Origin of the sequence: Burkholderia sp. AU32262, from assembly GCF_020419985.1 — a bacterium.
Lineage (GTDB): Bacteria > Pseudomonadota > Gammaproteobacteria > Burkholderiales > Burkholderiaceae > Burkholderia > Burkholderia semiarida.
On the sequence record NZ_JAIZRS010000007.1, the window covers coordinates 56,775 to 112,662 of the forward strand.

At 66.9% G+C, this 55,888-nt stretch carries 54 protein-coding genes and 4 tRNA genes (2 of these 58 only partly in view); 33 read left to right on the top strand and 25 right to left on the bottom strand.

Annotation, left to right across the window (positions count from 1 at the left end):
• The 3 genes from LGN10_RS10410 to LGN10_RS10420 form a co-directional block, all read right to left on the bottom strand.
• Positions 1 to 1,623, bottom strand: partial view of a ShlB/FhaC/HecB family hemolysin secretion/activation protein gene (locus tag LGN10_RS10410; RefSeq protein WP_226223193.1) — the 5' portion only. Its footprint begins 63 nt before the window's first position; only the first 1,623 of its 1,686 coding nucleotides appear in the window; it begins with the start codon at positions 1,621 to 1,623; its stop codon lies beyond the left edge, outside the window.
• A 144-nt stretch (positions 1,624 to 1,767) separates the two neighbouring features.
• Positions 1,768 to 3,117, bottom strand: a complete 1,350-nt coding sequence (locus tag LGN10_RS10415) for a collagen-like triple helix repeat-containing protein (protein ID WP_060965975.1) — start codon at positions 3,115 to 3,117, stop codon at positions 1,768 to 1,770.
• A 40-nt stretch (positions 3,118 to 3,157) separates the two neighbouring features.
• The gene (locus LGN10_RS10420; protein ID WP_226223195.1) at positions 3,158 to 4,813 is read right to left on the bottom strand and encodes a collagen-like triple helix repeat-containing protein; all 1,656 of its coding nucleotides are present in this window, start codon (positions 4,811 to 4,813) and stop codon (positions 3,158 to 3,160) included.
• A gap of 678 nt (positions 4,814 to 5,491) precedes the next feature.
• On the opposite strand from LGN10_RS10420, the gene LGN10_RS10425 reads away from it, so the two are divergent.
• From LGN10_RS10425 to LGN10_RS10490, 14 genes are all read left to right on the top strand, one after another.
• Positions 5,492 to 5,662, top strand: coding sequence for a Flp family type IVb pilin (locus tag LGN10_RS10425; protein WP_059638800.1), 171 nt, complete (start codon positions 5,492 to 5,494; stop codon positions 5,660 to 5,662).
• A gap of 87 nt (positions 5,663 to 5,749) precedes the next feature.
• Positions 5,750 to 6,244, top strand: coding sequence for a prepilin peptidase (locus LGN10_RS10430; protein ID WP_124657951.1), 495 nt, complete (start codon positions 5,750 to 5,752; stop codon positions 6,242 to 6,244).
• Complete coding sequence (locus tag LGN10_RS10435) at positions 6,241 to 6,735, top strand: TadE/TadG family type IV pilus assembly protein (RefSeq protein WP_124657952.1); 495 nt, start codon at positions 6,241 to 6,243, stop codon at positions 6,733 to 6,735. Before LGN10_RS10430 ends, LGN10_RS10435 begins: the two co-directional genes overlap by 4 nt.
• A 95-nt stretch (positions 6,736 to 6,830) precedes the next feature.
• Complete coding sequence (gene cpaB, locus LGN10_RS10440; RefSeq protein WP_226223197.1) at positions 6,831 to 7,730, top strand: Flp pilus assembly protein CpaB; 900 nt, start codon at positions 6,831 to 6,833, stop codon at positions 7,728 to 7,730.
• A gap of 22 nt (positions 7,731 to 7,752) precedes the next feature.
• A complete protein-coding gene (locus tag LGN10_RS10445) occupies positions 7,753 to 9,084 on the top strand; it encodes a type II and III secretion system protein family protein (RefSeq protein WP_124657954.1) in 1,332 nt (443 codons plus the stop codon).
• A gap of 75 nt (positions 9,085 to 9,159) precedes the next feature.
• Positions 9,160 to 10,398: a fimbrial protein gene (locus LGN10_RS10450; RefSeq protein ID WP_059638795.1), complete on the top strand. Its 1,239-nt coding sequence runs from the start codon at positions 9,160 to 9,162 to the stop codon at positions 10,396 to 10,398.
• Positions 10,399 to 10,401: 3 nt separating this feature from the next.
• Positions 10,402 to 11,748, top strand: coding sequence for a CpaF family protein (locus LGN10_RS10455; RefSeq protein WP_059638794.1), 1,347 nt, complete (start codon positions 10,402 to 10,404; stop codon positions 11,746 to 11,748).
• Positions 11,741 to 12,721: a type II secretion system F family protein gene (locus LGN10_RS10460; protein ID WP_059638793.1), complete on the top strand. Its 981-nt coding sequence runs from the start codon at positions 11,741 to 11,743 to the stop codon at positions 12,719 to 12,721. Before LGN10_RS10455 ends, LGN10_RS10460 begins: the two co-directional genes overlap by 8 nt.
• Before the next feature lie 4 nt (positions 12,722 to 12,725).
• Positions 12,726 to 13,724 (top strand): type II secretion system F family protein, encoded by a 999-nt coding sequence (locus LGN10_RS10465; RefSeq protein ID WP_059638792.1) that lies wholly within the window; start codon positions 12,726 to 12,728, stop codon positions 13,722 to 13,724.
• A 29-nt stretch (positions 13,725 to 13,753) separates the two neighbouring features.
• A complete protein-coding gene (locus LGN10_RS10470; protein WP_059638834.1) occupies positions 13,754 to 14,581 on the top strand; it encodes a hypothetical protein in 828 nt (275 codons plus the stop codon).
• 23 nt (positions 14,582 to 14,604) lie between these two features.
• On the top strand, positions 14,605 to 14,934 hold the full coding sequence (locus LGN10_RS10475; RefSeq protein WP_059638791.1) for a DUF3613 domain-containing protein: 330 nt from the start codon (positions 14,605 to 14,607) through the stop codon (positions 14,932 to 14,934).
• Between the two features lie 12 nt (positions 14,935 to 14,946).
• Positions 14,947 to 16,758, top strand: coding sequence for a TadG family pilus assembly protein (locus tag LGN10_RS10480; RefSeq protein ID WP_226223198.1), 1,812 nt, complete (start codon positions 14,947 to 14,949; stop codon positions 16,756 to 16,758).
• Between the two features lie 13 nt (positions 16,759 to 16,771).
• Positions 16,772 to 18,163 (top strand): sigma 54-interacting transcriptional regulator, encoded by a 1,392-nt coding sequence (locus LGN10_RS10485; protein WP_059638789.1) that lies wholly within the window; start codon positions 16,772 to 16,774, stop codon positions 18,161 to 18,163.
• A 54-nt stretch (positions 18,164 to 18,217) separates the two neighbouring features.
• Positions 18,218 to 18,925, top strand: coding sequence for a DUF2968 domain-containing protein (locus LGN10_RS10490; protein ID WP_060965983.1), 708 nt, complete (start codon positions 18,218 to 18,220; stop codon positions 18,923 to 18,925).
• Positions 18,926 to 19,006: 81 nt separating this feature from the next.
• Here LGN10_RS10490 and hfq read toward each other — a convergent pair whose 3' ends face one another.
• Entirely contained in the window at positions 19,007 to 19,573 is a 567-nt protein-coding gene (hfq, locus tag LGN10_RS10495; RefSeq protein ID WP_012492570.1) for an RNA chaperone Hfq, read from the bottom strand.
• Positions 19,574 to 19,868: 295 nt separating this feature from the next.
• On the opposite strand from hfq, the gene LGN10_RS10500 reads away from it, so the two are divergent.
• Positions 19,869 to 20,150 carry a hypothetical protein gene (locus LGN10_RS10500; protein ID WP_059638786.1) on the top strand — a complete coding sequence of 94 codons (282 nt, stop codon included), beginning with the start codon at positions 19,869 to 19,871 and terminating at the stop codon, positions 20,148 to 20,150.
• 26 nt (positions 20,151 to 20,176) lie between these two features.
• On the opposite strand, the gene LGN10_RS10505 is transcribed toward LGN10_RS10500, so the two are convergent.
• From LGN10_RS10505 to LGN10_RS10520, 4 genes are all read right to left on the bottom strand, one after another.
• Positions 20,177 to 21,094: a DUF1571 domain-containing protein gene (locus LGN10_RS10505; RefSeq protein WP_104012236.1), complete on the bottom strand. Its 918-nt coding sequence runs from the start codon at positions 21,092 to 21,094 to the stop codon at positions 20,177 to 20,179.
• 29 nt (positions 21,095 to 21,123) lie between these two features.
• The gene (locus tag LGN10_RS10510) at positions 21,124 to 22,878 is read right to left on the bottom strand and encodes an AMP-binding protein (protein WP_060010068.1); all 1,755 of its coding nucleotides are present in this window, start codon (positions 22,876 to 22,878) and stop codon (positions 21,124 to 21,126) included.
• A 157-nt stretch (positions 22,879 to 23,035) separates the two neighbouring features.
• Complete coding sequence (locus LGN10_RS10515) at positions 23,036 to 23,860, bottom strand: TetR/AcrR family transcriptional regulator (RefSeq protein WP_059575710.1); 825 nt, start codon at positions 23,858 to 23,860, stop codon at positions 23,036 to 23,038.
• A 216-nt stretch (positions 23,861 to 24,076) separates the two neighbouring features.
• Positions 24,077 to 25,297 (bottom strand): MFS transporter, encoded by a 1,221-nt coding sequence (locus tag LGN10_RS10520; RefSeq protein ID WP_099316353.1) that lies wholly within the window; start codon positions 25,295 to 25,297, stop codon positions 24,077 to 24,079.
• Between the two features lie 279 nt (positions 25,298 to 25,576).
• Between LGN10_RS10520 and LGN10_RS10525 the strand changes: the two genes are divergently transcribed.
• Positions 25,577 to 26,119: a GNAT family N-acetyltransferase gene (locus tag LGN10_RS10525; RefSeq protein ID WP_226223200.1), complete on the top strand. Its 543-nt coding sequence runs from the start codon at positions 25,577 to 25,579 to the stop codon at positions 26,117 to 26,119.
• A 195-nt stretch (positions 26,120 to 26,314) separates the two neighbouring features.
• Here the strand turns inward: LGN10_RS10525 and LGN10_RS10530 are convergent, their stop codons facing one another.
• The 8 genes from LGN10_RS10530 to LGN10_RS10565 all read right to left on the bottom strand — a co-directional run bounded on the left by LGN10_RS10530 (position 26,315) and on the right by LGN10_RS10565 (position 34,417).
• On the bottom strand, positions 26,315 to 27,253 hold the full coding sequence (locus LGN10_RS10530; RefSeq protein WP_226223202.1) for a carbohydrate kinase family protein: 939 nt from the start codon (positions 27,251 to 27,253) through the stop codon (positions 26,315 to 26,317).
• A 137-nt stretch (positions 27,254 to 27,390) separates the two neighbouring features.
• Positions 27,391 to 28,335 carry an ABC transporter substrate-binding protein gene (locus LGN10_RS10535; RefSeq protein ID WP_059575703.1) on the bottom strand — a complete coding sequence of 315 codons (945 nt, stop codon included), beginning with the start codon at positions 28,333 to 28,335 and terminating at the stop codon, positions 27,391 to 27,393.
• 114 nt (positions 28,336 to 28,449) lie between these two features.
• Positions 28,450 to 29,487 (bottom strand): ABC transporter permease subunit, encoded by a 1,038-nt coding sequence (locus LGN10_RS10540; protein WP_060965989.1) that lies wholly within the window; start codon positions 29,485 to 29,487, stop codon positions 28,450 to 28,452.
• Between the two features lie 40 nt (positions 29,488 to 29,527).
• Positions 29,528 to 31,081, bottom strand: coding sequence for a sugar ABC transporter ATP-binding protein (locus LGN10_RS10545; RefSeq protein ID WP_226223204.1), 1,554 nt, complete (start codon positions 31,079 to 31,081; stop codon positions 29,528 to 29,530).
• Positions 31,068 to 32,315, bottom strand: coding sequence for an ROK family protein (locus tag LGN10_RS10550; RefSeq protein WP_059638833.1), 1,248 nt, complete (start codon positions 32,313 to 32,315; stop codon positions 31,068 to 31,070). Before LGN10_RS10550 ends, LGN10_RS10545 begins: the two co-directional genes overlap by 14 nt.
• Before the next feature lie 492 nt (positions 32,316 to 32,807).
• Positions 32,808 to 32,894 (bottom strand) — tRNA-Leu (locus LGN10_RS10555).
• Between the two features lie 104 nt (positions 32,895 to 32,998).
• Positions 32,999 to 33,988 (bottom strand): aliphatic sulfonate ABC transporter substrate-binding protein, encoded by a 990-nt coding sequence (locus tag LGN10_RS10560; protein ID WP_226223206.1) that lies wholly within the window; start codon positions 33,986 to 33,988, stop codon positions 32,999 to 33,001.
• Between the two features lie 342 nt (positions 33,989 to 34,330).
• Positions 34,331 to 34,417: transfer RNA gene (locus LGN10_RS10565), tRNA-Leu, on the bottom strand.
• Between the two features lie 197 nt (positions 34,418 to 34,614).
• On the opposite strand from LGN10_RS10565, the gene LGN10_RS10570 reads away from it, so the two are divergent.
• On the top strand, positions 34,615 to 34,875 hold the full coding sequence (locus LGN10_RS10570) for a hypothetical protein (protein ID WP_226223208.1): 261 nt from the start codon (positions 34,615 to 34,617) through the stop codon (positions 34,873 to 34,875).
• Between the two features lie 195 nt (positions 34,876 to 35,070).
• On the opposite strand, the gene LGN10_RS10575 is transcribed toward LGN10_RS10570, so the two are convergent.
• Positions 35,071 to 35,157 (bottom strand) — tRNA-Leu (locus tag LGN10_RS10575).
• A 249-nt stretch (positions 35,158 to 35,406) separates the two neighbouring features.
• Between LGN10_RS10575 and rnr the strand changes: the two genes are divergently transcribed.
• The 6 genes from rnr (at position 35,407) to LGN10_RS10605 (ending at position 42,625) form a co-directional block, all read left to right on the top strand.
• Positions 35,407 to 37,881, top strand: a complete 2,475-nt coding sequence (rnr, locus tag LGN10_RS10580) for a ribonuclease R (RefSeq protein ID WP_059584327.1) — start codon at positions 35,407 to 35,409, stop codon at positions 37,879 to 37,881.
• Positions 37,882 to 38,029: 148 nt separating this feature from the next.
• Positions 38,030 to 38,773 (top strand): 23S rRNA (guanosine(2251)-2'-O)-methyltransferase RlmB, encoded by a 744-nt coding sequence (gene rlmB / locus LGN10_RS10585; RefSeq protein ID WP_006484150.1) that lies wholly within the window; start codon positions 38,030 to 38,032, stop codon positions 38,771 to 38,773.
• A 104-nt stretch (positions 38,774 to 38,877) separates the two neighbouring features.
• On the top strand, positions 38,878 to 39,750 hold the full coding sequence (locus tag LGN10_RS10590; protein WP_059584325.1) for an N-acetylmuramoyl-L-alanine amidase: 873 nt from the start codon (positions 38,878 to 38,880) through the stop codon (positions 39,748 to 39,750).
• A gap of 92 nt (positions 39,751 to 39,842) precedes the next feature.
• Entirely contained in the window at positions 39,843 to 40,538 is a 696-nt protein-coding gene (gene rpiA, locus LGN10_RS10595) for a ribose-5-phosphate isomerase RpiA (protein ID WP_059584323.1), read from the top strand.
• 282 nt (positions 40,539 to 40,820) lie between these two features.
• The gene (locus tag LGN10_RS10600; protein WP_060318338.1) at positions 40,821 to 41,537 is read left to right on the top strand and encodes a FadR/GntR family transcriptional regulator; all 717 of its coding nucleotides are present in this window, start codon (positions 40,821 to 40,823) and stop codon (positions 41,535 to 41,537) included.
• A 101-nt stretch (positions 41,538 to 41,638) separates the two neighbouring features.
• The gene (locus tag LGN10_RS10605) at positions 41,639 to 42,625 is read left to right on the top strand and encodes a Gfo/Idh/MocA family protein (RefSeq protein ID WP_226223210.1); all 987 of its coding nucleotides are present in this window, start codon (positions 41,639 to 41,641) and stop codon (positions 42,623 to 42,625) included.
• Between the two features lie 61 nt (positions 42,626 to 42,686).
• On the opposite strand, the gene LGN10_RS10610 is transcribed toward LGN10_RS10605, so the two are convergent.
• From LGN10_RS10610 to LGN10_RS10640, 7 genes are all read right to left on the bottom strand, one after another.
• Positions 42,687 to 43,379 carry an amino acid ABC transporter permease gene (locus LGN10_RS10610; protein ID WP_006484207.1) on the bottom strand — a complete coding sequence of 231 codons (693 nt, stop codon included), beginning with the start codon at positions 43,377 to 43,379 and terminating at the stop codon, positions 42,687 to 42,689.
• A 122-nt stretch (positions 43,380 to 43,501) separates the two neighbouring features.
• Complete coding sequence (locus LGN10_RS10615; RefSeq protein WP_059584318.1) at positions 43,502 to 44,296, bottom strand: cystine ABC transporter substrate-binding protein; 795 nt, start codon at positions 44,294 to 44,296, stop codon at positions 43,502 to 43,504.
• A 99-nt stretch (positions 44,297 to 44,395) separates the two neighbouring features.
• Positions 44,396 to 45,433: a quinone-dependent dihydroorotate dehydrogenase gene (locus LGN10_RS10620; RefSeq protein WP_081059091.1), complete on the bottom strand. Its 1,038-nt coding sequence runs from the start codon at positions 45,431 to 45,433 to the stop codon at positions 44,396 to 44,398.
• Positions 45,434 to 45,531: 98 nt separating this feature from the next.
• Positions 45,532 to 46,362: an arginyltransferase gene (locus LGN10_RS10625; protein WP_226223212.1), complete on the bottom strand. Its 831-nt coding sequence runs from the start codon at positions 46,360 to 46,362 to the stop codon at positions 45,532 to 45,534.
• 33 nt (positions 46,363 to 46,395) lie between these two features.
• On the bottom strand, positions 46,396 to 47,160 hold the full coding sequence (gene aat, locus LGN10_RS10630) for a leucyl/phenylalanyl-tRNA--protein transferase (RefSeq protein WP_226223213.1): 765 nt from the start codon (positions 47,158 to 47,160) through the stop codon (positions 46,396 to 46,398).
• A 10-nt stretch (positions 47,161 to 47,170) separates the two neighbouring features.
• Positions 47,171 to 47,716, bottom strand: a complete 546-nt coding sequence (locus LGN10_RS10635; protein WP_006476111.1) for an NUDIX hydrolase — start codon at positions 47,714 to 47,716, stop codon at positions 47,171 to 47,173.
• Positions 47,717 to 47,899: 183 nt separating this feature from the next.
• Positions 47,900 to 47,976 (bottom strand) — tRNA-Met (locus LGN10_RS10640).
• Between the two features lie 197 nt (positions 47,977 to 48,173).
• Between LGN10_RS10640 and LGN10_RS10645 the strand changes: the two genes are divergently transcribed.
• Genes LGN10_RS10645 through LGN10_RS10655 form a run of 3 tightly spaced genes read left to right on the top strand, consistent with a single transcriptional unit; the run spans position 48,174 to position 50,199 of the window.
• Positions 48,174 to 48,671: a heme-degrading domain-containing protein gene (locus LGN10_RS10645; RefSeq protein ID WP_006476110.1), complete on the top strand. Its 498-nt coding sequence runs from the start codon at positions 48,174 to 48,176 to the stop codon at positions 48,669 to 48,671.
• A gap of 9 nt (positions 48,672 to 48,680) precedes the next feature.
• Positions 48,681 to 49,013, top strand: a complete 333-nt coding sequence (locus tag LGN10_RS10650) for a DMT family transporter (protein WP_371090929.1) — start codon at positions 48,681 to 48,683, stop codon at positions 49,011 to 49,013.
• A gap of 31 nt (positions 49,014 to 49,044) precedes the next feature.
• Entirely contained in the window at positions 49,045 to 50,199 is a 1,155-nt protein-coding gene (locus LGN10_RS10655; RefSeq protein WP_226223216.1) for an enoyl-CoA hydratase/isomerase family protein, read from the top strand.
• Positions 50,200 to 50,326: 127 nt separating this feature from the next.
• On the opposite strand, the gene LGN10_RS10660 is transcribed toward LGN10_RS10655, so the two are convergent.
• Entirely contained in the window at positions 50,327 to 50,755 is a 429-nt protein-coding gene (locus LGN10_RS10660; protein WP_226223218.1) for a hypothetical protein, read from the bottom strand.
• A gap of 341 nt (positions 50,756 to 51,096) precedes the next feature.
• Between LGN10_RS10660 and ssuD the strand changes: the two genes are divergently transcribed.
• From ssuD to dusA, 7 genes are all read left to right on the top strand, one after another.
• Positions 51,097 to 52,254 carry an FMNH2-dependent alkanesulfonate monooxygenase gene (gene ssuD / locus LGN10_RS10665; protein WP_226223220.1) on the top strand — a complete coding sequence of 386 codons (1,158 nt, stop codon included), beginning with the start codon at positions 51,097 to 51,099 and terminating at the stop codon, positions 52,252 to 52,254.
• Positions 52,255 to 52,270: 16 nt separating this feature from the next.
• A complete protein-coding gene (gene ssuC, locus LGN10_RS10670; protein ID WP_059584307.1) occupies positions 52,271 to 53,083 on the top strand; it encodes an aliphatic sulfonate ABC transporter permease SsuC in 813 nt (270 codons plus the stop codon).
• Positions 53,080 to 54,039, top strand: coding sequence for an ATP-binding cassette domain-containing protein (locus LGN10_RS10675; protein ID WP_059584305.1), 960 nt, complete (start codon positions 53,080 to 53,082; stop codon positions 54,037 to 54,039). The genes ssuC and LGN10_RS10675 overlap by 4 nt, the downstream gene beginning before the upstream one ends.
• Positions 54,040 to 54,096: 57 nt before the next feature.
• Positions 54,097 to 54,312, top strand: a complete 216-nt coding sequence (locus tag LGN10_RS10680) for a TOBE domain-containing protein (protein ID WP_006476104.1) — start codon at positions 54,097 to 54,099, stop codon at positions 54,310 to 54,312.
• A gap of 144 nt (positions 54,313 to 54,456) precedes the next feature.
• On the top strand, positions 54,457 to 54,654 hold the full coding sequence (locus LGN10_RS10685; RefSeq protein WP_006484168.1) for a hypothetical protein: 198 nt from the start codon (positions 54,457 to 54,459) through the stop codon (positions 54,652 to 54,654).
• A gap of 55 nt (positions 54,655 to 54,709) precedes the next feature.
• Positions 54,710 to 54,955, top strand: coding sequence for a hypothetical protein (locus tag LGN10_RS10690; RefSeq protein ID WP_059584304.1), 246 nt, complete (start codon positions 54,710 to 54,712; stop codon positions 54,953 to 54,955).
• Positions 54,956 to 55,083: 128 nt separating this feature from the next.
• On the top strand, positions 55,084 to 55,888 hold the 5' portion of the coding sequence (gene dusA, locus LGN10_RS10695; protein ID WP_059584302.1) for a tRNA dihydrouridine(20/20a) synthase DusA. Its footprint extends 182 nt past the window's final position; the window shows 805 of its 987 coding nt (coding positions 1-805); the start codon lies at positions 55,084 to 55,086; its stop codon lies beyond the right edge, outside the window.

The following is a 55,888-nucleotide window of genomic DNA, read 5'->3' on the forward strand; positions in this document are numbered from 1 at the left end:
CGCATCGCCCACCGGTTTGGCGACGTTCAGATCGAGGCTGTAGTAGCGGCTGTCCGTGAGTCGCACGCCGACGGCGACCGACGACATGCGGTTCGGCGACGGCGTGCCCGCGTGCAGATACACCCGGGCCATGTCGTACGCGATGTACGGCGTGATCGATTTCAGATACGTCCAGCCCGGCGTGAAGCCGCGGTTGACCTCCAGCGACATCCCCCAGCCCGAGTCGCCCGACGTTTCGCCCGGCTGGTAACCGAGCGCGTAACGGGTCGAGCCGAACGAGATCTGTTCGGACGTCGGCAGCGAGTCGGGACTGTATTGCCCGGTCAGCGAAACCGACGTGCCGATCCGGAACGGCCATTCGTTCGTCTGCGTGAAGGTCGCACCGGTGCGAACGAAAGTCAGCGAGATCGGGCTGTCCACCGAGGTCGTCGTCGTGCCGACGGTAATGTCCTGCGCTTTCGATGCGCCGAGGATATTGAAGCCCTTCGCGACGTTGACGCTCAGCTTCTGCACCTGTTTCGGCTGGACACTCGTGTAGTCGAGCTGCATCTGCAGCACGCGGACTTGCGAGCGCGTGTCGATGCTGTTGCCGTTGATCTTGCTCTGGTAATGATCTTCGTTGTGCGACGCATAGCCAGACACGGTGCCGAGCAGGCTGCGCTGGTTGTTCAGCAAGATCGGATAGGAGGCCGAAAGGCCGAGTTTCTCGTTCTTGACCGTGCGCTCGACTGACGACGGCAGGCCGGGGTTGTCGGTCGGCTTGCCGCGATACGTGCTCGCATCGAGACGCGTGATCAGGCCGCTGCTGCCGACCGGCAGCGCGCCGCTGAACGCGAAGTAGGTCTGCTTGTCGCGTCCCGGCGGTGCGAGCGCCGAGATGCTCAACTGCTCGCCGAACCGCGTAAGGCCGTTTTCGGTCGCGGTGATGAGGCCCTGGACGCCCGGGTGGTTGAAGTCGACCCCCGTGCTGACGTTGAATGGCTTGCGATCGACTGCGAGCTCGAGCGTCGTCGCGCCGTCGGTGGTTTGCGGCGGCGGGACGTTTGCTTTCACCGTGAGGCCGGGCAGCAGGCCGAACGTGTTCACGTAGCGCTCGAACGTGGCCCGGCGCAGCGGACGATCGGCCGTGATGTGCGCGGCAATCGCGCGAATCTTCGGTTCCATCGCGCCGGGTTTGCCGGTGACCTTGACGTCGGACACATAGCCTTCGACCACCGTGATGCGCACGACGCCGTTCTCGAACGTCTGCGCGGGAACGAACGCGAACGACAGCGCGTAGCCGCGTTCCTGATACAGCTTCGTCACGCCGTTGGCGGTTTCGATCAGCTCGCCGATCGTGATGTCCTTGCCGACGAGCGGCGTGAAGCGGCGCGTGATTTCCTCGAACGGTATCGACTTCACGCCTTCGACCTGGAACGTCTTCGGCGTCAGGTGCCGCGACAGCAGCTCCTGCAATTGCGGCGCCTGCGGCGCGACCTGAACGGTGACGTTCGGGCCCGTCTTCGGTGCGTTGATCTGGGGGAGGGAGTCGAGCGGGTTACCGCCGACGCGCGTTTGTGCCTGTGCCGTGCCTGCTGCCGCGATGGCGAGCAGCATCATCCATCTGTCGAGTCTGGATTTCATTGTTCTTCCTCGTAGGCCTTGCTTTTCGTCTTCTTTGTAATGCCGGCACGCGACACCTGGGTGTCGCGCGCCGCGTGCCGCCATGCCGGGCGTGTTGGTACGGCCGCGTCATTCGCTCCGGCTGCGATGACGCGACCGTCCTCCTTACTTGCCGACGCTACCCAGCGTACCCAGCAACCCCGTGACCGGCGCCAGCAGGCCCGTCGAACCGCTGCCGGACGATGCCGTACCCGACACGCTGCCGACCAGCGACGTGACGGGCGCGAGCGGGCTCGAGCCCCCGGACCCTGCCGCACTGCCCACTGCTCCGGTGACAGTATTCAGCAAACCGGTGACGGGCGCGAGAGGGTTTGCACTGCCTGCGCCACCCGTTGCGCCGCCGAGCGTGCCGGTGACCGTCGAGACGAGGCCCGTGACCGGTGCGAGCGGGCTGCTGCCCGAGCCGCCCGTTGCACCACCGAGCGCGCCCGTGAGTGAGCCGAGCGGCGTCGAGCCGAGACCCGACAACAGGCCGCCGAGCGGGTTCGTCGAACCGGAACCCGATGACGAGCCGTTCTGGACGGTTGCCGTCGAGCCGCCGACGAGGCTCGTGATCAGGCCGGGAATCGGTGCCGCGCCGTTCGGGCCGTTCGGATTGACGAGGCCGCCGGCGTTGGTCACGGTATTGCCGACCGCGGTCACGAGCTGGCCGACGTCGCCGACGAGCGGCTGGCTCGACGTTGCGCCGACCTGCTTGCCGGCCGAGCTGATGGCGCCGCCGATCTGGCCGAGCAGGCCCGAGACGGGTTGGCCGAGGCCGGTCGTTGTGCCGACCTGCTGCGTGACCTGGCCGGCGGTGATCACGAGCGGCGTGATCGCCGAGCTGATCGGCTGCGTGACCTGCTGCACGGCGCCCGACGACAGCGTCGAGCCGATCGTCGTGCCGGCGGCCGTCAGGCCGTTGGCGACCGTGTCCAGCACGGTGCCGACCGGCGTCGTGACCGGCGCGAGCGGTGCCAGCGGGCCCGTGCCCAGCGCCTTCACCGTGGAGCTCAGGCCGGACACCGTGTTGCTGGTGGCACCGACGACGTTGCCGAGACCGGCCACCGTGGTGCCGACCGGGTCCTTCGTCGAGCCGATCTGCCCGAGTCCGTTGCTCACCGCGTCGGCTGCCGCGCCGACGATCGTGCCGGTGCTCGCCAGTGTGCTGCCGACGCCCTTCGTCACGCCGTCGCCGAGGCCCGGCAGGCTGATGTTGCCGACCGTGCTGCCGAGGTCGCTGGCCGTCTGGCCGACCGTGCTGATGACGCCCTTGGTGCCGGTCGACGAGCCGCTGGTGCCGCTCGTGCCCGGCGTGCCGCTCGTGCTCGGGTTGTTGTTGTCGTTGCTGCTGGTCGGCGGCGAGCTGACGCCGCCGCCGCCGCAGGCGGCCAGCAGGCACGCCGCGGCGAAGGCGGTGAGGGGCACGCGCCACTGGCGCAGGGCGGCGGTCGTGACGGAACGTTGCTGGGACATGATGGACTCCTCGCTGTCTTTTCGATGAATGGATGTCGGATTACTTGCCGTGCGTGCCGCCGAGCAGGCCGCCGATCAGCGACGTGACGGGCGCAAGCAGATTCGACGACGAACCCGAGTTCGTGACGGCACCCGTGCCGCCGCTCAGTGCCGGTGCGCCAACCGTGCTGGTGACAGCGGGGACCGGAGCGGCAATCGGATTACCGCCGCCCGCTACGCTGCCGAGTGCGCCGGTGACCGCGGAGACGAGGCCCGTAACCGGGGCGAGCGGGCCGCCGTTGCCGCCTGCTGCGCCGCCGAGCGCGCCCGTCACGGTGGAGACCAGACCGGTAACCGGCGCGAGCGGACCACCGCTGCCGCCTGCTGCGCCACCCAGTGCACCCGTGACCGTCGAGACAAGGCCCGTGACCGGCGCGAGCGGACCACCGCTGCCGCCTGCTGCGCCACCCAGTGCACCGGTGACCGTGGACACGAGACCCGTGACCGGCGCAAGCGGGCCGCCGCTGCCGCCTGCTGCGCCACCCAGTGCACCGGTGACCGTGGAGACGAGACCCGTGACCGGCGCGAGCGGGCCGCTGCCGCCACCCGTTGCGCCGCCGAGGGCGCCGGTGACCGTCGAGACGATGCCGGTGAGCGGAGCGAGCGGGTTGGTCACGCCGCCGGTGCCGCCCGTGAGCAGGCCGCCGACCGCCTTCACGGTGTTGCCGGTCGACGAGACGGTGTTGCCGAGGCCCGTGGTGACCGGGTTGCCGCCCGTCGATGCGAGCAGGGCGCCGGCCTGGTTCAGGCCGTTGCCGACCGTGCCGAGCAGCGTGTTGACCGGTGCGCCGAGGCCGGTTGCCGAACCGATCGTCTGGGTCGTCTGGCCGACCATCGTCGTGATCGGCGTGATGGCCGAGCTGACCGTTTGCGTGACTTGCTGGATCGGGCCGGTCGACAGCGCGTTGGTGAGCGTGGTGCCGCCGTTCGACACGGCGCCGCCGAGCGTCGAGACGAGGCCGCCGACGGCGCCCGTGACGGGCGCGAGCGGCGACAGCGGGCCGCTGCCGAGGCTCGTGACCAGGTTGCCCGTTTGCGTGACTGCGCCGCCGAGCTGATTGACCGCGCCGCCGGTGCTGGCAACCGTGGTGCCGACTGGATCCTTCGTCGCGCCGAGCTGGCCGAGACCGCTGCCGAGGCCGTTGCCCAGGGCGGTGACCGCGCCGCCGACGCTTTGTACGATGCCGCCCGCGGATTGCGTGGTGGCCGGATTGACGCCCGGCAGCGTCTGGCTGCCGATGACGGAGCCGAGGCCGGAGACGGTGCCGCCGGCATTCGTGATGATGTTGCCGGTGCTTGCGAGGACATTTCCCACTGGATTCGCCGACACACCCGACGTGCCGGACGTACCGCTCGTGCCCGAAGTTCCGCTGGTGCCCGACGTACCGCTCGTACCCGAGGTCCCGCTAGTGCCGGACGTGCCGCTCGTGCCCGAGGTGCCGCTGGTGCCGGACGTACCGCTCGTGCCCGACGTACCGCTCGAGCCATTGCCGCCCGACGTGGAGATCGTATCGCCGCCGCCCGAGCTCGAGCCGCCGCCGAGGCCCTGGCTGATGGAGCCGGAGCCGCCGCACGCGGAGAGGGAAAGCATGGCTGCAACGGTGGCCGCGATCAGAGTCGTCCGGAACACGCCATGAGGGATAACCTTAATGTCCATTTCGTCCTCGCATTAGAAGTGTGTTGTGAACTGCGTTGTGTTGAGTGGTGCGAGGACTACTCTGCAACTGTCGTGCCATTTCGATGCCCAACGGCTCGGCAACAGGTTTTAAACGAGGCAATTCCTTGTCGGAAAAGGAAGTTCCGGAGATTGAAAGATTGTTGAATCTGTTTAAGTGCAGGGGAATGAGAACGGTTTCGCCCGTTTCGTAACGTAACGTCACAACAATGGCGTTACGCGTGGGGCGTAACGCGCGGCCCACACGGGCTTGGTGGACGCAGCAATTGTTTTACTGGTGGATTAGGTGTGCACATCTAACCTATCGTAAATCCTATGTGTAAGTCGTACCGAAACGCCGTACAAATACGTCGTGCTCCTGGTCATTTTTTTCCGGCAGAGTGGTTAAAAGAGGTTGGAATTCAAATAGGATCGGATATAGAATCCGGAGCAGATGTAAGGGTATGTACGGTTCGGTACACTACGTTCGAGGAGGAGCGCTATCGCGAATGTTAACTTGCATCAAATCGTGAGCAATGCCCTTCGGGGCGACCTATAAAGAAAGCGCACCCGGTTGTCGTTACAGCAGATGTGGCGAACGGTCCGGGGCAAATGGCCAGATATGCGGGGACGTATACGTATAAAAGGCCAGAAAACGTAAATACAGGCACGAGGAATAAAATGAAAGCAATCATCAAGCGTTTCCTTAAGGAAGAAGACGGGGTTACCGCAGTCGAGTACGGCCTCATCGCCGGACTTATCGCAGTCGCTCTCGTCAGCGCCATGAGCACGTTGACGGGCGGCATCTCGGGAGCGTTCAGCTACATCGCGAGCAAGCTGCCGACGGCATAACGAACGAGCTTTCGCTCATTTCCCTGTTGTCAGGGGCGCGGATTGCTTCGGCAATCCGCGCGGTAAGTTTTGCCGTTCGGGGCGTAAATGATCCTGCTAACTGGCGTCGGGGTTTTCCTCGCGTGGGCGACGCTTGTCGCGCTCGAGGACATCCGGCATAGGCGCATACCGAATTCACTGGTGATCGGTGGATTCGTATCTGCATTTGCGCTCGCCGGACATAATCCATTCGGCATAACCGTGAATCAGGCGCTCATTGGAGCACTGGTCGGTTTTCTCGGCCTTTTCCCGTTTTTTGTGCTGCGCGTCATGGGCGCCGCGGATGTCAAGGTGTTCGCGGTGCTGGGCGCGTGGTGCGGCCCGCATGCGCTGCTGTGGCTCTGGATCGTCGCGAGTCTGCTGGCATTCGCGCATGCGGGTACGCTGGTCTTCGCCACCCGTACGCCGGTGTCGGCACTGTGGCAGCGGCGTTCCCCGACGATGCAGATCGCCGGTTTCCGAGCCTCGCCGTACGCCGCGTTTCTCGTGATTCCCGCGGCGCTGTGGTGCGTGTACCGGATCGCGACCGGAGGAATGCAATGACGTCGGTTCGTCCGGCATCCGGGATGCGGCGTCGCGAGCGCGGCGCGACGGCGATCGAATTTGCGCTGATGCTCCCGGTGTTCTTCCTGATCCTGTACGCGATCATCACGTACGGGATGATCTTCGCGGCCCAGCAAAACCTGACGCTTGCCGCCACGGAAGGCGCGCGCGCCGCGCTGAACTATCAGCAGGTCGGTGCGGCCGCGTCGGTGCAGGCCGCGCAGCAAGCTGCGCTGGCGGCGCGGGCCCAGGCCGCATGCACGGCCGCGACGAACCTGACCATGTGGCTGAAAGGGGCGACATGCTCGCCCACGCAGCAAGGCAACTGTTCGTACGATCCGACGATGCTGTGCGTGCAGATCACGCTGACCTACCCCTACTCGCAGAGCCCGCTGATCCCGTCGTTCCCGCTGCTCGGTTCGTTGTTGCCGGTGCCGTCGACACTCACCGGAACTGCGATGGTGCAGATCAGCCCGGTCAACATCATATAGACGGCAATGACAGCGTCGTGCCAGATCGAGGGCGCCCGATCGGCAATGTTGCGCGGAGAATTCAATCGTGAGTAGCGGGAAAACATAACGACACCATGGCCAACAACCTGACGAAGATCATTGCAGGCTTGCTGATCGCGATCGCGATCCTGCTCGGCATCTATGCGTGGATGCTCGGTCGCAAGCCGGCCGACATCGCGCCGGTTGCCGCAACGGGCGCGACGCAAAGCGTGCCGGTCGTCGTGACGACGCGGCCGTTGCAAGCCGGCCAGCCGATTCCAGCCGAGGCGCTGAAGGTCCAGCAGTCGACCGCCGCGCCGCAGGGGGCGTTCGCCGATCCGCTGCAACTGGTCGGTCGCACTCCGGCAGCCGACATTCCCGCGCAGGCGGCCGTCGTCGCCAGCGCGTTGTCGTCCGGCCTCGCCGAGCAGATCGCGCCGGGAGAACGCGCCGTCGCGATCAAGGTTGACGAGACGAACGCAGTCGGCAACCGCGTGCGGCCCGGCAACTATGTCGACGTGTTCCTGAATCTGAAGCGCGACGGGACCGGCGTGGCGATCGGCGGGACGTCCACGGCCGAGATCGTGAATACCCAGGCGCGGTTGCTGATGTCGAAGGTCCGCGTGCTGTCGTTCGGCGACGCAACGACCGAGCGAGACAGTTCGAACGGCTCGGTGGTCGGGGTGCGGACCGCGGTGCTGGCGGTGCCGACCGCACAGGTGGACGCGCTGACGCTCGCCGAGCAGAGCGGCCGGCTCGTGCTCGCGTTGCGTAATCCGCGCGACGACGATGTCGCGGCGCAGACCGTCGCGGTTCGCGTCGGCGACGACAAGAGTCCGTCGGCGCTTGCCGCGGCCGGCGTGGTGCTGGGCGAGTTGTCGAAGAGCGCGCCGGCGCCGGCCCCGCGTGTGGCGCCACGGGTGGTCGCGCGGCATCCGAGCGGCGGCAGCATCGAAGTGATTCGGGGTGGGCGAACCGAGACGGTCGCTTATTGAGCGGGACGAAGACGGCAAAACAATGAAAAAGAAACTGATTGGTTTGGCTATTGCATTGAGCGCACTGGCGATGCCGCCGCTGTCGGACGCGGCCGACACGAGCGGCACGATCAGTCTTGCCGTCGGCGCGCAGCGGCAGCTTGCGACGGGCCGCGCGCTGCAGCGGGTCGCGGTCGGCGACCCGTCGGTGGCCGACGTGCTCGTCGTGAAGGGCGGACGCGGCGGCGTGCTGCTGGTGGCGAAGAATGCCGGTGCGACGAACGTGATGATCTGGGAGCGCGGCCGCGACGAGCCGACCGTCTACAACGTGAACGTCACGAGCGGTGCGGCGCGGGCACTGCTGGACAGCGCGTCGCCGAGCGTGAACACGTACGGCGGCACGACGGTGATTGGCGGTGCGTCGGGCACGCTCGACGGGCATCAGCGGGCGGTTCATGCGGCGAAGACGGTCGGCGGCAAGGACGGGACCACGCTCGATGCGTCGACGATCTCCGGCAAGAACGTCGTGCAGGTCGACGTGCGTGTCGTCGAATTCAGCCGTTCGGTGCTGAAGCAGGCGGGCCTGAACTTCTTCAAGCAGAGCAACGGCTTTGCGTTCGGGGCCTTCGCGCCGACGGGGCTGACGTCGATTAGCGGTTCTCCGAACAGCTCGCTCACCTACAACACGAACGTGCCGATTTCGTCGGCGTTCAATCTCGTCATCCATTCCATGTCCCGCGGGTTGTTCGCTGACCTGTCGATTCTCGAGGCGAACAACCTGGCCCGCGTCCTCGCGCAGCCGACGCTCGTCGCGTTGTCGGGTCAGAGCGCGAACTTCCTCGCGGGCGGAGAGATTCCGGTGCCGGTGCCGCAATCGCTCGGCACGATCTCGATCGAATGGAAACCCTATGGCGTCGGGCTCACGGTCACGCCGACCGTGCTGAACCCGCGGCGGATCGCGCTGAAGGTCGCGCCCGAATCGAGCCAGCTCGACTTCGTGCATTCGATCACGATCAACGGCGTGCAGGTGCCCGCGCTGACGACGCGGCGCGCGGACACGACGGTTGAGCTCGGCGACGGCGAAAGCTTCGTGATCGGCGGCCTGATCGACCGCGAGACCACGTCCAACGTCAACAAGGTACCGTTCCTTGGCGATCTGCCCATCATCGGCGCGTTTTTCAAGAATCTGAACTACCAGCAGAACGACAAGGAGCTCGTGATCATCGTGACGCCACATCTCGTTGCACCGATTGCGCAGGGCGCTCCGCTGCCTGCGACGCCGGGCGAACTGTCCGAGCAGCGCGATGGCCCGGTGTGGCGTTCGTATCTGGGCGGCATGGCGTCGCCGGACGCAGGGCCGGGGTTCTCGAAATGAGCGCGCCGAATCGTTACCGGACCGCGCAGGCCGTCGCGCACGACGCGATGCCTTGCTTCATTGGGAGTATCCAAGATGAATGCGAGAACCTATTCTTTGGCTGAGCCCGCCGTCACCGACCACTTCGTCTGCGCATCCCCGCTTGCGGAGCATGTGCACTGGCTGTCGCAATCGCTGATGTCCGCCGGCGCGGTCGAAGGGGTGCCGCTCGACGGCGCCGCTCTGTCGCAACGTATCGGCGTGTTGAATCCGGCATTGGTATTCATCGATTTTTCCGGCGATTGCGCGGCGGCGAGCACGGTGGTCGCAGCAGTACGCTCGGCGCATCCGGGCGTACCCGTCGTCGCACTGGGCTCGCTCGCGCAACCGGAAGGGGCACTCGCCGCGCTGCGCGCCGGTGTGCGCGATTTCGTCGATTTTTCCGCCCCGGCCGACGAGGCACTGCGGATCACGCGCGTGTTGCTCGACAATGTCGGCGAGCCGGCCAATCGCCACGGGAAGGTCACCGCGTTGCTCGGCGCGCGCGCAGGGATGGGCGTGAGCACGCTCGCCGCGAACCTGTCGGTGCTGATGCAGCGGCGGCCGGCCGACCCGGCACGCACGGCGGCGCTGCTCGATCTCGGGCTGCCGGCCGGCGACGGCGCGTTGTTCCTGAACACGCGCTGCGAATTCCATTTCGTCGAAGCCGTGCGCAACCTGCGCCGGATCGACCGCACGTTTGTGACGACGGCACTTGCGCGCCACTCGAGCGGCGTCGCGCTGACGACGCTGCCGCCGAATCTCGCCGAGCTGCGCGACGTGGCGACGGCGTCGTGCGCGGCGTTGCTGAACCGGCTGCGGGCGTTCTTCGATCATCAGATCGTCGATCTTGGCGGCTTCCCGAATCGCGAATTCGTCGCACAGGTGGTGAACCTGGCGGACGAAGCATGGCTGGTTTGCGATCAGGGCGTGGCATCGGTCGTGTCGGCCGTCGAGATGCTGGACGGCTTGCGTGAGGCAGGCGCCGCGACCGACCGGATCCGGCTCGTCGTCAATCAGTTCGATGCCGAGCTCGGGCTGATGCCCGCGCAGATCGCCGAACGGCTCGAACTGTCGCTGGTCGCGACGCTGCCGTCGCGGCGCGTGTCGATCGGGCATGCGGCGAACCAGGGCAAACTGATCGCCGAGGTCGCGGAACGTGATCCGTACGTCCGCGCGCTCGGGACGCTGGTCGAGCGCCTCGCAGGCGCGTCGGCGCCCGGCGCGGCACAGCGTGCGGCCGGCGGCCTCTCGGCGCTCAAGCGAATCATTCAATCCTCAACGAAGCGGTCGTAAGCGATGGCACACGACATTCAATTTGCCGACGGCGCCGCGCCGTTCTCGCAAACGCAACAGTTCCACGACATCAAGAATGCCGCGCACGAGCACCTGCTCACGCGGATCGAGGAACTCGGTGCCGAATTCGGCCGTTGGTCGCGACAGGCGATCAACCAGTTCGTCGATCTCGAAATCGACAGCTTCGTGAGGCTGCGGCGCATCCCGCTCAACGAAAGCGAGGTGCGTGCGGTGGCCGAGGCGCTGACGAAGGAGCTCGCCGGCTTCGGGCCGATCGAAGACCTGCTGGCGGACCCGCACGTCGAGGACATCCTGATCAACGGTTACAACGACATCTATGTGTCGCGCCACGGGATCCTGTCGAAGCTGCCAATCCGCTTCACCGACAACGCGCATCTGCTGCGGATCGTGCGACGGATTCTCGCGCCGGTCGGCCGTCGGCTCGACGAATCGAACCCGATGGTCGATGCGCGGCTGCCCGACGGCGGGCGGGTCAACGTCGTGATCGAACCGCTGTCGATCGACGGCCCGGTCGTGTCGATCCGGAAGTTCCGCAAGGATCCGCTGAAGCCCGAGGACCTGCTGGGCAACGGCACCTACAACGAGGAAATCGGCCGGCTGCTCGAGGCCGCGGTGGACGCGCGCTGTAACGTCCTCGTGTCGGGCGGCACCAGTTCGGGCAAGACGTCGCTGCTGAACGCGCTGGCGTTCCACATTCCGATGGCGGAGCGCGTCGTGACGATCGAGGATACGGCCGAACTGTCGTTGAATCACCCGCACGTCGTGCGGCTCGAGAGCCGTCCCGGCGGGTTCGACGGCAGCGGCATCGTGACGATTCGCGACCTGCTGCGAAACACGCTGCGGATGCGGCCGGACCGGATCATCGTCGGCGAAGTGCGCGGCGGCGAAGTGCTCGAAATGCTGCAGGCGATGAATACCGGCCACGATGGATCGATGGGCACCGTGCACGCCAGCTCGCCGCGCGAATGTCTGTACCGGCTCGAGATGCTGGCCGGTTTCGCGGGTTTTCAGGGCACCGAAGCAAGCCTGCGGCGGCAGATCGCCAACGCGATCGACTTCATCGTGCAGATCGGGCGGCTGTCCAACGGTCGCCGTCGCATCCTGTCGATTACCGAAGTCACCGGCATGTCGGACAACATCGTATCGACGCAGGAGCTGTATCGCTACGAGGCGCGCGTCACGCCGGAGGGCGAAGAGATCGATCATTGGGAGTCGCTCGGCATTCATCCGCATTCGCCGAAGCTGGCACGTTTCCGCAGCACGCTGGTGTCGTCCGGCGGCGGCGGGTTCGGCGGCAACTTCGGGCGAGGCGGAGGCTTCAATGTCTAGCGCCACCGTGCTCGCGCTGATGTTCGCGCTGATCTGCGCGGCCGCAGGGTTGCTGCTGTGGCGCGGAAGCCAGGTGCGCGAAGGGCGCGCGCATGCGCAGCGGTTCTTCGACAGCCGGGTGGGACAGGGCACGCGCTCCGCGGCCCCGGCTGGCGAGACGCGCATCGCGCGCAACCCGGCAGCCGGTACGGCGAATGCGCAGGCGCCCGAGCATGGGTTCGCGCGCTGGCGCGCGTCGGCGTTCGACGCGTGGACCGTGCTGTCCGATCGTGCGGGCCTCGATGAAGTGCGCACCGGCTTCGTGCTGGCGCTCGTGGTCCTTGCGCTGCTCGCGTTGTGGGCCGGCATGGCTGGCGGCGTGTTCGCCGCGGCGGCCGCGGCCGTGGCGGGCAGTGTGCTCGTCGTGCTGTGGATCACGTCGCGCATCAGCCGGCGCCGCCTGAAGATCGTCCGTCAGTTGCCGTCGTTTCTCGACGGGATCGTGCGGCTCGTAACGCTCGGGAATAGCGTGCCGGCGGCGTTCCAGTCGGCGCTTCAGACGACCGAGATGCCGCTGCGCCGCTGCCTCGACGATGTGTCGCGGATGTTGCGCTCCGGCGTGGAGATCGATCGCGCGATGCTGCACATCGCGCACACCTACCGTATCCGCGAATTCGAACTCGTCGGCGCGGTGCTGCGTCTGTCGGTCCGCTACGGCGGGCGGGCGGACGTGATGCTCGACCGGATGTCGGCGTTCATGCGCGATCTCGAGCAGGCGGAACGCGAACTGTCCGCAATGTCGGCCGAAACCCGGCTGTCCGCATGGGTGTTGGCGCTGTTGCCGATCGCGGTCGGCAGCTTCGTCATCGCGACGAGCCCACGCTACTTCACGACGATGTGGAGCGACGATAACGGGCGGCAGATGATTTATCTGGCGTTCGTGCTGCAGGCGATCGGCGGCTTCTGGTTGTACCGGCTCGCGCGGCTGAGGTGAATCGATGGATGCAAACCGCTTAGGAGCACTTGCCCTTGTGCTCGGATCGGTCGGCGTGCTGATGCTCGCCGCGCTCGCGATCATTCGCATCGTGCTCGTGCAGCGTGCCGAGCGCGCGCTGGTGAATGCGCTCGAGCGCCGGACCGCTGCAGCTGAAGCGGCCGCCGCGCGCGCCGGTGCCGGGGAGCCTGCAGGTGACGCCGTGGCGCCGGCCGCGCCGCGCGTCCGCTTCGCGGGGCTGCGAGAGCGCTTCGAAGACGTCGGGATGCGGTGGCTCGAGTCCGGCTTCAGCCGGTACCTGATCGCCGACGAAGATCGCCAGTTGCTCGAGCAGTGCGGTTTCGTCGATGTGCGTGCCAGAGCGCTGTTCGTCGGCGCGCGCATCGTCTGCGCGATCCTGCTGCCTGCGCTCGCCGTGCTGGTGCTGATCGGCCGCGGACAGCAGGCGCGTTGGCCGCTGTGGATCTCCGTCGCGCTCGTGACCGGCTACATGCTGCCGAAAATCTACGTGCGGCGGCGCGCGACCGCGCGCCGACAGAGCATTGGGGCCGAACTGCCGCTGCTTGTCGACATGTTGCGGCTGCTGCAGGGCGTCGGCCTGTCGCTCGACCAGAGCATCCAGGTCGTCACGCACGATTTTCAGACGATGCTGCCGGTGCTGTCGTGGGAGCTCGGCGTCGCGCAGCGGCAGTTCGCGGCCGGGCGCACGCGAGAGCAATCGCTGCAACGCCTCACGAACAGTTTCGACAACGAGGATCTGCGCGCGGTTGTCCGCTTGCTGATTCAGGTCGACAAGCATGGCGGCGCGGTGCAGGAGCCGCTGAAACAATTCGGCGACCGTCTGCGCGAAGGGCGTCGCGCGACGCTGCGCGAGCAGATCGGCCGCCTGACGGTGAAGATGACCGGTGTGATGATCGTCACGCTGTTGCCGGCACTGTTGATCGTGACCGCGGGGCCCGGGATCATGACCGTACTGTCCGCGCTCGCTGCGTTTCAGCGCTGATACGGTATGAGGGGAAGGAGCGACACAAGATGAATCGATTGGATTGGGTTCGCACGATCGCAGGCGCGACGGCGTGCGCATTGCTTGCCAGCGGGTGCTCGCTGTTCAAGGAGTCCGGGTACGGAATTGGTGCCCAGGCCGAACGCGGCGCGTTGATGCAGGCCGCTGCCGACAAGAATGCGCAGCCCGATACGCCGGGTATGTATCTGGGTTTGATCGACCGGATGCAGGCGCAGGGGCTGTATTTTGCGTCGCTCGCGCACATCGATCAGTACGAGAAGCAATATGGCGCATCGCCGGACACGATCCTGCTGCGCGCCGATGCGTTGCGCGCGACCGGCCAGTACGACGCCGGCGTGGCCGCCTATACGAAGTTGCTGACGACGCCGCTCGCGGCGCGCGGCTATCGCGGGCTGGGCCTGACCGCCGGCGCCCGCGGCGATTTCGCGCTGGCCGCGCAGCAGCTCGAACAGGCGACGGCGCTTGCTCCGACCGATGCGGCGACGTTGTCCGACCTCGCGTATTCGAAGATGCGCGAAGGCGATCTGGCAGGTGCGCGCGTGCCGTTGCTGAAGGCGGCCGAACTCGAGCAGAAGAACCCGAAGATCCTCAGCAACTTCGTGCTTTACCTGCTCGCGACCGGTCATGCGAAGGACGCGCGACGGCTGATGGATCAACAGAAGCTGTCGCCCGCGGTGCGCAGCCAGATTCGCGACGACGAGACGAAGGTCGCGGCCGCGATGCGCGCGAAGCAACGCGCCATCGCATATGCGCCGGCCAATGTGTCCGCGCCGTCGGTGGCGAGCAGCGACAATCTGGATCTTGCCGTGCCGCTGCTGCAGCGTTTCGCGCGATAACGACGATATTCACGGAGGCGATCATGTTTCACCTTTCCTCAATCCGCGTGCGGGCCGTGGGCATCGCGTTTGCATGCTCGCTGGGTGCGGGCGTCGCGCAGGCGCAAGGCGACGCGCCGGCGTCCGAAATCGGCCATGCAACCGGCGCGCTGCTCGACCTGCAGCGTTCGAATCGCGCGGCTGCCACGCCGCAACCGATCGACGGCGCGGCCGGCACGTTTGCCTATCAGCGCTATATCGACTCGTTCAAGACACCGATTCCGCAGTGGTTCGGCACGATGTCGGCATCGGGCGGCGGTAACAGCGGCGGCAGCGGCAGCGGCGGACTGTCCGGTGGCGATCTCGCACGCTGACGGAGCAAAACGGTGACGACCCGGCACAGTGGCGGCACGATCCGCCGCGCGTCACGACAGCGCGGCGCGTTCTCGGTGATGGCGATCATCGCGACGCTGATCGCCATCACGACGCTTGGCGCCATTGGCGTCGGTAATCTCTTTTACCAGCGTCGGGACGTGCAGCGGATTGCCGACATGGCCGCGCTTGCGGCCGTGCAGCGGATGGACGACGCCTGTTCGCAGCCGACGGCCACCGCGACCAGCAACGCACAGTCGAACGGACTCAACGCGTCGAACGGCGACACGATCAACATCGAATGCGGTCGTTGGGATACGTCTGCCAACCCGGCACCCAGCTACTACGCTGCCGCGACATCCGGGACCACGCAATTGAACGCCGCAAAGGTGATCGTCACGCGTCAGGTGCCGTTCTTCTTCGTCGGGCCGCCGCAGACGGTGTCCGCGGTATCGACCGCACGTTCGACGAACATCGATACGTTCTCGGTCGGTGCGACCCTCGCCGCGCTCGGCGGGGTCGGTTGCGCGGACGGATCCGCGCCGGCGTCCGGCAATCCGGGCCTCGTCAACGGGCTGATCGGCGCGCTGCTCGGCGCCAACCTGAACCTGAACATCGCATCGTATCAAGCGCTTGCGTGCACGAACGTGACGGTCGGCGACCTCGTCGTGGCGGCGGGCGTCGGGACGGTCGATCAACTGCTCGCGCTGAAGCTCACGTTGCCTCAACTGATCCAGTTGATGGTGAACGCGGCCACGAAGACGGCCATCGCGAACGCAAGCCTGCAGGCGAGCATTGCTACGCTGCAAGCGATTCTGAACGCGAACGTTCCGGGCACGTCGATCGGCCTCGGCGGCGCGGGCGGGTTGCTGAACGTCGCGCTTGCGGATACGCAGGCGGCACTCAACGCGCAGGTGGATCTGCTCGATCTGCTGCTGGTCGGCGCCGAGATCGCGGCAACGGGCAAGCCGGCGGTGGCGGTCAACGTGCCGTCCGTGAATCTCGGCGGGCTGACGGGGACGCAGTTGCAGGTGCAGATCATCAGCCCGCCGTCGATCGGTGTCGGTGAGGGCGGGATCGATCCGGCGACGGGAACATGGCGGACGAAGGCGTCGACGGCGGCGGTGGGTGTGTATCTGAATGTCTATCTTGGGACGGCGCAGTTGCCGCTGCTGGGCGCTTTGCTGGCGTTGCTCAACGTGAACGTCGATGTCAATTTGCCGATTTATCTTCAGGCCGGTACCGGCACCGCCACGTTGAACTCGACGCAATGCGCTTCCACACAGGCGGCAAGTACGGTGGTCATTACTGCGCAACCGGGCGTGGCCAATCTGTGCATCGGCAAACCGCCGCTCGATTCATCCGGCAAGATCAGCCTGTCGTCGAATTACAGCTGTACGTCGCCCGCACAGATCATCAATTCCAATGTTCTCGGGCTGGCCCAGTTGACAGTTTCCATGTCCAACATATCGGTTCAGGTCCAAGGCGCGTCCCAATCGCATACGTTCAGTGGCGTACCGGGGATCGAGGCGAATTACTGGACAGTGAATTCGAATGCACTCGGCTCGGCCCTTAGCTCGGCTTTGACGCAACTCGCGGCTGCGAATATCACCGTCAACCTCGGCCTGTTCGGCGCCAACGTCCTGACGGTCCCGGGAAATTTCGTGTCCACGTTGCTCAGTTTTTTGAGCGGTCTGTTAGGCCCGCTGCTGTCGAGCCTTGACGCCGTCCTCGTTCCGCTGCTGAATCTCCTCGGCGTCCAGGTCGGCGCGGCGACGATCCATCAGATCTCGCTCAATTGCGGGGTCGCCCAAACGGTTTACTGAAGAAGCACATCAGATGAGAAATACGCCCGCAATCGAAGAGCTCGACCTGTACGTCTGGGAAGGCAAGGCGGACATCGTCGACCGTGTCGCCCGATGCATGGCGAGCTTCGACGTCGAAGTGATCCGTGCCGACAACGCGACGGTCTCGCCCGAGCGCGCCGCGTTGCGGCGGTCGCTGGCGATCATCAGCGTGACGATGATCGAAGGCGGCGCGGCATTCCTGCGCGACTGGCAGGCCAACATCGGCATGCCGGTGGTCTGGGTCGGCGCCGCGCGCGACCACGACGCGTCGCAGTATCCGCCCGAGTATTCGCACATCCTGCCGCTCGACTTCACGTGCGCCGAACTGCGCGGCATGATCGGCAAGCTCGTCACGCAACTGCGCGCGCACGCGGCCGAAACGTTGCAGCCGTCGGAACTCGTCGCGCACTCCGAATCGATGCAGGCACTGCTGCACGAAGTCGATACGTTCGCCGACTGCGACACCAACGTGCTGCTGCACGGCGAAACCGGCGTCGGCAAGGAGCGCATCGCGCAACTGCTGCACGAAAAGCATTCACGCTACCGGCACGGCGAATTCGTGCCGGTGAACTGCGGCGCGATTCCCGACGGCCTGTTCGAATCGCTGTTCTTCGGCCATGCGAAAGGATCGTTCACCGGCGCGGTTGTTGCGCATAAAGGCTATTTCGAGCAGGCGGCCGGCGGCACGCTGTTCCTCGACGAAGTCGGCGATCTGCCGCTGTACCAGCAGGTCAAGCTGCTGCGCGTGCTCGAGGACGGCGCGGTGCTGCGGGTCGGCGCGACGGCGCCGGTCAAGGTCGATTTCCGCTTGGTCGCGGCGAGCAACAAGAAACTGCCGCAGCTCGTGAAGGATGGGCTGTTCCGCGCCGATCTGTACTACCGGCTCGCGGTGATCGAGCTGAGCATTCCGTCGCTGGAGGAGCGTGGTGCAGTGGACAAGATCGCGCTGTTCAAGTCGTTCGTCGCGCAGGTCGTGGGCGCGGAGCGGCTCGCCGAATTGTCCGATCTGCCGTACTGGCTCACGGATTCGGTCGCGGACAGCTACTTCCCCGGCAACGTGCGCGAACTGCGCAACCTCGCCGAGCGCGTCGGCGTGACGGTGCGGCAGACGGGCGGCTGGGATGCCGCGCGGCTGCAGCGGCTGATCGCGCACGCACGTAGTTCGGCCCAGCCGGTGCCGGCGGAGAGCGCGGCCGAGGTGTTCGTCGATCGCAGCAAGTGGGACATGAACGAGCGCAATCGCGTGATCGCGGCGCTCGACGCAAACGGTTGGCGGCGTCAGGACACGGCCCAGCAGCTCGGCATCAGCCGCAAGGTGTTGTGGGAAAAAATGCGCAAATACCAGATCTTCGACGAAGAGCCCGAGACCCGCGAAAGCGAGTAATTAATGAGATAAAATCGCGGTGAATTACAACGACTCGGGCGGGAATAGAACTTCATGAGCCATATGACGGGGTTGGGGCGGGTGAGCGTAGTGCTCGCGATGGTGGGAGGCATGCACGGCGCGTTCGCGCAGGGGCTGGCAGGCAGCGATTCGTCGGCGGTGCAGCCGGCGTCGGCGCCGGTGGCCGCGATTCCGGTGATCGACTCGCAGGCGCAGACGTCGGTGCAGCCGCAGGCCGGCGAGACGACGGGGCCGAGCACGGTCGACGACTTGCAGCGCCAGATCCAGGCGCATTCGCTGACGGAAATGCGCACGAGCTACAACGGCAGCTACGGCGCGAGCCTGCTGTTCAACGTCAAGGACGGTGCGTACTTCGTCGCGTTGTTCCAGCAGAAGGCGTTCTGGCGCGTGATCAAGACTTACGACGAAACGCGGGCGGAAGCGATCTATCGCGATTTCTCGCGCCAGGCCGAGCGGCTGGCCGTCGACGAACTGCGGGCGGCGAAGCTGGAATCGCAGAAGGCGCAGATGGACAAGCAGATCGAAGTCGCGCAGAACCGCGCGCGGCGCCTGCAGGCGGACATCTCGATCGCCCGCCAGCAGCAGGCGGCGGTGGCGGATCGCCAGAAGAGCGTGCGGAGCGAAACGGCGGCGCTGCAGGCACAACAGGCCCAGCTTCAGGCGCAACTGCGGGCGTTGCAGCAGCAGGTGCGTTCGCTGCAGCGCGAGGCCAACGCGGGCCTGCCGACGACGGCACGCTGAACGCGGTAGCGGCGGCGCGGCGACGTGCCGCGCCGGTCGTACAAGTGAAAAGGGCAAGCCGGTTGGCTTGCCCTTTTTGTTTTACTGGCCGTCCGGCACGATTCGCCGGCGGCGCGTCACGATGACCGGCCCGTTGCCGCCGCGGGAATCCGACGGTGCGGCGTTGCCGGATGCGTCGCCGGTATCGCGCGGCGCGCCGTAGCTTTCGCGCGGCTCACGCGGCGCGCCATAGCCTTCGCGCGGCTCACGCGAGCCGTAACCCTCGCGCGGTTCGCGCGAACCGTAGCCTTCACGCGGCTCGCGGGAGCCGTAGCCGCCGTCGCCGCGCGATTCGCGCGGGCCGCCGTGCGAGCCGTACGGGCTGTGACCGCCGCCTTCACGGCCGCCGGGGCGACCACCGGTGCGCGGGCCGCGGGGGCCGCCGCCCGGGCGCGAGCCGCCCGTGTCGAGCTGGATCGTGGAAATCGCACGCTTGTAGATGCCTTGCAGACCCACGGGGGTGCGCAGCATCACCAGATACTGGTCGAACGACTCGATACACCCCGTCAGACGAATGCCGTTGACGAGATAGATTTCAACACGCTTACGTTCCTTGCGCGCCGAATTGATGAAGTCGTTTTGCGGATGGGATTCTGCGGGATTGGCCATTGAGGTGCGGCAGGAGCCTGCGTCAGAGAATATGTTGTGCGTGTGTGTGGCGTGTTCGTCCACATGGTGTTTGGCGGAATTCTACCTTGTTCGATAGGGAAGCGCGCAGTCGTGATTGTGTCGAACCGTAACCCACTATAGACGTTCCCGCGCATTTTCGCGATTCGGCCGAACGGCGAAAGCCGTTCGGTTACGTCGCGTTACGACTCTCGCCGCCCCGTATCACCTTGGCGCGCACACCGCGCTTACATTGGTCGCGCGAGCCGGGCGGGCCGGCTTATCAGGGATGCGGAGCATGAACAAGAGGCAAGTGGCAGGGATGATCGGGAGCATGGCGTTGCTCGTTTCGGGCAGTGCAATGGCGGGCCATGTGGACCTGTCGGTCGGCATCGGCGTACCGGTCGCGCCGGTCTATGTCGAGCCGGCGCCGGTCTATGTGGCGCCGCAACCCGCCGTGGTCGCCTATCCGGGCTACGGGTACGGCTATTACGGCGATGACGACGACGATCGTTACCGCAAGTGGCGCAAGCACTACTACAAGCACCGGCATCGGCACCACGACGACGATGACGACTGAGCCCGAAACCGGCCGGCCAGCGCGCGTCAGAACGCGTAGTCGGGATTTTTCGGGTCGAATGCGGTGTCGTCGAGCGGCGTCGGCGCGATTTTCTCGATGACGATCCGCTCGAAGATCCTGCCGTCGTTGTCATAGGATTCGACGGTCCGGAAATAGGGTGCGTGCAGATCGAGCCCCAGCACTTCCTTTTTCGCATAGAACTGCGGCCGCCCGGTCGGCGTTTCGTAGGTGAGCGCGACGACGCGCACGCCGCCGATCGTCCTGGCTTCCACATCCGTCGGGCGCTGCACGCCGGCTTCCAGGTATTTCTTCCCTTCGGCCAGGTACAGGTTCGCGATGAATTCGGTGCCGAGATCCTTCACCTGATGATTCGACTGGGCGCGCGCCAGCGCGCCGTCGATCGCCGTCCACAGCGGAATCTTGCCAAGCAGGCCGCCGAGGTGGCCATACATCTCGTCCTTGCGCTGCGTCGTGTCGTAGATCGTCTCCTGTCCGGCATGCGCGCCGCCCGGCAGCCATTTCGCATACACGCGCAGCGGTTCGCGGGTCGTCTTCACGAGCATGCGGTCGGGCGTGTCGGACCATTTTCCGCCGATGCGCTCCTGGCGCACCATCGTGAACTGGTAGGACGGATAGCCGTTCGGGCCGTTGCGGATGTAAAGCGGCACGGCGAGCGGGTCCAGCGCCTTGAAGAGCGCCGTGAGCGTCGCGTCGTCGAGTTGCGCGAGCGTGCCGCGCTGGGCCGCCGTGCGCAGCCAGCGCGCCTGTTGCGCGAGCGGCTCGTGCGTGACCTTCGCGAGGTCTGCCGGCAGCGCGACTTCCTGTGCCGCGCTCGCGGCGCCTGCCGTCTCCTGTGCATGCAGTCCTGCCTGTGCGAGCGACAGCACGCCCGCGATGGCTGCCGCCGCGGCATGCCGCGCGCGGCGTTTCATTCCTTCGTTCATCGACGGCGTCTCCCGGAGCGATGGATCGTTCAGCTCTGCTTCGCGGCATTGAGTTTGGCGAGTTCCTCGTCGCGCAGCGCGCGGCGCAGGATCTTGCCGACGTTCGTCTGCGGCAGTGCGTCGCGGAACTCGACGAACTTCGGCATCTTGTAGCCGGTCAGGTTCTTGCGGCAGTGCGCGAGCACGTCCTCGGCCGTCAGCGACGGGTCGCGGCGCACGACGAACACCTTGATCCGCTCGCCCTGTACCGCGTCCGGAATGCCGATCGCCGCGGCCTCGCTGATGCCGGGATGCATCACGAGCACTTCCTCGATCTCGTTCGGATACACGTTGAAGCCCGACACGAGGATCATGTCCTTCTTGCGGTCGATCAGGCGGATGAAGCCGCGCTCGTCCATCACGCCGATGTCGCCGGTGGCGAGCCAGCCGTCGGCATCCAGCACCTTGGCCGTCTCGTCGGGGCGCTGCCAGTAGCCGCGCATCACCTGCGGGCCGTGCACGCACAGCTCGCCGGGCTCGCCGATGGCGGCCCAGGTGCCGTCCTCGCGGCGAAAGCGCACGAGGGTCGACGGCGCGGGCAGGCCGATGGAACCGCTGAACGCGGCCATGTCGTTCAGGTCCACGGGGTTCATCGTGACGATCGGCGAGCATTCGGTGAGGCCGTAGCCTTCGACCACCGGCCGGCCCGTCACCTGCTGGAAGCGCTCCGCGACCGCGCGCTGCATCGCCATCCCACCCGCCATCGCGAGCTTGAGCTTCGAGAAGTCGCGCTTGCGGAATTCCTCGTTGTCGAGGAACGCGTTGTACAGCGTGTTGATGCCGGTGATTCCCGTGAACGTCTCGTGGCGGATGATCTTCATCACCATCTTCATGTCGCGGGGGTTCGCGATCAGGATGTTGCGCCCGCCGAGCCCCATGAAGATGAACGCGTTCACCGTCAGCGAATAGATGTGATAGAGCGGCAGCGGCGTGAGCACGGTTTCGACGTCGCCCGACACCTGGTCGGCGATCCAGGCCTTCGCCTGCAGCAGGTTCGCGATCAGGTTGCCGTGCGTGAGCATCGCGCCTTTCGCGACGCCGGTCGTGCCGCCCGTGTACTGCAGGAACGCGAGATCGTCGCGCGTGGTCGGCACCGGCTGCGGCTTGCCGCGCGCGCCGAGCGCGAGGGCGGAGCGCAGCCGGATCGCCTGCGGCAGGTGGTAGGCCGGCACGAGCTTCTTCACGTGCTTCAGCACGAAATTGATCAGGCGTCCTTTCGCGTTGAAGCCGTCAGCGAGCAGGTCGCCGAGCGCGGTGACGACGATGTGCTTCACCTGCGTTTCGGGCAGCGCGTCCTGCAGCGTGCGCGCGAAGTTCTCGAACACGACGATCGTCTGCGCACCGCTGTCCTTCAACTGGTGCGCGAGCTCGCGCACGGTATAGAGCGGATTCACGTTGACGACGATCGCACCGGCCTTCAGCGCGCCGAACAGCGCGACCGGATACTGGAACGTGTTCGGCAGCATGATCGCGACGCGGTCGCCGGGCTTCACGCCGAGGCTTTGCAGATACGACGCGAATGCGTCGACCTTCCGCGCGAGCGTGCGGTAGGTCATCGACGCGCCGGCGCTCACGTAGGCGACGCGCTCGGCGAAGCGGGTCGTGCATTCGTCGAAGAACTGCACGAGCGACGCGTATTGCGTGACGTCGATCTCGTGCGGGACGCCGGGCGGGTACGACGCGTACCAGATGCCGTCGGTGTTCGGCGGAAGCTGGGCCGAGGTGGGTGCTGCGGAAGATGACATGACGTGTCTCCGGTCTTGGCTCTCGGCGAGGGCCGCGCTTCGGCGCGTGCCCATGCCCCGTGCTTCGCGGCCGGCCGGCGCGGGCGTCTCGACGCCGCGCCCGACCGCGCGTATCAATCAAATCGTGAACAGGCAGCCGCGCGTTGGCCTCGCGCGCTCAGTTCGTGGAATGCAGCGTGGCCGTCTCGGCGGTCGTCGCCGCGCACGACTGCGGCAGCCCGAACGCTTCGCTTGCGCCCGCGTCGTCGAGCACGGCCGCGAAGATCGACAGCTGCGCGCTGTCGGGCATCGGCGCCTTCAGCGCGGCGACGATCAGCGACGACAGCCGCGCGATCATCTGCACGTCGTTCATCGTGCGGCCTTGCGAGAATTCGTCGATCAGGCTTTCCGTTTCGGCGCCCGCGAGCGCGCCGGACAGCGCGCCGATCGCGAAGTGCAGCCGCCAGCCGAGCTCGGTGCGCGGCAGGTGCGGCAGCGCGCGCTGGAAGGCGTCGAAGAAGCGGCCCGCGACGCTCGCGTAGTGCGCGGTCAGGAAGTTGCGCACGAACGGCGAAGGGTCGGTGTATGCGCGGCCGATCAGCCGCAGGAACCCGGGCCCGCCGCGTTCGGGGTTGCGCGACGCCTTCAGCGCCGGAATGAACATCGCGCCGAGCACGTGCTCGCAGGTGATGTGCGCACCGAGCTGCGCGTCGAAGCGGTCGAGGATGCCGAGGCGTTCCTGGTTCAACTGATCGAGCCGGCGCGACAGCATCGCGTGGATCAGCGCTTCCTTGCTGCCGAAGTGGTAGTTGACCGCGGCGAGATTGACCGCCGCGCGCGACGTGATCTGCCGCATCGACATCGCCTCGAAGCCATGTTCGATGAACAGATCCTCGGCCGCATCGAGAATGCGGGCCTTCGTCCCGCCGGTCTGCCGCGTGCCGGATGACCGTGCCCCGGACGGCCGTCCCGAAGATGGCCGCCCCTCCTGACTTACTGCCATGTTCCGCCTCCCATGCCGGTTTCCCGGCCGCGAACAGGTGATTTTGATTGTTCGATTCAAACAGTCGTTTTTATTAAGATAAAAAAACGCGGGTGGAGGGGGCAAGCGCGGAATCTGGACCAATTCCTCTAGTTCGATGTGCGGGTGCGGAAAGCGCGGCACCGACTCGCGGCCGGGCGGGGCGCGAGCGATGATGCGGTGCCGCAACACGCGGGTTCACCCGACGGTGCTACGCGTATTGACCGATTGCGTCATGTCGATGCCGCGCCGTTCGCGGCTGAACAGGATCAGCACGGCGATCGCGACGGCGACGATGCCGGCCACGAGCGCGAGCGCAAAGCCGTAATTGTTGCCGTTCGACACGGCGAGCGACGCCTGCATCGTCGCGTTGCCCGACGCGAGCAGGTTGCCGAGCTGGTAGACGACGCCGGGGAAGGTCGCGCGGATTTCGTCGGGCGAGATCTCGTTCAGGTGAACCGGTATCACGCCCCACGCGCCCTGTACCGAGATCTGCATCAGGAACGCGCCGGCGGCGAGCGCGATCGCGCCGCTCGAGAATGCCCACAGCGGCAGCACGGGCAGCGCGATCAGCGCGGCGATGAAGATCGCGCGGCGCCGGCCGATCCGCTCCGAGATCGCGCCGAACGCCAGGCCGCCGACGATCGCGCCGACGTTCAGCACGATCGTGATCCACGACACGGTATGCGGATCGAAGTGATGCTGTTCGCGCAGGAAGGTCGGATAGAGATCCTGCGTGCCGTGCGAGAAGAAGTTGAATGCGGTCATCAGCACGATCGCGTAGAGCGTGAGTTTCCAGTTCTGCTTCAGCGTGGCGCCGAGGCTCGGGCGCGCTCGCTTCTCCATCTGTTTCCACGCCGGCGATTCGGGCACGTGCGCACGCACGTACAGCACGAGCAGCGCGGGCAGCACGCCGACCATGAACATCCCGCGCCAGCCGATGTATTGGTAGAACAGGCCGAACACGACCGACGCGAGCAGATAGCCGCTCGGATAGCCGGCCTGCAGCAGCCCGGACACGACGCCGCGCGCGTGGGTCGGCACGGTTTCCATGGTCAGTGCGGACCCGACGCCCCATTCGCCGCCCATCGCGATGCCGAACAGCGCGCGCAGCACGAGCAGCGCGGTCAGGCTCGGCGCGAAACCCGACGCAAGTTCGAGCAGCGAATAGCACGCGATGTTGACCATCAGCGTCGGGCGGCGACCGAAGCGATCGGCGAGCCGGCCGAAGATCAGCGCGCCGAGCGGGCGCATCGCGAGCGTGAGCGTGAGCGCGAACGCGACGGCGGGGATCGTCGACGCGAATTCAGCGGCAATGTCCTTCAGCACGAAAACCATCAGGAAAAAATCGAACGCATCGAGCGTCCAGCCCAGGTAGGCGGCGATCGTGACGTTGCGTTGCTCGCGGGTCCAGCTCATGTCCGGGTCTCCTCGTTGGCTTGCGCGCTCGCGACAGGCATGCGGATGCCGGCCCGCTCGCGCGCGGTGCGGGCGCACTGATCGAGTGTAGGCTTGCGCACCGCGCGACGTGGGGCGCGATACGCCCGAATCGGGAATAATCCCTACGAAATGCACTGTTTCGGAAACGGAAACGGCACCGCGCGAGGCACGCGACAGGTGCCTGTATCATTCTGGAAGGCTTTTTGTATCAGTTCTGTAATGCATTCGATGCGCATCGTCACCGAATCAGGAGTCCGGATGAACGACCATTCCGCCGCCCCGTTGCCCGCGCTCGAAACCGCGAGGCTGTGGCTGCGTCCACGTGTGCTGGCCGATCTCGATGCATGCCTCGAGATGGATCGCGATCCCGAGGTCACGCGGCATATCGCGGGCCCGTGGCACGACCCCGTCGAGCATCGCCGCTTCGTCAAGCATCGGATCACGCGCGATTATCCGCCGGGCCTCGGTTACTGGTCGATCTTCGAGAAGGCCGCGCCCGAGGTGTTCGTCGGCTGGATCCTGCTGATTCCCGACTACAAGGACGGCTCGCGCGACGTCGAGATCGGCTGGCGGCTCGTGCGGGCGACGTGGGGGCGCGGCATCGCGAGCGAAGCCGCGGCGGCCGTCGTGCGGCACGCGTTCGATACCTTGCGCCTGCCGCGCGTGATCGCCGATATCGCGGAGGCCAACGGCGGCTCGCTGAACGTGGCGCGCAAGCTCGGCATGCGGCGTGTGAGCGTCGTGCACGATGGCATTCCTTACATTCGTCATCGCCTCGAACGCGACGATTTGCGCGCGTAGCGCGGCGTCGCGCACGTGGCGGATGTCGGAGATCGTCAACCGGATGCGTATCGCGGTCGTGACGGATTAACGGCTCGCGCGATCACGCGTAAGGCGCTGACGGGGCTCGAGGACGATCCGCCCCGACGCCGACTCGCCGCAGCCCGATCATTTCGCGGCGCTCGACGCACCGCCCGCGCCGCGCGTCGGCGCCGTCTATTGCGAAAGCGCGGCGCCGGCGCCGGTGCGCTCGATCATGCCGGCCACTTCCGCGGCCGTCGGCGCATAGGCGCCCGCATGCTCGCAGACGACGGCCGCGCACGCGGCCGCGTAGCGCAGATGCTCGGCGGCCGACGCGTCGGGCCGGGCGAGCTGGCTCGCGAGCCAGCCGCCGATGCTCGCGTCGCCACAGCCGACCGTGTCGGCGACCTCGGTCGGGAACGCGGGCTGGAACAGCACGGTATCGCGATGCAGCAGTTGCATGCCGGCTGCGCCGCGCGTGACGAGCATCGTCGCGTCGGGCGCCCATGCACGCAGTTGCGCGAGCGCGGCCGCTTCGTCGAGTTCGGGAAAAAGCCCGCGCAGGTCTTCGTCGGATACCTTGATCCAGTCGGCGAGCGCGCTCAGCCGGCGCAGCGTGTCGCGGTACGACGGCGTGGCCATCGGCGCGCGGAAGTTCGGATCGAACGAGATCCGCTTGCCGGCCGCCCGCGCGGCCTGCGCGACTTCGATCAGGCGCGACGCGAGCGGCTCGCGCACCACGCCGAGCGAGCCGACGTGCACGATGTCGGCCGCGTCGAAGGCGCCGGCCGGCAAGTCGGCCGGATCGAACGCGAGATCGGCGCTGTTTTCGCCGATGAAGAAATAGTGGGGCGGCTGCTTCGACACGACCATCGCGAGCAGCGGTGCGCGGTCCACCTGCCGGATGAAGCGCATGTCGAGCCCCGCGTCGGCGCTCTTGCGCATCAGCTCCTCGCCGAAGGTATCGCGGCTGACCGTGCCGGCAAAGGCGGTCGGCGCGCCGAGCCGCGCGCCGACGCGCGCGACGTTCCAGCACGAGCCGCCGGCGATGCTGCGCCAGTGCTGCGCGTCGTCGCGGATGAAGTCGGTCAGCGCTTCGCCGAACACGATCAGGCGGGGAAACGTCGTCGTCATGGGGAAACCTTGTGCCGCGGCATCGCACGCGGCCGTACAGCGGTTGATCTGAACAGGCGGGCAGTGCCGGCCGTCGCGCGCGCAGACGCGGCCCGGCACCGCCCGGCCTCGCGGGCGGGCGGGCGCGGGCGCCGCGATCAGCGCGGGGAGCTCCAGCCCTTGTAGGTCTTCACGTTGTCGCGCGTGACGAGCGTCGGCTCGATCAGGATCATCGGATTGGCCGGCTTCTGGCCGTTCATGATCCCGTAGCCGACGTTGACGGCCTGCTGCGCCATCGCCCACGGATCCTGGCTCGACGACGCCTGCACGAGCGTGTTCGACTTCAGCGCCACCTCGATGTCGGGTGCGCCGTCGACCGACGTGATCACGATGTTCGGGCGGTTCAGCTGCTTCGCCGCGAGATCGGTGCCGATCGCCTGCGGGTCGTTGATCGTGAATACGCCGTCGAGCTTCGGAAAGCGCGTCAGGTAGCCCTGCATCGCATTCATCCCGCCTTCGCGCGAGCCCTTGCCGTCCTGGTCGCTCGACAGCAGCTTGATGCCCGGGTTCTTCGCGAGCACGGTCTTGCAGCCGTTCACGCGGTCGATCACGGCCGACACCTGCGGGCCGTTCTCGATGATCACGTTGCCCTTGCCGTTCAGCTTCTTCGCGAGGTAGTCGCACGCGAGTTCGCCGGCCTTCACGTTGTTGGTCTGCACGGTCGCGTTCGCGCCGGCCGCCGCGACGTCCACCGCGACGACCGTGATGCCGGCCGCCTGCGCCTTCTTCACCGCCGGCTCGATCGCCTTCGGGTCGGTCGCGTTGAGCAGGATCATGTCGACGTGCGCGGAGATGAAGTTGTCGATCTGCGTGAACTGCTTGTTCAGGTCGTAGTCGGCCGATACGGCCGTGACTTTCGCATTCGGGTTGAGCTGCTTCGCGCGCGCTTCGGCGCCTTTCACGATCGTGACGAAGTACGGATTGCCGAGCGACCCGACCGTGACGCCGATTGATTTCAGCGGCTTGTCGGCTGCCTGGGCGGCGGTGGCGCCGAAGGCGAGTGCGCAGGCGACGGCGGTCAGGGCGGCGGTGTGCTTGAACATGTCGTTGTGTCTCCGAGAGGTCTGTTGGCGAACGGGCGCAGGAAGACCTGCCTGCGCGCCGATGGTTGAACGATAACGAATGCGCGACAAGAAATGCGCGGTGAGGCAAGCGTGTCAGGTACGGGCCGAGTCGCGCTGGCGATAGCGGTCGAGCGCGACCGCGCCGATGATCACCAGCCCCTTGATGATGTACTGCCAGATGTCGGACACGCCGAGCAGCACGAGGCCGTTGGTCAGTACCGCGATGATCAGCGCGCCGATCAGCGTGCCGACGATCGAACCGACGCCGCCGACGAAGCTCGTGCCGCCGAGGATCACCGCGGCGATCGCGTCGAGCTCGTACGACTGGCCGAGCTGCAGGCCGTTGGCCGCATACAGGCGCGCGGCCGACATCACCGCGCCGAGGCCCGCGAGCAGGCCCGACGCCGCATACACGAACATCTGGATCGCCCGCACGTTGATGCCCGACAGGCGCGCGGCTTCGGGGTTGCCGCCGACCGAATAGATGCGCATCCCGAGCACCGTGCGGCGCAGGATGAACCACGAGATCGCGATCACCGCGCACGCGATCACGACGAGCCACGGCACGCCGAGGATCGAGCCGTTGCCGATGAACGCGAACGGCAGTTGCGGGTTGAACACGGTCGTGTCGTTGCCGATCAGGCGCGCGACGCCGCGTACGGCCGTCATCGCGCCGAGCGTGACGATGAACGGCGGCAGGCGCAGGAACGAGATCAGCCCGCCGTTGATCGCGCCGAACACGAGGCCTACGGCGAGCGCGAACGGCACGCCGAGCCAGCCCCAACCGGGAATGGTCGACGCGATGAGCGCCGCGACGGCCGCGGCGGCGAGCACCGAGCCGACCGACAGGTCGATGCCGCCCGTCAGGATCACGAACGTCATGCCGGCGGCGAGCACGATGTTGATCGACGCCTGCTGCGTGACGATCGACAGGTTCTGCAACGTGAAGAAGCCGTCGGTCAGGAAGCCGAAGCCGACGCACAGGACCAGCAGCACCGGCAGCATGCCGGCCGTGCGGATCAGCGATTGCATGCGGGCGCGATGATCGGCGCCGCGCATCAGGGGCGTGCGGTTGGCGACCGGCTGGGCGGTCGCGGAAGCGAGGTTCCGCTGCTTGGTCGGGTTGATCATTTCGGTAGCCTGAAGGTAAGAGTGAAATGAAAAGGGCGGCTCAGTGCGCGTCGGCCAGTTCGGCCTGCGAGCCGGTGGCGAGCGCGATGATCGCTTCCTGCGTGATCGGCGTATGCGTGTGTCCGCCGAGTTCGCCCGCGATCTCGCCTTCGTGCATCACGAGCACGCGATCGGCGACGCCGATGATTTCCGGCAGCTCGCTGGAGATCACGATCACGCCCACGCCGGCGCGGGCCAGTTCGTTGATGATCCGGTAGATCTCGGATTTCGCGCCGATGTCCACGCCGCGTGTCGGTTCGTCGAGGATCAGCACGCGCGGCTTCGTCTCGAGCAGGCGCGACAGCAGCACTTTCTGCTGGTTGCCGCCCGACAGCGCGCCGACGTTGACGTTCGCGTGCGGGACGCGGATCGACAGCGATGCGATGGCGTCGCGCGCACGTTCGGCGCCGCGCGCGAGGTCGAGCGCGCCGAGCCGGGCATCGCGGTTGCACACCGAGATGTTGATGTTGTCGCGCACGCTCATGTCGAGGAACAGGCCCTGGCGCTTGCGGTCTTCCGTCAGGTAGACGAGGCCCGCGTCGATCGCGTCGCGCGGCGAGTGCGCGCCGAACGTGCGCTCGCCGAGCTTCACGTCGCCGCGCACGCGCGGCTCGGCCCCGAAGATCAGCCGCGCGAGCTCGGTGCGGCCCGCGCCGACGAGCCCCGCGATGCCGAGCACCTCGCCTGCGTGCAAGTCGAGGCTGCAGCCGCGCACGCGCGCGCCGTCGGCGATGTCGCGGACCGACAGCAGCAGGTGGCCGGGGTCGTACGGTGCGTGTTCCTTCTTGTAGAAACCGGAGATGTCGCGGCCGACCATCATCCCGACGAGCCGGTCGGCCGACAGCGCCTCGCGCTCCAGCGTGCCGACGTACGTGCCGTCGCGCAGCACCGACACGCGATCGGACAGTTCGTAGATCTCCGCCATCCGGTGGCTGATGTAGATGATCGCGAGACCTTCCTCGCGCAACTGGCGGATCAGTCGGAACAGGTGTTCGGTTTCGCGCGACGACAGCGGCGTGGTCGGCTCGTCCATCACGAGGATCCGGGCGCGGGTGTGCACGGCGCGCGCGATTTCGACGAGCTGCTGTTCGGCGATCGACAGCGTGTCGACGAGCGTGTCGGGCCCGAACGGGGCGCCCAGGCGCGCGAGCACGTCCTGGCAGCCGCGCGCCATCGCCGCGCGGTCGATCGTGCCCCAGCGCCGGTTGCCGCGACGCAGTTCGCGGCCGACGTAGATGTTTTCCGCGACGGTCAGGTTCGGCGACAGGCACAGCTCCTGGTAGATCACCGCGACGCCGGCATCGCGCGCGGCGAGCGGGCCGTCGATGTCGATGCGTTCGCCGTCGATCAGGATCTCGCCGCCGGCATCGGCGCGGTATGCGCCCGACAGGATCTTCATCAGCGTCGACTTGCCTGCGCCGTTCTCGCCCATCAGCGAATGGATCTCGCCCGGATAGACGGTCAGGCTGACGTTGTCGAGCGCGCGTACGGCCGGGAACGTCTTGCTGATCCCGCGCATTTCGAGCAGCGGACGGGGCGACTCAGAACGCGACATGGTGGACCTCCTGCGAATCGGTGCGGGCGCCCTTGAGGATGCCGGCCCGCGGGGAGAAGTTGAAAAACATCGGCAGCGTGGCGGCGCCGATCGCGCCGGCGTCGGCGCCGAACGTGCCGCGTACGAGCACCGGCGTGCCGCGCGCCTCGGGCGCGGTGGCCACGAGCGCCGCGCGCAGGCGGGTCGTGACCGCGTCGAGCAGGCCCGCGTCGGTGTCGGCGTCGAGCACGACCACCGGCGCGTCGATCACGCACAGCACCGCGCGCAACGCCGGCGCGAGCGCGTCGACGCAGTCGTCGATCCATTCGTCGACGGCCGGCAGGCCGCGGGCGATGCATGCTTCGAGATCGGCGCGGTTCTCGACCGTCTCGCCGTGATGGCGCAGGTGGCGCACGAGCGCATGCAGCGATGCGCGTGCGAGCAGGATGTCCCACGGGCCGCGCGGCGGCGGCGCGGAGGCCAGCCGGCTCGGCGGCACCGGAATCACCGCGATGTCGCCCGCATTGCCGGTCACGCCGCGCAGGCAGTCGCCGTCGATCGCGATGCCGCCGCCGATCGCCGGCCCGATGAACAGGTAGACGAAGTCGTCGCACTGCCGGCCGTACCCGTAGAACAGTTCGGCGATCGCGGCCGCGTTGCCGTCGTTTTCGCCGAACACGGGCAGAGACAGCGTGCGGCCGAGGTCGGCCGCGAAATCGACGTCTTCCCAGGCGTGAAACGTGTCCGGCGCGAGACCGAGCTCGCGCATCCACGCGCCGAGGTTGTACGGCTGCGCGACGCCGACGCCGGTCAGGCGCGCGCGTTCATGGTCGGGGAGCAGGGCCTGCATCGCGTCGATGTCGCGACGCACGATTTCGAGCACGTCGGCGGGCGGGGGCAGCAGCGTGTCGTGCGAGCGGCGGCCGAGCACGTCGCCGGCGAAGTTGACGAGCGCCGTCTCGATGCGCATGCGGTCGAGATGGACGCCAATGCCGAATGCGCCGCGCGGATCGAGACGGATCAGCGAAGCGGGTTGGCCGCGCTGGCCTTCGGTGCGGCCGGCGAACTGGATCAGCTTCGCGTCGGCGAGCGATGCGATGATGCTGCCGACCGCCGTACCCGTCATGCTCGCGAGACGGGCGAGATCGGCCTTCGATGCGCTGCCCGCGCGGCGCAGCGTCTTCAGCAGCAGGCGCTCGTTGTAACGGCGCACGTTGGCCGAATTGCTTCCCTGGCCGAAGTGCGGGCTTCTCATGGCGTCTCCTTCCATGGCGCGCCGTGCGGCGGCGCATTAAATAAATCACGTTGATTTATTTAACCGCGTGAGCGGCGACCTGTCAGCCTAGGGAAATCCCGGTTGCGGCGGGGGAAGGCGCGTCGGGCAGGGCACACGCGGCTCGCCGCGAGGCCGGGAATTTCGAATTCGTCTGGTGAAAGTGGGGCCGGCCGCGCGTCGCGATTGTCGCTCGGGCCTGCATGCGCCGGGCTTGCAAGCGCAGCCTTCGAGTCCTCGCGCAAAGCGCGCAGGCGCTTTGCTTCCTGGGCTTGAAATGAAAAAGGCCGGCTAGAAGCCGACCTTTTCGAAAACAGATGGTGCCCAGGAGAGGACTCGGTCACCCATGCGCGACCCCGGCTGCGCTTGCAAGCGCAGCCTTTCGAGCCCTCGCGCAAAGCGCGCAGGCGCTTTGCTTCCTGGGCTTGAAATGAAAAAAGGCCGGCTTAGAAGCCGACCTTTTTAAAAAACAGATGGTGCCCAGGAGAGGACTCGAACCTCCACGATGTTGCCACCGCTAGGACCTGAACCTAGTGCGTCTACCAATTCCGCCACCTGGGCACGTTTCGCTTGCTGCGATGCGAAAGACCGAAATTATAGCGTGTTGACTGAGCCTGTCAACATAATTTCATCCGCGACGATAAAAATATTGCGCCGCGAGGCCGTCACGCGCCGACCGGTTCCGCACGCTTCGCGGCGAAATTCCAGCGCTGCGCCTGGCTCGTATCGACGCGGGCGGGTAGCAGTCCAGCCGCCAGGAACGTATCGGCGATCTTCTGCTGTTCGCCGAAGTTTTGCGTGGTCACCGCGCGGACGAGGTAACTGCGTCGCGCATTCGCCCGCGCGATCGTCGCGGCATCGAGCCCCCAGATCGGTGCGAGCGTGTTCGCGGCCTCCTGCGGATGGTCGCGCAGCCACGCGCCGGCCAGCGACAGTTGGTCGAACAGAATCTGGACGACGTCGGGGCGCGCGGCGGCAAAGCTGCTCGATGCAAGGTAATAGCGCTGGTACGACGCGAGTCCGTTGCCGTCGGCCAGGATCCGTACGTCGGGATTCCGGTCGACCGACGCGACATAGGGGTCCCACGTGATCCATGCGTCCACGCTGCCGCGCTCGAACGCGGCGCGGCCGTCCGCGGGCGTCAGGTAATGGATCGCCACCTCGGCGGGCGCGAGCTTCGCGCGTGCGAGCGCGGCAAGCAGCAGGTAGTGGCTGCCGGCCGCCTTGGTGACCGCGATACGCCGGCCCTTGAGATCGGCGAGCGTGCGCAGCGCGCTGTCCTGCTTGACGACGATCGCCTGCGCTTTCGGCGAAGGCGCCTCCTGCGCGACGTACACGAAATGCGCATGCGCGGCCTGTGCGAAGACCGGGACCGTATCGGCCACATCGGCACTGAAGTCGACGGCGCCGACATTGAGTGCTTCGGTCAGCGGCAATCCGCTCGCGAATTCATGCCATGACACGCGCAGGCCGAGCGGCGTCAGCGCCTGCTCGAGCGTGCCGCGCGTCTTGAGCAGCGTGATCAGCGTCGACGACTTCTGGTAGCCGATGCGCAATGTGCCCGGCGCATTCTCGGCGTGCGCGCGGACGCCGGCGGCAGCGAGGCCTGCGGCCAGCATTGCGCGTGCGAATGCGCGGCGGTTCATCGACGTCATGAAGGGTGCTCCTCGTTGGATGCGTTGAAAGCGAGGCGGCTAACGTAACAACGGGAGAGGGTGATTGATAACCGATAAATTCTGCTATCGATCGGAGCGGCCGACATAAGGGCCGAAGACAGGCGCTTTGCTTCCTGGGCTTGAAATGAAAAAGGCCGGCTTAGAAGCCGACCTTTTCGAAAACAGATGGTGCCCAGGAGAGGACTCGGTCACCCATGCGCGACCCCGGCTGCGCTTGCAAGCGCAGCCTTTCGAGTCCTCGCGCAAAGCGCGCAGACGCTTTGCTTCCTGGGCTTGAAATGAAAAAAGGCCGGCTAGAAGCCGACCTTTTTAAAAAACAGATGGTGCCCAGGAGAGGACTCGAACCTCCACGATGTTGCCACCGCTAGGACCTGAACCTAGTGCGTCTACCAATTCCGCCACCTGGGCACGTTTCGCTTGCTGCGATGCGAAAGACCGCAATTATAGCTGGTCCCGAGTGGCTGTCAACACAATTTCATCGGAGCTCCCAAAATATTTCGCTCGCGCTCGATCGCCCGCTCGCACCTCGGCGAATCGGAAGCGCCCAGTTGCGGCGAGGTTCCGGTCCCGTGGTTCCGTATCGACGCGAGCCGGCCCCGCGGTCCGTGGCCAGGACCGGCAATTCGGACCACGAACTATCGCATGTCGCGCTGCAGGCGATTCGTGTCGCGGGGATGTCGCTGCCGGCCGCGGCCCTCTCGAACAATGGCGAGTTCAAGATCCAGAGCGACGATTGCTTTTCCCGTGCACTCTACTGGATCTTCGCGGTCCTGATCCTGTGCACGATGGTGGCCGGATTCTCGCTGCACTTCCGCTGCACTTCATTACCAGCCAGATGTCTGGCGTTTCGTGTCGACGCGCAATAGGTTGCTCGCGTGCCGCCTGAGCGGGTGAAAGGGAGGGCTGGGGCGGGACCGCGTACGGCACGGTCGGCCGGCGGCGTCCGCCGGGCAAACGAAAAAAGGTCGGCTTTCGCTGACCTTTTTGAATGCAGGAAGCACTTTGCTTCCTGGGCTTGAAATGAAAAAGGCCGGCTAGAAGCCGACCTTTTTAAAAACAGATGGTGCCCAGGAGAGGACTCGAACCTCCACGATGTTGCCACCGCTAGGACCTGAACCTAGTGCGTCTACCAATTCCGCCACCTGGGCACGTTTTGCAGGAGCTGCTTGCTGCAAAGAAGCGAAATTATAGCGCCCCAATTATCCCTGTCAACACTTTTTTGCGATGCATCGCAAACCGGCCGTCGCCGCGCCTGCGGGCGGCATTCGCGACATTTGGCGACACGGGCGGGTGATAGAATGACCCGCCGCCGTCAATATAGAACTGTCAGACGGACACCTCTATGTTGATGCCGTGCACCATCAGTCAACGCAACGAGAACAATCATCGACAAACCCTTGAGCAAATATCCGTACCCCATTCCGAGCCGTGAAGAAATTCTCGGCGTGCTGCGTACGAGCGACGCGCCGCTAGCCGCCAACGACATCGCCGAAGCCCTGTCGATCAAGCGTCAGGAGCGCGAGGGGTTCTTCCGGCGGGTCGCCGCGATGGAGCGCGATGGCCAGATCCGCCTCGACAAGCGCGGCCACTATCAGTTGACCCATCCGTCGAATTTCGTCGCAGGGCGTGTGCAGGGGCATCGCGACGGCTACGGGTTCGTGATCCGCGACGACGGCCAGGACGACCTGTTCCTCCCGAACGGCGAAATGCAGAAGGTGATGCACAACGATCGCGTCCTCGCGCGGATCGTCGGCTACGATCGCCGCGGCCGCCCTGAAGGGCATGTCGTCGAAGTCACCGAGCGCGCGAACAAGCGCGTGATCGGCCGCCTGCTGAACGAGAACGGTGCGCTGATCGTCGCGCCGGAAGACAAGCGTATCGGCCACGATATCCTGATCACGCAGAACGTGAAGAAGGCGAAGGTCGGGCAGGTCGTCGTCGTCGAGCTGACCGATTTCCCGAGCCGCCATTCGCAGCCGCTCGGCCGTGTCGTCGAGGTGCTCGGCGATATCGACGATCCGGGCATGGAAATCGAGATCGCGGTGCGCAAGTACGGCGTGCCGCACGAATTCAGTCAGCCGGCGCTCGACGAAGCCGCCGCGCTGCCCGACAAGGTGCGGCCGGCCGACCTGCGTTTCCGCGTCGACCTGCGCGACGTGCCGCTCGTGACGATCGACGGCGAGGACGCGCGCGACTTCGACGATGCCGTCTACTGCGAGCCGGTCAAGGTCGGCCGCGGCGACGGCTACCGGCTGATCGTCGCGATCGCCGACGTGTCGCACTACGTCCAGCCGGGCAGCGGCCTCGATGCCGACGCGCTGGAGCGCAGCACGTCGGTCTACTTCCCGCGCCGCGTGATCCCGATGCTGCCGGAGAAGCTGTCGAACGGGCTCTGTTCGCTGAACCCGCAGGTCGACCGCTGCGTGCTCGCATGCGACATGGTGATCACCGCGCGCGGCGAGATCAAGGCATACCAGTTCTATCCGGCCGTGATCCATTCGGCGGCGCGCCTCACGTACACCGAAGTCGCCGCCGTGCTGTCGAACACGAAGGGGCCGGAGGCCGCGCGCCGCGCGGATCTGCTGCCGCACCTGCAGGATCTGTACGGCGTCTACAAGTCGCTGTTCGCCGCACGTCAAAAGCGCGGCGCGATCGATTTCGACACGACCGAGACCTACATCGTCTGCAACTCGCAAGGCAAGATCGAGCAGATCGTGCCGCGCCAGCGCAACGACGCGCACAAGCTGATCGAGGAATGCATGCTGGCCGCGAACGTCTGCGCGGCCGATTTCCTGAAGCGCAACAAGCATCCGGGCCTGTACCGCGTGCACGCGGGGCCGACGCCGGAGAAGCTCGAGAACCTGCGTGCGTTCCTGCGCGGCATGGGCCTGTCGCTCGGCGGCGGCGACAAGCCGCACGCGAGCGACTACGCGGCGCTGATGGCGCAGATCCGCGACCGGCCGGACGCGCAGATGCTGCAGCCGATGCTGCTGCGCTCGATGCAGCAGGCCGTCTACAGCCCGGACAACATCGGCCACTTCGGTCTCGCATACGAGGCGTACGCGCACTTCACGAGCCCGATCCGCCGCTACCCGGACCTGCTCACGCATCGCGCGATCTACGCGATCCTGTCCGGCAAGAAGTACGTGCCGAAGGCGCCGGAAGGCTTCGAGCTGAACACCGCGCTGTCGCCGCGCGCCCGCGCGATGCAGCAGGCCGACGACGAGGCGCGCGGCCGCTCGCGTTCGAACACGGCAATCTGGGAGGAGCTCGGCCTGCACTGCTCGGCGAACGAGCGCCGTGCGGACGAGGCGTCGCGCGACGTCGAGGCGTGGCTCAAGTGCTACTTCATGCGCGACAAGCTCGGCGAGGAGTACGGCGGGATGGTGAACGGCGTGACGTCGTTCGGCATCTTCGTGCAGCTCGACACGCTGTTCATCGAAGGGCTCGTGCACGTGACGGAGCTCGGCTCCGACTACTTCCAGTACGACGAGATCAAGAACGAGCTGCGCGGCGAACGCACGGGTATCCGTTATCGCCTGTCGGACCGCGTGCGCGTGCAGGTGAGCCGCGTCGATCTCGACGCGCGCAAGATCGATTTCCGCCTCGTGCGCGATACGCCGGTGAAGGCGCCGCGTCCGTCGCCCGCACCGGCTGCCGGCGTCGATCGCAACGGCAGCGGCCCGCGCGTGCGTGCGCTGCCGCCGGTGGAGGACACCGTGCCGCGTGGCAAGAAGGCCGCGAGCGCGCCGAGCGTCGCGGTGAAGGAAGCGCGCGCCGCACGTGGCGCCGCGAAGAAGAAGGGCGGCGGTGGCGGCGGCGCGCCGGCGAAGCCGACCGCGAAGAAGGCCCGCGCCCGCAAGAAGTACTGAGCGTTCGGGGCGGCGTGTGCGCACGCCCCGCTGTATCGAGAGACGCCGCGTTACCGGCCATCGGCCGGCCACGCGGCGCTTTCCTTTTCCATGGATTGCGGCTGCGCGCATCGCGCGGCCGCCTGTTTGATCGAAGGTTGTTCCAGTCATGTCACGTCTGAAGGTTCTTTACGGTTTTCATGCGGTGACCGCACGTTTGCGGCACGATGCATCGACGGTGGCGGAGGTGCTGTACGACCAGACGCGCCGCGACCGCCGCATGCAGGAGTTCCTGCACGCCGCGAAGGAAGCGGGCGTGCGGCTGATCGCAGCCGACGAAACGCGCCTGTGGGGGCTCGCGCATACCGAGCGCCACCAGGGCGTCGTCGCGCGCGTCGAGGACATGCCGCTCGCGCAGAACCTGTCCGAGCTGCTCGACGGCATCAACGGGCCCGCGCTGCTGCTCGTGCTCGACGGCGTCACCGATCCGCACAATCTCGGCGCGTGCCTGCGGGTCGCCGATTCGGCCGGCGCGCACGCGGTCATCGCGCCGCGCGATCGGGCGGTCGGCCTGAACGCGACTGCCGCCAAGGTGGCGAGCGGTGCAGCCGATACCGTGCCCTACATCACCGTGACGAACCTCGCCCGTGCGCTGCGCGAGCTGAAGGAAGCCGGCGTGTGGATCATCGGGACGTCGGACGAGGCGCCGGCGACGCTCTACGAAACGAAGCTCGACGGCCCGGTCGCGCTCGTGATGGGCGCGGAAGGCGAAGGCATGCGCCGGCTCACGCGCGACACCTGCGACGAAGTGATGAGCATCCCGATGGCCGGCAGCGTGGAAAGCCTGAACGTGTCGGTCGCGAGCGGCGTGTGCCTGTACGAAGCCGTGCGCCAGCGGCGCGTGAAGGGCTGAGCCCCGGGCCCGCCCGTCCCGCGCGCGATGCGCGGGCGTCGAATCACCCAAGCGACGCGTGCCCCGATGCAAGGCGGCACGCGGCTACCCGGAACCCGCGACCGATGACCCTGTTTCGTGCCGGCATCTCCTGCGCCGTGCTCGGCCTGCTGGCGGCCTGCACGTCGCCGTCGCTCGTCGAGCGCGGCACCTACTACGCCGACACGAGCCTGCACGCGCGCGGCGCCGATTCGCGGATTCGCTTTCTCGTGATGCACTACACCGAAAGCGACGAGACGAAATCCTTGCGCACGTTGACCGGCGATTCGGTCAGCGTGCACTACGTCGTTCCGCCGCGGCCGCCCACCGAGCGCGGGATGCCCGTCGTCCACCAGCTCGTTCCGGAAGCGCGGCGTGCATGGCACGCGGGCGTCAGCGAGTGGCAGGGCACGACCGAGCTGAACGCGGTGTCGATCGGCATCGAGAACGTAAACCGCGGCCCGCTCGACCCGCAGCAGCGCACCTGGCAGCCGTATCCGCCCGAACAGGTCGACGCGCTGATCCGCCTGTCGAAGGACATCGTCGCGCGCTACGGGATTGCGCCGACGCGCGTGGTCGGGCACAGCGACATCGCGCCGCAACGCAAGATCGATCCCGGGCCGCTGTTCCCGTGGCATGCGCTCGCGCAAGCAGGCATCGGCGCGTGGCCGGACGACGCCACCGTTGCCGCGCGGCTCGGCGGCCGCGACCCGCACGCGCCGGTCGACGTGCGCGAACTGCAGCTCAAGCTTGCGCGCTACGGCTACGACGTGCCGACCGACGGCGTGCTCGACACGCGCACGCGGCGCGTGTTCGCGGCGTTCCAGATGCATTTCCGGCCGTCCGACTACGCGGGCGACCCGGACGCGGAAAGCGACGCGATCGCGCAGGCGCTGCTCGATAAGTACTTCCCCGGCGCGCAAACGGCGGTCCCCGCTCCGGTGGCCGACACGCGCTGAATGCGCGGCGCATTGCACGCCGAAAAACGCGGGGGCGTCCGCCGACTCCGGTAAACTGGCGGTTTTCAGCAATCCCGCAGCATTACCACGCCATGACTCAAGACGAACTCAAACGCCTCGTCGGCCAGGCCGCCGCCGATTACGTGATCCAGAACGTGCCGGAAGGCGCCGTGATCGGTGTCGGCACCGGCTCGACCGCCAACTGCTTCATCGACGCGCTCGCGGCCGTCAAGTCGCGCTATCGCGGCGCCGTGTCGAGCTCGGTCGCCACGACCGAACGCCTGAAATCGCACGGCATCAAGGTGTTCGACCTGAACGAGATCGACTCGCTTCAGGTGTACGTCGACGGCGCCGACGAGATCGACGCCGGCGGCGCGATGATCAAGGGCGGCGGCGGCGCGCTGACGCGCGAGAAGATCGTCGCGTCGGTGGCCGACACGTTCGTCTGCATTGCGGACGCGAGCAAGCGCGTGCCGGTGCTCGGCGCGTTCCCGCTGCCGATCGAGGTCGTACCGATGGCGCGCACGGCGATCGGCCGGCGCGTGACCGCGCTCGGCGGCGTGCCCGTGCTGCGCGTGACGAAGGACGGCGCACCCTACATCACCGACAACGGCAACGAGATCATCGACGTGAAGGGCCTGCAGATCGCCGATCCGCGCGGTTTCGAGGCACAGGTGAACGCATGGCCGGGCGTCGTGACGGTCGGCCTGTTCGCCGAGCGCGGCGCGAATCTGTGCTTGCTCGGCACGGAAAACGGCGTTGAAACGATCGCTTATCCGGCTGGCTGAAACTGAATGAGAAGCAGTCCGTAACGGCGCGATATCGGTCGTCACGGATTGCATAGTTAAATCTTGTGGAAACCGGGGTCCGGCAGGCGCGGCGCGCTTCCCGGGCTTTTTTTTTAGCCGTATAAATCACCTCGTTCAAAAGAGGGATAACCCTGTCAGGTGTTTACCAGATAGCGAAATATCGTCGAACTCATCAACTTATAGATCATAAGAACAGAGTAGTAACCAGGGCCGGCGGAACTGCGGAGCAGGTGTTCGCAAATCGACGCACGGGGAGGTGTCATGGAGCAGGGCAAAGACCGGTCACTGGTCGCCAAAGTGATGGATGGGCTTGTCTCGGGTATCGTCGAGGACAAGTACGGCGGCATCTTGCCGCCGCAGGACGTGCTGTCGAAAGAGTTCGACGTGAGCCGCACGGTGATGCGGGAGGCGTTGTCGATGTTGCTTGCGCGCGACATGCTCGACGTGCGTCCGAAAGTCGGGACGCGCGTGCGGCCGATGCGCGACTGGCGGATGATCGACGAAGACGTCGTGAGCTGGCGATTTCGGGCAAAGCCCGATCCGCAGTTCATGCGCGACGTCATCGAGTTCCGGATGCTGATCGAACCACGCGCGACCGCGCAGGCGGCCGTGCGTGCGACGGCCGCCGACATCGCGGGCATTCGCGAAGCGTTCGATGCGTTCAAGGTGCTGCAGCCGGGCGATTCCGGCTACGACACGGCGGACGAGTTGCTGCATACGCGGATCGTCCAGGCAAGCGGCAACCAGTTCTTCCAGCAGATGGCGGCGATCGTGCGCGGGGCGGTGCGTCTCGTGAATCCGCGCGTCGTGCAGAAGGAAGGCGCGCACGACATCGCGGTGAAGGCGCATGCGCGCGTCGTCGACGCGATCGAGCGGCGCGACCCGCGCGAAGCCGAAGCAGCGTCGCTCGCGCTGATCGATTTCAGCGCGGACGAGATTTCGCGCGATTTCTCGGTCGACGTGCCGGTGCGGGCCTGACGGCGCGCGTGTCGTCCATCCGCGTGCCGCGGGGCCGTTTATCATGACGGCCGGCCGGCAGCGTGCCGGCAACCGCCATACGACCGACACGGAAGATCAGGATGAACGACAACGACCATCGCCCGGTGCGCTTCGGCATCGTCGGCGCAGGCAGCATCGCGCGCCGCTTCGCGCAAAGCCTCGCGCACGTGCCGGGCGCCACGCTCGCCGGCGCTTGGGCCCGCCGCGCCGACGCAACGGCCGCCTTCTGCGAGACATGCGGCGGCACGCCTGCCGCGAGCCTCGACGCGCTCCTCGCGAGCGATATCGACGCGGTCTACATCGCGACGCTCCATGACAGCCATGCGCAGTACACGCTGGCCGCACTGGCTGCCGGCAAGGCGGTGCTGTGCGAGAAACCCGCCGCGCTGAACGCCGCGCAACTCGACACGGTGCTGCACGCGGCGCGCGCTGCCGGGCGGCTCTTCATGGAGGCGATGAAGCCGCCATTCTTTCCGCTGTACCGTCAGTTGCGTGCGCACCTGCGTGACGATCCGATCGGCGAGATCCGGCTCGTGCGGGCGGGCTGCGCATCGTCGTCGGTGCCGGAGGCGCATTCCGTCTATCGGCTCGATCGCGCGGGCGGCGCGCTGCTCGACATCGGCATCTACGAGGCGTTCCTTGCCGTCGACTGGCTCGGCGCGGCGCGCGACGTGCAGACGCTCGGACGCGTCGGCGCGACGGGCGTCGACCTGTTCGCGAGCCTGAACAGCGTGCATGAGAACGGCGGGATCGCACAGCTCTTTTGCGGTCTCGACGTGATGGGGCGCGGCGACGCGCTGATCGCCGCGGCGGGCGGCCACGTGACGATTCACGAGAAGTGGTGGAACCCCGCGCGTGCGACGATCCGCTACGCGGACGGGCGCACCGTCGAACTCGATGCGTCGGTCGACGGCGGCGGGCTGAACTACGAGACCGAGCACTTCTGCGAGCTGCTGCGTGCGGGCGAGACCGAAAGCCCGATCATGACGCACGACCATTCGCGGCGGATGATCGCGATGACCGATGCGGCGCGCGCCGTGCTCGGCGTGCGTTATTCGGGCGAATAGACGGAAAGACGGGAAGGTGGGCGTCGGGCCGGCGAGCGCGGGCCCGGTGCAACCGCGTGGCTCAGTGCCGCGACGGCAGCGACAGGCGCTTTTCGTACCAGCGCTGCACCCATTCGAGGATCTGGCACAGGATCCAGTACACGGCCGCGGCGGCGAGATAGAGCGGCAGCGGCTGATAGGTCGCCGCGATCACTTCCTGCGCGCTGCGCAGCAGTTCGGTCACGGTGATCACGGACACGAGCGACGTGTCCTTGATCAGGCTGATCAGGCTGTTCGACAGGCTCGGCACCGCAATGCGCAGCGCCTGCGGGCCGATCACGTAGCGTAGCGTCTGCCCCCACGACAGCCCCAGGCTGTACGCGGCGAGCCACTGGCCGCGCGCGATCCCGTTGATCGCGCCGCGCATGCTTTCCGACATGTAGGCCGCGACGTTCGCGGACAGCGCGATGACGCCGGCCGGCGTCGGGTCGAGCGAGATGCCGAGGCTCGGCAGCCCGTAATAAATGACGAAGATCTGCACGAGCAGCGGCGTGCCGCGCATCAGGCTCACGTACGCGCGCGCCAGCCACGCGAGCGCGTTGACCCAGATGCGCTCGAAGCCGTCGAGCGCTTCGCTCTGCCGGATGCCCATCATCGCGAGCACGACGGCGCCAAGCAGGCCGAACACCATCGACAGCACGGCGAACTTGACGGTCAGCACGGCACCCTGGGCGAGCACCGGCAGCGATTGGACGAGCAGGGACGTTGTCGACATGGAATACGAAGCGAATGCGTGCGCGAAAGCGCAATCATAAACCGGACCGATAAAACAAAGGGCGGCATCGTTGCGGATGCCGCCCTTTCCGGCCCGCCGTCAGGCGGGAAATGCAGGCGTGCTTACTTGAGCGGTTTCGTCACGTCGATGCCGAACCACTTGTCGGAGATCTTCGTGAACGTGCCGTCGGCTTCGAGTTGCGCCATCGCGTCGTCGATCGCCTTCTGGAACTTCGGGTTGCCCTTCTTGAACGGGATGCCCGACGGGTTCGCCGAACCGACGTTCGCGCCCGGGCGCAGCGGCAGCTGCGAATTCTTCGTCAGGTACGCGAGCATCAGGCGGTCGTTGAGCGCCGCGTCGAGGCGCCCGGCCGCGAGATCGCGCAGATACTCGGGCGCGCCCGGGTACGTCTTCACGTCGATGCCCGGCACCGATTTCGCCATGTCCATGTAGTTCGTGCCGAGCGCGACGCCGAGCTTCTTGCCCTTCAGGTCTTCCAGCGACTTGAACGCGCGCGTGTCGTCCTTGCGCTGGATCAGCTGCGCGGACGAGTACGTGTATGCGGGCGAGAAGTCGAGCGTTTCCTTGCGCTTGTCGGTGATGCCGACCTGGTTGACGATCACGTCGAACTTGCCGGCCTGCAGGCCCGCGATGATGCCGCTCCATTCGGTCGTCACGAATTCCGCCTTCACGCCGAGCTTCGCCGCGACGGCCTTCGCGATGTCGACGTCGAAGCCGACGAGGTCGCCTTGCGGGCTCTTCGAGTTGAACGGCGGGAACGTGCCTTCGAGGCCGACGCGCAGCGTGCCGCGTTGTTTGACCTGGTCGAGGAGGTCGGCCGCATGCGCGGTTGCCGCGGCGAACGACATGCCGATCGCGCCGGCAACCAGCAGCTTCTTCAACAGCGGAAATTTCATCGTGTGTGTCCTTGCCCTCGCGGGGTCAATGGTTTTCGTCATACGGCGATGATAGCAAAAACGCTATCGACAGCTAAATATACTTTGCTTATGGCTATATTACGCGCTGCGTTCGCTGGCGATCGCCTTCACGCATTCCGACACGAGCGCCGGGCCGCGATAAATGAAGCCGGTATAGAGCTGGACGAGCGCCGCGCCGGCCGCCAGCTTCGCACGGGCATCCTCGCCCGAGAAAATGCCGCCGACGCCGATGATCGGCACGTCGTTGCCGACTTCCGCGTGCAGCTTGCGGATCACTTCGTTCGATGCGTCGAACACCGGGCGGCCCGACAGGCCGCCGGCTTCGTCCGCATGCGGCAGGCCCTGGACGGCCGCGCGCGACAGCGTCGTATTGGTGGCGATGACCGCTTCGATCTTGTGGCGCAGCAGCGTGTCGCCGATTTCCTTGACCTGTTCGTCGTCGAGATCGGGCGCGATCTTCAGTGCGAGCGGCACGAGCTTGCCGTGCAGGTCGGCGAGGCGCTGCTGCTTGTCCTTCAGCGCGGCGAGCAGCGCGTCGAGCTCGCCCGCGCCCTGCAACTGGCGCAGGTTCTTCGTGTTCGGCGACGAGATGTTGATCGTCACGTAGCTCGCGAACGGATACACGCGCTCGAGGCAGTACAGGTAATCCTCGGCGGCGCGCTCGATCGGCGTGTCGGCGTTCTTGCCGATGTTCAGGCCGAGGACGCCGCGATAGCGGGCGGCCTGCACGTTCTTCACGAACTGGTCGACGCCGTGGTTGTTGAAGCCCATCCGGTTGATCAGCGCTTCGGCCTGCGGCAGCCGGAACATCCGCGGGCGCGGATTGCCGGGCTGCGGGCGCGGCGTGACCGTGCCGACCTCGATGAAGCCGAAGCCGAGCGCCGCGAGGCCGTCGATGGCCGCGCCGTCCTTGTCGAGGCCGGCCGCGAGGCCGACCGGGTTGCGGAACGTGAGCCCCATCACGGTACGCGGCGCGTCGGGCACGCGCGCCGACAGCGCGCAGGCGAGGCCCGTACGGCCGGCCGCGCCGAGCGCGCGCAGCGTAAGGTGGTGAGCGTCTTCCGCATCCATCTTGAACAGGGATGCGCGGGCCAGCGGGTAGAGGGAACTGAACACGGGAATGGGGCGGACGGCCGGAATGAATGACAACCCGCTATTTTACCGGGAGTTGCGCGGCACGGGCGCGCTTCGCTTCGTAGCCGCCGCGGCGCGCGTCAGCTCGACCCGGAATGCCCGCCCGGCAACGGCGCGCGCGCGAGCGCCGCGTCGACGGGCGGCAGGTCGACCCGTTCCGGATCGAGCGTCTTCCAGCGGCCGTCGATCAGCCCTTCGAGCGGATGGAAGTTCGCCTTGTAGGCCATCTTCGGGCTCTCGCGGATCCAGTAGCCGAGGTACACGTAGGGCAGCCCGAGGCTCTTCGCCTGCTCGATCTGCCACAGGATGTTGTAGGTGCCGTAGCTCGTGTGCCGGTCGTCGGGCTCGAAGAACGTATAGACCGACGACAGGCCGTCGCCGAGGATGTCGATCATGCTGACCATGCGCAGCTTGCCGGATTCGCCGCCCGGCGCGTCGAGGTCGCGGAATTCGACGAGGCGCGAGTTGATCCGGCTTTGCAGCAGGAACTGTTCGTACTGGTCGCGGCTGTCGCGGTCCATGCCGCCGCCCGCATGGCGCGCGGACTGGTAGCGCATGTAGAGCGCGTAGTGTTCTTCGTCGTAGTGCAGCGGCGACACCGTCGCGACCAGCGCGCGGTGCCGTTTCCACATCCGGCGCTGCGTGCGCGTCGGCGCGAACGCGGCGACCGGCACGCGCACCGGCACGCATGCGCGGCAGCCGTCGCAGTACGGGCGGTACGTGAACACGCCCGAGCGGCGGAAGCCGGCCTTCACGAGCTCGGTGTAGATGTCGGAATTGATCAGGTGGCTCGGCGTCGCGACTTGCGAGCGCGCGATGCGGCCGTCCAGATAACTGCACGGATAGGGCGCCGTTGCATAGAATTGCAGCGCCGAAAGCGGTGAAAGCGGCAGCTCAGTCGGATGAGTCATGGGCAGCTCTCGATGCAGGGAAGGAGTGCCGCGCTAGCGCTCGGTCCCGGTGGGCGCCGCCGTTTCGGCGGGGCTCGTCAGCGCGGCGAGCACGCGCTTGTCGAAGTGCCACGGAATCGGCGGTTCGGCTACCGCGCAGCGCACGTGAGCGACAAAGGCCTTGCGTGCGATCTCGCGGCCGCCGAGCGACGCTAGATGCGACGTATTCTGCTGGCAGTCTATCATCTCCAGCCCGTGCTCGCGAAGGTGCGCGACGAGCGCGGCCAGCGCGATTTTCGACGCGTCGGTCACGTCCGCATACATCGACTCGCCGAAAAACATCCGGCCGAACGACACGCCGTACAGGCCGCCGACGCGGCGCCCGTCGTGCCACGTCTCGATGCTGTGCGCGTTGCCGGAGCGGTAGAGCGACGTATAGGCGTCGATGATCTCGGCGGTGATCCAGGTGCCGCGCTGCCCGCGGCGCGGCGCCTGCGCGCAGGCGCGCATCACGCCGGGAAAGTCGTGATCGACGCGCACTTCCCATTGAGGCTCGCGCAGCACGCGCTTGAGCGTCTTGCGCAGCGACGGCGACACCTTGAATTCGGCCGGCACGAGGATCATGCGCGGGTCGGGGCTCCACCACAGCACCGGCTGGCCGTCCGAGTACCACGGGAAGATGCCGCGCAGGTAGGCGTCGATGAGGCGCGACGGCAGCAGGTCGGCGCTCGCGGCGAGCAGCCCGGGCGCACCCGTCGCGGGGCCGAGCGCGCGCTCGATGGGCGGGAACGGATCGTCCGGGCCGAGCCAGGGAACCATGGGGCGCGGCTCAGCCGTTGCGCAGCGAGCGGAAGATATCGCCGGTGTGCACGCCGTAGTCGCCGGCGGCGCGATCGGCGAAGAAGAACCGCAGGGTCTGGCTGACGGTCGGAAACGCGATCTCGTCCCACGGGATGTCCGCTTCGTCGAACAGTTTCACCTCGAGGCTTTCCTCGCCGGCTTCGAAGCCCGGGTCGGTGAGCCGTGCGAGGTAGAACAGATGGACCTGGTGCACGTGCGGCACGTTCAGCAGCGTGAACAGGTTCTGCACCTCGACGCGCGCGCCGGCCTCCTCGAGGGTTTCGCGCGCGGCGGCTTCCGCGGTCGTTTCGCCCATTTCCATGAAACCGGCCGGCAGCGTCCAGAATCCGTAGCGCGGTTCGATCGCGCGGCGGCACAGCAGGATCTGGTCGCCCCAGACCGGCACCGTGCCGACGACGTTGCGCGGATTCTGATAGTGGATCGTGCCGCAGTGATCGCAGACGAAGCGCTCACGATTGTCGCCCGGAGGAATGCGCGCGAGGACTTCGTGACCGCAGACGGAGCAGAATTTCATGTCGAGTGGAAGGGACGAGGTGATGCGAGTGTATCACCGGGCCGCGGCATTCTTGAACGCCTGCGCATGCGGCGGCGTGTCGTGCGAAACGGCGGGCGCGCGAGCGAAGAGCGCGCGGCGACCGGACGCGCAAAAACAAAAAGCCCGACGCGAGGCCGGGCTTTTTGCGAAATTCTGGACGGTTGGTTGCGGGGGTAGGATTTGAACCTACGACCTTCGGGTTATGAGCCCGACGAGCTGCCAGACTGCTCCACCCCGCGTCCGTCGAAGAATTGAATTATAGGGGCTATCCCGAATGCGTGCAAGTGTTTTGTGACAATCGCATGGCGAGCGCTGGTGGGGCCGGTACGGGCAGGCACGTGCGCTAGAATCGAGCGGTTTGTGTCGTCATCCCGGCAGCGGCCCTGCGCGATCGCATCGGCGCCGTTGCGGTTCTCCTTACTGCATCGACGGATTCATGGACATCGCTCACGATCTGCAATCGATCGGCGCGCAGGAACAGGCGCTCGTGTTTCCCCATTTCGACCCGGCTCGCGCATGGGCGCTCGGCAACCGGATGCATGCGCTCGCGACGTCGCGCGGTCATGCGATCGCGATCGACATCGTCACGTTCGGCCAGCCGCTGTTTTACGCGGCGCTCGCCGGAGCCACGCCCGACAACGCCGACTGGGTGCGCCGCAAGCGCAACGTCGTCGCGCATTTTCGCCGCAGCTCGTACGCGATCGGCCTGCGCATGCAGCAGGCCGGCGCGACGCTCGCGGACAAGCACGGATTGCCGGTCGCCGAGTATGCGTCGCACGGCGGCTCGTTTCCGCTGACCGTCGCCGGCGCCGGCGTGATCGGCTCGATCACCGCGTCCGGGCTGCCGCAGCGCGCGGATCACGAGTTCGTCGTCGAGGCGCTGTGCGCCGAGCTCGGCCACGACTACGCGGTACTGGCCCTCGCAAGGAGCTGAGCGATGCAATTGCCCGGCTACGCATGGCTCGCGATCGCGATCGTCGCGGAAGTGATCGGCACGTCCGCGCTGCGCGCGGCGGACGGTTTCACGCGCTTGTGGCCGTCGGTGCTCGTCGTCGCCGGTTACGGCGTCGCGTTCTACTGCCTGTCGCTCACGTTGCGCACGATGCCGGTCGGCATCATCTATGCAGTCTGGTCGGGCGCCGGCATCGTGCTGATCACGCTCGTCGCGATGCTGCTCTATCGTCAGGTGCCGGACGTGCCGGCGGTGATCGGCCTCGGGCTGATCATCGCGGGTGTCGTGGTGCTGAACCTGTTCTCGAAGATGCAGGCGCACTGAGCGTGCGACTGCCGTTTGCCGGACGACCTTCATGACCGATTCCACTTCCGCCGCCGTTTCCGCCGAATCCGCCCAGCCCGACGTGCGCGCGTATGTCGCGAACCGCATCGGCTTTCTCGAACTGAACCGGCCGAAGGCGCTGAACGCGCTGTCGGTCGGCATGATCCGGCTGATGCAGCAGGCGCTCGACGCGTGGCGCGACGATCCCGACGTCGTCGCGGTCGTCGTGCACAGCCCGCATCCGCGCGCGTTCTGCGCGGGCGGCGACGTGCGCTTCTTCCACGACGCGTGGCAGCGCGGCGACCGCGACGCGGTCGACACGTTCTTCATCGAGGAATACACGCTGAACCATGCGATCTTCACGTATCCGAAGCCGTACATCGCGCTGATGCACGGTGTCGTGATGGGCGGCGGCATGGGGATCTCTCAGGCGGCGCGGCACACGGGCGGCCTGCGCGTCGTGACCGATTCGACGAAGATGGCGATGCCCGAAACGCGCATCGGCCTGTTCCCGGACGTCGGGATGAGCTGGTTTCTCGCGCGTACGCCCGGTGCGATCGGCCGCTATCTCGCGGTGACCGGCGCGACGCTCGACGCGGCCGGCGCGCTGTATGCGCAACTCGCCGACGTCTATCTGCCCGATGCCGCGCTGCCGGCGCTGCTCGACACGCTGCGCGGCGCGCGCATCGACAGCGGCGCGCAGGCCGTCGCGTGCGTGACCGACGCGGCTGCCGCGCACAAGGTCGTGCCGACGCCCGACACGTCGGCGCTTGCCGATGCGCGCGCCGGGATCGACAGGCATTTCGCGCAGCCCGACCTCGACACGATCCTCGCGTCGCTCGACGCCGAGCCCGATTGCGCGGCGGTCGACGGGTGGATCGAGAAGGCGACCCATGCGATGCGCGAGCAGTTGTCGCCGCTGTCGATGGCCGTGTCGCTCGAAGTCGTCGAACGCGCGCGCGGCGCGACGATGGCCGATTGCCTGCGGCGCGATCTCGACCTCACGCGCTCGACCTTCGCGCACGGCGACGTGATCGAAGGCGTGCGCGCGCTGATCGTCGACAAGGATCACCAGCCGGTGTGGCGCTTCAAGTCGGCCGCCGACGTCGCGCGCGCCGACGTGCTCGCGATGTTCGACAGTCCGTGGACGCCCGACACCCATCCGCTGCGCAAGCTGAAGGACTGACGCCGGTCGGGCTGGCCCGCGCGGCCGACCGACGCGCGACACGGAAACGCAAAGGCCGCGTGCAGATGCACGCGGCCTTTGTCATGGAAGTCGGCTGGTCCCGAAGGACGCGTCGCGCGCGCCGGCGTTATTCGTCGCCCGCGTCGTCCGACATGAACGCGCGCATGAACACGAGCGCGCCGAAGCCCCACACCGCATTCGCCGCGAAGCCGGCCGCCAGCACGGGCAGCATGTTGCCCGACGGCCAGATGCCGCGCAGCGGATCGATCGCGAACACGCGGGCGGCCGTCAGCACGATACCGCCGAACACGAGCGCGCCGATCCACGATGCTTCGCGCTCGGGCGAGACGCGCAACAGCCACGCCATCGGAATCGCGCAGCACGCGCTGATCAGTGCGTTCGCGACAAATTCAGGAATGCCGAGCGGCGCGAACGGCTGTGTCGAGAAGCCGGTTGCGGCGATCAGGTCGGCCGTGTGGAGAAGGGCGAGCGTGGACTCGCGGAAGAACAGGGCGGCCAGGAAGCCGGACAGGAAGGGCAGGATGACTTTCTGCATCGATGAGTGCACCGCAGGCGCGCACGGCCGGGGCCGGGCGCGCGGAGTTATTCGGATAGGTGCGCCATTATAGGGCCCGGCCGCGGCGATATTCGCTCCAGCGTCGTGCTAATCACGAAAGCGGAAAACCTAAGCTCAAAAAAATCGTTCCAAAGCCTGGTACCGATCCCTAGACTGGTTTCCCAGAAACAGCCGTGCGATCGCGTCCTCGTCCGCTGCACGGCGTGACCGGCGAGCCATCCCGATTCGAATGCACACCATGCATGCGTCGCTCATCCGCGACGCGAGCAGGGCGATGTTTTTTTCAAATTTCGGCAGTGACAGTCAAGCAGGAGCAGCAGATGAATGTGTTCTGGTTTATCCCCACGCATGGCGACAGCCGCTATCTCGGCACGGCCGAAGGCGCGCGCGCCGCGGACTACGATTACTTCAAGCAGGTCGCCGTGGCGGCGGACACGCTCGGCTACGACGGCGTGCTGCTGCCGACCGGCCGCTCCTGCGAGGATGCGTGGGTCGTCGCGTCGAGCCTGATTCCCGCGACGCAGCGCCTGGAGTTCCTGGTCGCCGTGCGCCCCGGCATCGCTTCGCCGGGGCTCGCCGCGCGGATGGCCGCGACGTTCGACCGCCTGTCGGGCGGCCGCCTGCTGATCAACGTCGTCACGGGCGGCGATGCGGCCGAGCTCGAAGGCGACGGCCTCTTCGCCGATCACGACACGCGCTACGAGATTACCGACGATTTCCTGAACATCTGGCGCGGGCTGCTTGCCGCGTCGCACGACAACGGCGGGTTCGACTACATCGGCAAGCACCTGCAGTCGAAAGGCGGCAAGGCGCTTTACCCGCCCGTGCAGCGCCCGCATCCGCCGCTGTGGTTCGGCGGCTCGTCGCCGGCCGCCCACGCGATCGCCGCCGATCACATCGATACCTACCTGACCTGGGGCGAGCCGCCCGAGGCCGTCGCGAAGAAGATCGCCGACATCCGTGCCCGTGCCGACGCGCGCGGCCGCAAGATCAAGTTCGGCATCCGCCTGCACGTGATCGTGCGCGAGACCGAGGACGAAGCATGGCGTGACGCCGAGCGGCTGATCAGCCGGCTCGACGACGACACGATCGCACGTGCGCAGAAGGCGTTCGCGAACATGGATTCGGAAGGCCAGCGCCGGATGGCCGCGCTGCACGGCGGCAAGCGCGGCGGCCGCGAGACGCTCGAGGTCTATCCGAACCTGTGGGCCGGCGTGGGGCTCGTGCGCGGCGGCGCCGGCACGGCGCTCGTCGGCAATCCCGAGCAGGTCGCGGAACGCATGCGCGAATACGCGGATCTCGGCATCGAGACGTTCATCCTGTCCGGCTATCCGCACCTCGAGGAGTCGTATCGCTTCGCCGAGCTCGTGTTCCCGCTGATCAAGGGCAAGGGCGTGGAGAGAGCGGCCGGCCCGCTGTCGGGGCCGTTCGGCGAGATCGTCGGCAACAACTATCTGCCGAAGACGAGCCAGAGCTGAGCGACGGAGGCCTGCGATGACAACGAAAACCTCGACGACGGGCGTCGCCGTGGCCGCCCGCGCGTGGCGCGGCGTCGCGCCGTGGCTCGTGCCGCTCGCGTTGCTGGTGGTATGGGAAGTCGGTGCGCGCACCGGCTGGCTGTCGACCCGCGTGCTGCCCGAGCCGGTGGCGGTCGTGCGCGCGGCGTGGTCGCTCGTGACGTCGGGCGAAATGTGGGCGAACGTGAAAGTGAGTACGTGGCGCGCGCTGTTCGGCTTCGCGATCGGCGGCGGCGTCGGCCTCGCGCTGGGGCTTGCGACCGGGCTGTCGAAGGCCGCCGAGGTCGCGCTCGACTCGACGATCCAGATGATCCGCAACATTCCGGCGCTCGCGATGATTCCGCTCGTGATCCTGTGGTTCGGCATCGACGAGAAGGCGAAACTGTTCCTCGTCGCGCTCGGCGTGTTTTTCCCCGTCTACATCAATACGTATCACGGGATCCGCTCGGTCGACGCGAACCTGATCGAGATGGCGAAGAGCTACGGCGTGCGCGGCTTCGCGCTGTACCGCGACGTGATCCTGCCCGGTGCGTTGCCGTCGATCCTCGTCGGCGTGCGTTTCGCGCTCGGGCTGATGTGGGTGATGCTGATCGTCGCGGAAACGATCTCCGCGCAGTCGGGCATCGGCTACATGACGATGAACGCGCGTGAATTCCTGCAAACCGACGTGGTGGTGGTCGGCATCCTGCTGTACGCGGTGCTCGGCAAGCTGGCCGATGTGCTGGCGAAATCGATCGAGCGCGTGACGCTGCGCTGGCACCCCGCCTATCAATCAGGAGCAAAGGCATGAATGCGACGACTTCGGCGGCCGCCTACGGCCCGCTCGCCGGCGCAGACCTCGAGGCCGAGCTCGCGCAGGCCCGCGTCGCGGATGGCGACGCGCGCGATGCGGCGATCCTCGAACGCGACGGCAGCGCATCGGTCGTGCCGCTGGCACGGCGGCGCCCGGGCAGCCCGGCTCCCGACGACGCGGTCACGCTGTCGGGCGTCAGCAAGCGCTTCGGCGCCCGCACGGTGCTCGACAACGTCGAGCTCGGCATCGCGCGCGGCAGCTTCGTCGCGATCGTCGGCCGCAGCGGCTGCGGGAAATCGACGCTGCTGCGTCTCGTCGCGGGGCTCGAGCAACCGAGCAGCGGCGCGCTCGTGACGCGCGGCGAGGGCGGCGGCGCGCTCGATACGCGGATCATGTACCAGGATGCGCGCCTGCTGCCGTGGAAGACCGTGCTCCAGAACGTGATGCTGGGGCTCGGCCGCGGCGCGCGCGACCAGGCCCGCGCGGTGCTCGACGAAGTCGGGCTGCTGGAACGCGCGAACGACTGGCCCGCGCAACTGTCGGGCGGCCAGCGGCAGCGCGTCGCACTGGCACGTGCGCTCGTGCACCGGCCGCAACTGCTGCTGCTCGACGAGCCGCTCGGCGCGCTGGACGCGCTTACCCGCATCGAGATGCATGCGCTGATCGAGCGCCTGTGGCGCGAACACCGGTTCACCGCGCTGCTCGTCACGCACGACGTGCAGGAGGCCGTCGCGCTCGGCGACCGCATCCTGTTGATCGAGCAGGGGCGGGTGGCGCTCGACCAGTCGGTGCCGCTCGACCGGCCGCGCGCCCGCGCGTCGGCCGCCTTCGCGGCGCTGGAGGACCGCGTGCTGAAACGCGTGCTCGCCGGCGGCCCCGGCGCGGGCGAGCACGACGCGGCGCATGAAGCAGACAAGGTTCGACCGGTCGGGCAGATCCGCTGGGCCGTTTAATTCCGGGCGGCTTCGGCCGCCCGTTCTGAGACTTTTTTCTTCGGAGCGATCATCCCGATGAGCATCACTGCAATCAACGTACGTAACCAGTTCAAGGGCAAGGTCAAGGAGATCATCCGCGGTTCCGTGGTCTCCGAAGTCGACGTCGAGACGCCGTTCGGCATCGTCACGTCGGTGATCACCACCCGTTCGGTGGACGAACTCGAACTGAAGGTCGGCGCCGAAGTCGTCGCGCTCGTGAAGTCGACGGAAGTCTCGATCGCGCGTCTCTGAGCGCGCGGGTCGCGCCTCGGTGCGGCGCCGCAGGGCAGCGTGCCCGCCGGCGCCGCATTGCATTTCGCGCGGCGCGTTTGCCACGGTATTCGGCTTCCGGGCGAAGTGCTAGGATGGAACGACACCGATGCCGGAGGCCAACGCATGACCCCCATCCTTTCCCCCGAAGCCATCGAGGCGCTGAAATGGATCGACCAGTTCGGCGACAGCCGGCCGGTTCCCGCCGCGTTCGACGACGTCGTCTACGCGTTGCTGAATGACGGGCTGATCTATCAGGCGACGGCCGACCGGGTCGATCTGACGGCCGATGGCCGGTCGTTTTTGTCCGACGAATACGATTGAGCGCGCGGCGCCGGCCCCGCGGGCGGCTTGGCGCGGCATCACCACGGAGCGTGCGATGGAACCGAGAGGGAGCGACCTCGGCGATTTCAGCGAGCCGTACCGCGGCTTCGAGATCGAGGTGAAGACCGAGCAGGTCTGGGACGGCGAGCGGGCGCACTATCGCGTGCTGCAGGGCGATGCCGTGCGGATCGACTGGCGGCTGGTCAAGATCGACGGGATGCTGCTCACCGAACGGCGCGTGATCGAGCGCGTGTTCGACGAGGCGCGCCGCGCGGTCGATGCTGAATTAGGCGGCCGGTAGTGCGCGTGTCGGGCGGGCAGGGCCGGTCTTGCGGTAAAATGCCGGGTTGTTCCGTGCCGTCTGGCCTGTACCCGAATTCCATGTCCGTTCCACCCTCGCTTCCTCCCCGCCGCGTATCCGTCGCGCCGATGCTCGACTGGACCGACCGCCATTGCAGGTCGTTCCACCGCACGCTGACGCGCAATACGTGGCTGTATACGGAGATGATCACGACGGGCGCCCTGCTGTTCGGCGACGCCCAGCGGCATCTTGCGTTCACGCCGAGCGAATCGCCGGTCGCGCTGCAATTGGGCGGCAGCGAGCGGGACGATCTCGCGCGCGCGGCGAAGCTCGGCGAGCAGTGGGGCTACGACGAGATCAACCTGAACTGCGGGTGCCCGTCCGAGCGCGTGCAGCGCGGTGCGTTCGGCGCGTGCCTGATGAACGAGCCGCCGCTCGTCGCCGACTGCGTGAAGGCGATGCGCGATGCAGTGTCGGTGCCGGTGACGGTCAAGCACCGGATCGGCGTCGACGCGGTCGAGGACTACGCGTTCGTGCGCGACTTCGTCGGCACGGTGGCCGAGGCCGGGTGCGAAACGTTCGTCGTGCATGCGCGCAACGCGATCCTGAAAGGGCTGTCGCCGAAGGAGAATCGCGAGATCCCGCCGCTCAAGTACGACTATGCGTATCGGTTGAAGCGCGATTTTCCGTCGCTGGAGATCGTGATCAACGGCGGCATCACGACGCTCGATGAGGTTGCGCGGCATCTCGAGCACGTCGATGGCGTGATGCTCGGCCGCGAGGCCTATCACAACCCGTACGTGCTGGCGGAGGTCGATGCGCGCTTCTACGGAGCGACCTCGGCGGTGCCGACGCGCGAAGAGGCCGAGGCGCAATTGATCGCGTATTGCGCGGCCGAGCTGAAGCGCGGCACCTACCTCGGCGCGATCGTGC

Bases quoted from the DNA above. Each gene is read 5' to 3' on its own strand.
- LGN10_RS10415 (WP_060965975.1), bottom strand. From the start codon at position 3,117: ATGTCCCAGCAACGTTCCGTCACGACCGCCGCCCTGCGCCAGTGGCGC.
- LGN10_RS10420 (WP_226223195.1), bottom strand. From the start codon at position 4,813: ATGGACATTAAGGTTATCCCTCATGGCGTGTTCCGGACGACTCTGATC.
- LGN10_RS10425 (WP_059638800.1), top strand. From the start codon at position 5,492: ATGAAAGCAATCATCAAGCGTTTCCTTAAGGAAGAAGACGGGGTTACC.
- LGN10_RS10430 (WP_124657951.1), top strand. From the start codon at position 5,750: ATGATCCTGCTAACTGGCGTCGGGGTTTTCCTCGCGTGGGCGACGCTT.
- LGN10_RS10435 (WP_124657952.1), top strand. From the start codon at position 6,241: ATGACGTCGGTTCGTCCGGCATCCGGGATGCGGCGTCGCGAGCGCGGC.
- cpaB (WP_226223197.1), top strand. From the start codon at position 6,831: ATGGCCAACAACCTGACGAAGATCATTGCAGGCTTGCTGATCGCGATC.
- LGN10_RS10445 (WP_124657954.1), top strand. From the start codon at position 7,753: ATGAAAAAGAAACTGATTGGTTTGGCTATTGCATTGAGCGCACTGGCG.
- LGN10_RS10450 (WP_059638795.1), top strand. From the start codon at position 9,160: ATGAATGCGAGAACCTATTCTTTGGCTGAGCCCGCCGTCACCGACCAC.
- LGN10_RS10455 (WP_059638794.1), top strand. From the start codon at position 10,402: ATGGCACACGACATTCAATTTGCCGACGGCGCCGCGCCGTTCTCGCAA.
- LGN10_RS10460 (WP_059638793.1), top strand. From the start codon at position 11,741: ATGTCTAGCGCCACCGTGCTCGCGCTGATGTTCGCGCTGATCTGCGCG.
- LGN10_RS10465 (WP_059638792.1), top strand. From the start codon at position 12,726: ATGGATGCAAACCGCTTAGGAGCACTTGCCCTTGTGCTCGGATCGGTC.
- LGN10_RS10470 (WP_059638834.1), top strand. From the start codon at position 13,754: ATGAATCGATTGGATTGGGTTCGCACGATCGCAGGCGCGACGGCGTGC.
- LGN10_RS10475 (WP_059638791.1), top strand. From the start codon at position 14,605: ATGTTTCACCTTTCCTCAATCCGCGTGCGGGCCGTGGGCATCGCGTTT.
- LGN10_RS10485 (WP_059638789.1), top strand. From the start codon at position 16,772: ATGAGAAATACGCCCGCAATCGAAGAGCTCGACCTGTACGTCTGGGAA.
- LGN10_RS10490 (WP_060965983.1), top strand. From the start codon at position 18,218: ATGAGCCATATGACGGGGTTGGGGCGGGTGAGCGTAGTGCTCGCGATG.
- hfq (WP_012492570.1), bottom strand. From the start codon at position 19,573: ATGGCCAATCCCGCAGAATCCCATCCGCAAAACGACTTCATCAATTCG.
- LGN10_RS10500 (WP_059638786.1), top strand. From the start codon at position 19,869: ATGAACAAGAGGCAAGTGGCAGGGATGATCGGGAGCATGGCGTTGCTC.
- LGN10_RS10505 (WP_104012236.1), bottom strand. From the start codon at position 21,094: ATGAACGAAGGAATGAAACGCCGCGCGCGGCATGCCGCGGCGGCAGCC.
- LGN10_RS10510 (WP_060010068.1), bottom strand. From the start codon at position 22,878: ATGTCATCTTCCGCAGCACCCACCTCGGCCCAGCTTCCGCCGAACACC.
- LGN10_RS10515 (WP_059575710.1), bottom strand. From the start codon at position 23,860: ATGGCAGTAAGTCAGGAGGGGCGGCCATCTTCGGGACGGCCGTCCGGG.
- LGN10_RS10520 (WP_099316353.1), bottom strand. From the start codon at position 25,297: ATGAGCTGGACCCGCGAGCAACGCAACGTCACGATCGCCGCCTACCTG.
- LGN10_RS10525 (WP_226223200.1), top strand. From the start codon at position 25,577: ATGAACGACCATTCCGCCGCCCCGTTGCCCGCGCTCGAAACCGCGAGG.
- LGN10_RS10530 (WP_226223202.1), bottom strand. From the start codon at position 27,253: ATGACGACGACGTTTCCCCGCCTGATCGTGTTCGGCGAAGCGCTGACC.
- LGN10_RS10535 (WP_059575703.1), bottom strand. From the start codon at position 28,335: ATGTTCAAGCACACCGCCGCCCTGACCGCCGTCGCCTGCGCACTCGCC.
- LGN10_RS10540 (WP_060965989.1), bottom strand. From the start codon at position 29,487: ATGATCAACCCGACCAAGCAGCGGAACCTCGCTTCCGCGACCGCCCAG.
- LGN10_RS10545 (WP_226223204.1), bottom strand. From the start codon at position 31,081: ATGTCGCGTTCTGAGTCGCCCCGTCCGCTGCTCGAAATGCGCGGGATC.
- LGN10_RS10550 (WP_059638833.1), bottom strand. From the start codon at position 32,315: ATGAGAAGCCCGCACTTCGGCCAGGGAAGCAATTCGGCCAACGTGCGC.
- LGN10_RS10560 (WP_226223206.1), bottom strand. From the start codon at position 33,988: ATGACGTCGATGAACCGCCGCGCATTCGCACGCGCAATGCTGGCCGCA.
- rlmB (WP_006484150.1), top strand. From the start codon at position 38,030: ATGTCACGTCTGAAGGTTCTTTACGGTTTTCATGCGGTGACCGCACGT.
- LGN10_RS10590 (WP_059584325.1), top strand. From the start codon at position 38,878: ATGACCCTGTTTCGTGCCGGCATCTCCTGCGCCGTGCTCGGCCTGCTG.
- rpiA (WP_059584323.1), top strand. From the start codon at position 39,843: ATGACTCAAGACGAACTCAAACGCCTCGTCGGCCAGGCCGCCGCCGAT.
- LGN10_RS10600 (WP_060318338.1), top strand. From the start codon at position 40,821: ATGGAGCAGGGCAAAGACCGGTCACTGGTCGCCAAAGTGATGGATGGG.
- LGN10_RS10605 (WP_226223210.1), top strand. From the start codon at position 41,639: ATGAACGACAACGACCATCGCCCGGTGCGCTTCGGCATCGTCGGCGCA.
- LGN10_RS10610 (WP_006484207.1), bottom strand. From the start codon at position 43,379: ATGTCGACAACGTCCCTGCTCGTCCAATCGCTGCCGGTGCTCGCCCAG.
- LGN10_RS10615 (WP_059584318.1), bottom strand. From the start codon at position 44,296: ATGAAATTTCCGCTGTTGAAGAAGCTGCTGGTTGCCGGCGCGATCGGC.
- LGN10_RS10625 (WP_226223212.1), bottom strand. From the start codon at position 46,362: ATGACTCATCCGACTGAGCTGCCGCTTTCACCGCTTTCGGCGCTGCAA.
- aat (WP_226223213.1), bottom strand. From the start codon at position 47,160: ATGGTTCCCTGGCTCGGCCCGGACGATCCGTTCCCGCCCATCGAGCGC.
- LGN10_RS10635 (WP_006476111.1), bottom strand. From the start codon at position 47,716: ATGAAATTCTGCTCCGTCTGCGGTCACGAAGTCCTCGCGCGCATTCCT.
- LGN10_RS10645 (WP_006476110.1), top strand. From the start codon at position 48,174: ATGGACATCGCTCACGATCTGCAATCGATCGGCGCGCAGGAACAGGCG.
- LGN10_RS10655 (WP_226223216.1), top strand. From the start codon at position 49,045: ATGACCGATTCCACTTCCGCCGCCGTTTCCGCCGAATCCGCCCAGCCC.
- LGN10_RS10660 (WP_226223218.1), bottom strand. From the start codon at position 50,755: ATGCAGAAAGTCATCCTGCCCTTCCTGTCCGGCTTCCTGGCCGCCCTG.
- ssuD (WP_226223220.1), top strand. From the start codon at position 51,097: ATGAATGTGTTCTGGTTTATCCCCACGCATGGCGACAGCCGCTATCTC.
- ssuC (WP_059584307.1), top strand. From the start codon at position 52,271: ATGACAACGAAAACCTCGACGACGGGCGTCGCCGTGGCCGCCCGCGCG.
- LGN10_RS10675 (WP_059584305.1), top strand. From the start codon at position 53,080: ATGAATGCGACGACTTCGGCGGCCGCCTACGGCCCGCTCGCCGGCGCA.
- LGN10_RS10680 (WP_006476104.1), top strand. From the start codon at position 54,097: ATGAGCATCACTGCAATCAACGTACGTAACCAGTTCAAGGGCAAGGTC.
- LGN10_RS10685 (WP_006484168.1), top strand. From the start codon at position 54,457: ATGACCCCCATCCTTTCCCCCGAAGCCATCGAGGCGCTGAAATGGATC.
- LGN10_RS10690 (WP_059584304.1), top strand. From the start codon at position 54,710: ATGGAACCGAGAGGGAGCGACCTCGGCGATTTCAGCGAGCCGTACCGC.